This window comes from Pullulanibacillus pueri (genome assembly GCF_014639255.1).
Classification (GTDB): Bacteria; Bacillota; Bacilli; order Bacillales; family Sporolactobacillaceae; genus Pullulanibacillus; species Pullulanibacillus pueri.
Window position 1 is genome coordinate 1 of record NZ_BMFV01000030.1, and the last position, 57,671, is coordinate 57,671.

Below are 57,671 nucleotides of genomic sequence, written 5' to 3' on the forward strand. Positions count from 1 at the left end.
GATCCACTTGGGAAACCCATTAATCCATTCCCAAGTTAGCTGAGGCCGTGCCCATGGAAAGCGAGCGACCTGAAGCTCAAATCCACACCATAAGCCTGTAGTAATCAACTATTATGCTAGCTCTTAGCTTAAGCGTTACGCCGGAATATCCTTCTACACCGAACACAAACTTTTGCCGGAAAAATCACTTTTCATTTATCCATCCTAATCATATAATTAAATTACTTACTAAAAGGAGGAAAAAAATGAGCCATACTACTTTGCGCCAAAGGCATAAAGAGCGTAATCAGTGTGTTAGAGAATTCCATAAAGAACACGAATTTAAAATACAGTTTGGTGAAAATGGCAATAGTCTGCTAGCTAAATGGGAAAGATTTTTTTATAAAAAAATCATTCTTCCTTTAAAAGATGTGAAATAACTTATAGAATTTCTGTTCCGTTTTGGAGCAGTTATTTTTTTTTGAGAATTTTAAGTTTAATGCGGATCGTTTGCTTGCCTAATATAATTATTATTGACATTTTAGGCTCTTTTCCATATATTCAATATTAAGTTGTTTTTCCTAAGGTCAACATTTTTTTAGACGGTTAAAACGACTAAGAATTCAATTAAAATCAATACTAAAGATAAGAGTAATGTGTTACATGGGTGAGGAGGAAGTGATTGCTTTGCCAGATAAAAGAGAAAAAAATAATAAGCGATCTAATGGTGACGCAGCCTATGCTGTTTTACGTGGTGAGGTCAAAGGATTTAAACGATTACTTCCTTTTCTTGGCCCCGCTTTTATTGCATCAGTAGCCTATATTGATCCAGGCAATTTTGCGACCAACATCTCAGCGGGTTCAAAGTATGGCTATCTCTTGTTATGGGTTATCGCCATTTCTAACCTCATGGCCATACTTATTCAATCGCTTTCAGCAAAGTTAGGCATAGCCACGGGAAAGAACCTCCCCGAAGTGGCAGGTGAACGCTTCTCAAAGCCTGTCAGAATATTTCTCTGGCTTCAAAGTGAATTGGTGGTTATGGCAACCGACTTAGCCGAATTTACAGGCGCAGCTCTTGGCTTGTATTTAGTCTTTCAGATTCCATTGGTGACGTCGGCGATTATTACTGCTGTTGCTTCCTTTTTAATTCTTCTTCTACAGCAACGTGGGGTAAGAAAACTTGAAGCTGGAATTACGGGCATGGTTTTCATTGTTGTCATTGCCTTTGCTTTTCAAATCATTTGGGCAAAACCCGATGCTGGGGATATCATTCAAGGGTTAGTCCTTCCAAAATTCGAAGGGGTTCAAAGTCTCCTCCTTGCGGCAGGAATTCTGGGAGCAACAGTTATGCCTCATGCCATCTACTTGCACTCTGCTCTCACCCAAAAAAGAGTTGTAGGGGCTAACGACAAAGAAAGAAAGTGGATATTCAGATTTGAATTTATTGATATTTTAATTGCCATGGTGATTGCCGGGGTAATTAATGCAAGCATGCTTGTTATGGCAGCAGCTTTATTCCACAGTCATGGGGTGACGGTAAATGATATTGATGTTGCTTTTGATCAATTAGAAAAATGGGTAGGTCCCCTTGCAGCTATCTTTTTTGGCATAGGATTATTGTCTGCCGGCCTTTCAAGTTCTTCTGTGGGCACAATGTCAGGGGATATTATGATGAGGGGATTTATCAACAAGCATATTTCCCTTTACTTAAGACGCTTGATCACAATGGTTCCACCGTTGCTGATCATCATATTAGGGGTTAATCCAACTTGGGCACTTGTGATGAGTCAAGTGATTCTTTCCTTTGGAATTGCCTTTGCCCTGATACCATTAATCTTATTTACGAGCAATCGTGAGTTAATGGGAGTTTTAGTGAATCATCGCATCACAACATTTTTTGCTTGGCTGATTGCCGCTCTCGTTATTGTATTAAACTTGTTCTTGCTTTATCAAACCTTATTGTAACAACACCGGTTGCGTTTGCAGCCGGTGTTAGTTATAACATCAGAATGTATAAGACCTTAAAAGTGTAACCTAGGTTTTCACCATAAATGTTGGGTGACAACTTTAATGCGTGAAGGCGTTGGCCAGAACATAGGCTGTGCTAAGCGAAGCGGTGAAGTACAAGCCGAGTTTTCTACTCTACTATGAGAATAGAAAACTTCTGGTCATTATGACGTAGTCTATTTCAGCTCCAGAACGCTTGCCCGGTTCCCTAAGGACTCTAGTTTAGGCATCTGTGAGTCAAGTGGTGCTGAGGAACACACTCTATATAAGTGTTCCGAATCTCGCGTCTTCCACTCCTTCCACTTGGTGCTGACGATGCATTTAGGTAAAAAATCTTTTTATGCCCAACTAAATGAGGACCGGGCATGTATTTCACCCGGTTTTTCGCATGTTTTCTCTTCTCTTTAATCCTCGATCTCGTCAATGATTTCTTGAAACCATTTCGGAGCATCCTCCAAGGAATCATGACTGATTAGAATTTCTTCTTGGTTTTCTTCTTTTTTCCATAAGTCTTTATAATGTTGGACTAATTTAATGGTGTCTTCACACCAGCGGATAAAGCGCTTTTCCTCATCCAGCCCTTTTTTGTAAACCGAGACGATCATAAGGATTCGCGGGGTTAAAGCAGCATTTTCATTTTTTATTTGCGTGAGTCGTTCTTTTAATGTTTTTTTCATCGCTTTGAGACGATCCTCACGGCGCTTTTTATATAACTGCAATTGGAAAATGGCTTCATTGGCGGTCACATTATCAAGGAAAAACGTACGCATCAGAAAAGCTTCCTTTATTTTAGGACTTTCTGGTGAACTTGATAACCAATTTCTTAAAAATGTTTTGCCCTTTTCAGTAATGGTATATATTTTTTTATCAGGTTTTGCAGTCTGTTCAATAATTTCTGAGTGGACATAGCCCTCTTCTTCTAAATGATTGAGTTCAGGATATATTTGAGATAGATGGGTGTGCCAAAAAGGGTTCATAAAGGTGTCAAATTCCTTTTTGAGATCATACCCACTTGCACCTGGCCATTCACTTAAAAAACCAAGAATGCCATATTTTAAAGACATTGTCCTCAGTCCTTTCTTCATGTCAGTCGAGAAATGCGTCCTTAATAAAGGAAGGTGGAAAGTCGTTCAACAGGTCTCCATAACTATTACGCTTAACAATAGCAAACTGATTTATTTATAGTGAAAATTTTATAGAGAAAAAATTAGAGATAAGGCCAACCGAATACAAGCGATGGGTCCTTGCTTGGATACTAAACCATTTTTGGACTAATGGACTGCACTATTATACCCAGAATGTCCTTTATATGCTAAAAAAAAAGCCCAGTGCAAAAACTGGGCTAAATGTGACGAAGACAATAATCGAGGACAAGTCCGATAGAGAGGAAAAAGCCAAAGTGTGTGTGTAGCTGAGAAGTTGCTTTCATCGCGGGCATAAGTTGAATAGATTTTGTTTTTTCTTTAAAAAGTTTGGCAGCCTTATATGCTTTGGGTAAACTCGCAAAGACAAGTAGCATCCAAACTGTTTCTACATTAAAAATAAGCAAACCAATAATCCAGAGGTAAGAGACAATAAACATGCCCGTTAAAAAGTTGTTGGCTTTTTGACGACCGAGTAATATAGCTAAAGTCCGTCGCCCCTTTTCCTTATCACCATCAAGGTCCCGAATATTGTTGGCCATCATGATGCCTCCGCAAAGGATGGCGATCGGGATTGAAATTAATACACTATTTAAAGTGACAGTCCCTGTTTGAATATAGTAAGAAATAAGCAAAAGAATAAGACCCATAAAAAGTCCTGAAACGAGTTCACCAAAAGGGGTGTAAGCAATTGGATAAGGTCCCCCTGTGTAAAAATAACCCGCCATCATACAAAGTGTACCGATTAATGCTAACCACCAACTGCTCGCCATGCAAATATAAACACCGATGAGTGTGGCAATTAAGCAAAAGAGGTAACCTAAGGTAAGCACAGTCTTAGGTTGTACACCGTCTCTCACAATGGTTCCACCAATACCAACGGATTCATCAGTATCAAGACCTCGTTTATAATCAAAATACTCATTAAACATGTTGGTCGCTGCTTGTATCAGAATGGAGGCCACAAGCATGGCCAAAAATAAAATCCAATGTATATGATTCTCAACTAGCGCTATTGCTGACCCGAGAATAACTGGAATAAACGAAGCGGTAAGTGTATGTGGACGAAGTAATTTCCACCATACTCTCCACCCCTTATTTTTTTGTATTGCACTCATACTCTCCATAAGGTGTCTCCCCTAAATAAAATATAAAACCATTTCAAGTTTAAGAGAAATCACTACTATGTGTCAACCTTAAAAACCTTGATTTGACGGTAAATACAGCCATTTATATAAAATAGAAATATCCCTTTATCATGAATATTGCAAAAGTAATCTTATAAATAGGAAAGAAACAGTGAAAATTAATAGGAGTTTAGGGAGAATAGGAACTTTGGGTTTCCATCACACTATATATAGGGAATAAACTTTACAATGGTCATAAATTGACACTCAATTTGGGACAGGTGTATTCTTAAATAAGGATATTTATCACTCACTATGACGTTGATGACGAAGTGAGCGGCTTGAAAATGAGGAGGGAATACCTCAGGTGATCGATGATTTGAAATATGCTTCCATGGCGGAAGCATTTATTAATGGCGTGCAAAAAGCAAAACAAGAAAATAAAGATAAACTTGTCACTTATACTATGGAATGTGAGAGTCAGCCTCTCCAATTTTATCGCAATAGCGAAAAACTAAAGATGGATTTTAGGCACTTTTGGTCCGATCCTGAAGGGGTCACCTTAGTTGGGGTAGGTTCCACGCTTGACCTCACGGCGGATGGCCATTCACGGTTTGATTCGATACAAACGCGTTGGCTTGCATTTTTAAAGGAGCATCAAATCTCCATTGAACATGCTGGAACTGGCCCCGTACTAATGGGGGGGTTTAGTTTTAACCCTGTGTTAACCGCTGCTGAGGAATGGACAAACTATCCTGCTGCCGCGATGGTCCTTCCACAATTTTTGTTAACCCAAAGAGAAAACAAGGCTTGGTTAACTGTTAATAAAAGGGTCACTCCAAAAGACGATCCTAAAGCATTGATCGCCACAATCGAAGAACAAAAGAATATGCTATTAGCGGATAGAACTGATGAAGAAGGGTATTTTCAAACTCATCAAGACCTTCAAGTGACCGCCTTGTTTCCAACAGAGTGGAAGGCTTCTGTGCAAAAGGCAGTTGATAAAATGAAGGCAGGTGAACTTGAGAAGATCGTTCTTTCGCGTGCTTTACGAGTTAAAAAAGAGGGATCTTTAAATATCCCTGCGCTGCTTTATCGTTTAAAGCAGCAACAACCGAATAGTTTTGTCTTTGCAATAGAGCGTTTTGGGGATGCCTTTGTAGGGGCAACGCCTGAGCGTCTTGTCAAAAGGGAAGGGACAAAATTTTACGCGGATGCTCTTGCTGGAACGGCATCACGTGGCGGTACACAAGCAGAGGATGAAGCGTTAGGGCAAGGACTTCTTAACGATAAAAAAAATCGTCAGGAGCATCAATTTGTTGTCAAAATGATTAAAGATGATTTTGAGGCATTCTGTGATAAAGTCATTATCCCTGATCGTCCCGTCTTATATAAAACAAGAGACGTACAGCATCTTTACACCCCTATTTATGGGCATGGAAAGCCAGACGCTCATTTGCTTGATGCGATATCTAAGATACATCCGACTCCAGCCATGGGGGGGACACCTAAAGAGAAGGCGGTCGCCTTAATCTCCGAGTTAGAAAGCCATGAGCGAGGATGGTATTCAGCTCCGGTAGGATGGATAGACAGTAATGGAAATGGTGAATTTTCTGTAGCCATTCGCTCGGGCCTTATTCGGGGAAATGAAGCTCGCTTATTTGCTGGCTGCGGTATTGTCAGTGATTCCTCTCCTACAGAAGAATTTAAAGAAACAGAAATGAAATTTCGACCGATGTTAAATGCTTTAAAGGAGGAATAAATAATGGAACATCAAGAAGCGCTGACTTCCTTTACAGCAGCTTTTATTGATGAGTTGGCAGAACAAGGGGTTCGGGATGTTGTGATAAGCCCCGGTTCAAGATCCACTCCGCTGGCCATCCTTATCCATGCTCATCCACGTCTCAAGGGATGGATGAATGTCGATGAACGCTCTGCGGGCTTTTTTGCTTTAGGGATAGCTAAACAAAGTCAGCGCCCTGTCGCTCTCTTGTGTTCATCAGGGACAGCAACGGCCAATTATTACCCTGCTGTTATTGAAGCGAAATATGGACGTGTTCCTTTAGTCGTCTTAACGGCGGATCGTCCACATGAGCTCCGTGGCTATGGAGCGCCACAAACGATTGATCAAATCAAATTATATGGTGATCATGTCAAATGGTTTCAAGAAATGCCTATTCCTGAATACGATGAGACGTTATGGAGATATGCTCGAAATACCGCAAAACGTGCGGTTGACACAGCAGCATTTTTACCTCAGGGACCGGTCCATTTAAACTTTCCATTTAGAGAACCTTTAGTCCCGAATATCAAGCAGGATCACTTATGGCACTATGGAAAGATAGCAGCCCTTGATGTTCAAAAAGAGGCGGTAGTCAGTCTTACAGACGGTGTTTATGAACAACTTGCAAACGATTGGGAGAAGGTAAGTAGACCACTCATTGTTGTCGGGCCGCATCGCATTCCAGGTTTAAATAAAGCTGTTTTAGCCTTAGCAAAGGGCTTAGGGGCACCTATTCTAGCAGATCCTTTATCAGGTTTGCGCTATGGCCTTAATGGTGAGGAAAACCACGTGATTGATAGTTATGATGCCCTACTTAAGGATGTGGATATAAGGAAGAAGTTACAGGCAGATGGCATTATTCGTATAGGGGCCAATCCGGTCTCTAAGCCTTTGACGCAGTATATCAATGGATTGAATCTGTCTGTCTATACGATCGTTGATGAGGCGCCAGAGTGGCGGGATCCTAATCACCAAGCTACGGCCATGTTACATGTCTCGCCTGTCGATTTCTCTGAGAAATTTCTTCGTAATGTAGAAAACCAAGAGGATAAAAAGATGGGAACAGAGTGGCTCGCAAATTGGCAAAAAGCAAATGACGTTGCTAAAGACACACTCGCTCATTTCATGGAAGAAACACCGTGGTTTGAAGGACATGTGGTCACGACGTTAAATAAGTTTTTGCAGGATGATGCCTATGTTTTTGCCAGCAATAGTATGCCCATTCGTGACGTTGATACCTTTTTATTAAATCAACCCCTTACCCTAGATGTAGTTGCTAACCGCGGGGCCAATGGGATTGATGGTGTTGTTTCTACAGCGATGGGTTTGAGTACAGGGAATAAGCCCACCTATTTAATTATTGGGGATTTAGCGTTTTTCCATGATATGAATGGGTTAATGGTTGCTAAGCACTATCAGCTTAACGTCACGATCATTGTTGTCAATAACAATGGTGGTGGGATATTTTCATTTTTGCCTCAAGCACAAGAGGCAGAAGAGGCTTTTGAAGTCCTTTTTGGAACACCTTTAGATTACGACATTGAAACTGTTGCTCAGTTATACAACGCTCATTATTATAAAGCCCATGATGTTCGTTCCTTTGAACAAGCTTTACAACAGTCACAAGCTCAAAAAGGAATTAAAATCATAGAAGCAAAAACAAATCGTCCTGAAAATGTGCAGGCTCACCGAAAGCTGTGGGAGGCCATTAGGCTTCGAGTACAAAGGGAGATCAATTGTGATTATTAATGTTCATGGCATCGACTATGCTGTAGAAGTTAAAGGCGAGGGTGACCCTCTTTTACTCTTGCATGGTTTTACAGGCAGTAAGAAGACCTGGGCGCCTTTTACTTCTCAGTGGTCAAAACGCTATAAGACAATTGCGATAGATATTATTGGTCACGGTGAGACGGCATCACCAGAGGATGTTGCGTATTATTCCATGGAAAGTGTTGCTCGCAGTTTAAACGAGATCTTACAAACACTTGGTATAGAGCAAACACATCTTTTAGGTTACTCTATGGGAGGACGGCTCGCGTTATATTTTGCCCTCCATTATCCTCGAGTGGTCATGAATCTTATCCTTGAAAGTGCTTCTCCGGGGTTAACATCTCCAGTTGAGAGGAACACTAGGATAGAGAATGATCACCGTTTAGCTGAACGGATCATTAGCGAAGGGGTCGGAGCTTTTGTGGCCTATTGGGAGAAGATTCCTCTCTTTGCTACCCAAGAAAATTTACCTGAACACGTAACATCCGCTATTCGTAAGGAACGTTTGGATCAAAAGGCCATTGGTTTAGCGAATAGCTTGCGGGGAATGGGGACAGGCCAACAACCTTCATTATGGGAAGCACTTCCGACATTCCGACATTCTGTCCTTATGGTCGTCGGGGCTCGGGACCAAAAGTTTGTAAATATTGCAGAGCGTATGAAACAATGCTTTGAAAAAAGCAAAATTATCGTTGTTCCTCATGTTGGACATGCAGTTCACGTGGAAGATTCGATAAAATTTGCTAAAATAGTCTATGAAGACTTTTATCATATGATTGAAAATCATTAAAGGGGGAAGACATATTATGTCCATTGAATGGCAAACAGTACGTACATACGATGAGATTTTTTACGAAACGTACGAAGGGATTGCAAAGATAACAATAAATCGTCCACATGTGCATAATGCATTTACTCCAAAAACGGTCAATGAAATGATTGATGCGTTTTCGAGAGCGCGCGATGATTCAAGCATCGGAGTCATCATTTTAACCGGTGCTGGGGAAAAGGCGTTTTGTTCAGGTGGAGATCAAAAGGTAAGAGGGCATGGAGGATATGTTGGTGATGATAATATTCCACGCCTCAATGTTTTGGATCTACAACGTTTGATTCGGGCTATTCCTAAGCCTGTCATTGCTATGGTTGCGGGCTATGCGATTGGCGGCGGACACGTGCTTCATGTGGTTTGTGACTTAACAATCGCGGCAGACAATGCTGTGTTTGGGCAAACAGGTCCAAAAGTAGGGAGTTTTGATGCTGGCTATGGTGCTGGTTATCTTGCACGTATTATCGGGCATAAAAAGGCTCGGGAGATCTGGTATCTCTGCCGTCAATATGGTGCCCAAGAAGCGCTCGATATGGGGCTCGTAAACACAGTGGTACCTCTTGAACAATTAGAGGAGGAAACAGTGAAGTGGGCGAATGAAATTCTGGAAAAAAGCCCAACCGCTATTCGTTTCTTAAAGGCCTCCTTTAATGCCGACACAGATGGACTTGCTGGTCTTCAGCAAATGGGTGGCGACGCTACACTTCTTTACTATACAACTGATGAAGCTAAAGAAGGCCGCGATGCCTTTAAGGAAAAAAGAAAACCAAACTTTGGTCAATTCCCTCGTTTTCCATGATTCTTGAGAAGACGACGATATACTAAAGGTAAACAGCGCTTGGTGCTAGCTCCGAGCGCTGTTACTCTATTAAGAGTGTAAATTGGAAGAAAAGCTATATTTATGTTTAAGGAGCAATCTGTATGGAAAATGTCATGCCGCATTGGCTTGAACAACGTGCTTTTTTAACACCTGACCGCGTGGCACTGGAAACAGAAGCGGAAACGTTGACCTTTAGAGATATGAATAAACGCGCAAGATCACTTGCTGCTTATTTAAATCAACAACATGGAATAAAGAGTGGGATGACCGTTGCTTTTTTACAGGAAAATACGGTAGAACTTATTCTCAGTTATTATGCTGTAAGCTATTTAGGGGCAATTGCTGTACCACTGAATATTCGTCTATCAGCGCCTGAACTGACTTGGCAGCTTCAAGATAGTGAAGCCACTCTTTTATTATATGATGAGCGCCAACAGCAAAAAGTAGTGGCGATGGACATTCCTTCGAAGGTTGAGCGCTGCCATATTAACAATATAGCTTATGAGGAAATTGTCCATTCTGAATCACTTAAATCAGAAATCAATATGGATGATCCCCACACGATTATTTATACTTCTGGTACAACAGGTAAGCCTAAAGGTGTCATTTTGTCTTATAAAAATCATTGGGGAAGTGCCATTGGATCTGTCCTAAACCTTGGACTTACCGTTAATGATAAATGGTTAGCGTGCGTGCCTCTTTTCCATGTGAGCGGGTTATCTATTTTGATGCGCAGTGTGATCTATGGAATGACAGTGAGATTACATCGGAATTTTGATCCCGTCGAGGTCCACCAGGCCATTATGAAACAGGGTGTGACCGTCATTTCTGTCGTTACAGCGATGTTTACGAAGATGATGGAGTTATTAGAGGGCAATTCCTATCCCGAGACCTTTCGCTGTATGTTGCTAGGTGGGGGTCCGGTTCCACAGCCCTTATTAAAATCATGTATTGATAAAAATGTGCCGGTCTACCAAACCTATGGACTATCTGAAACGGCTTCGCAGATTGTCACACTTTCTCCTGAGTATATGGTCTCAAAGGCGGGTTCGGCTGGAAAACCTCTTTTTCCCTCACAGATTAAAATTGTAGATGAGCAAGGCCAGGAGGTTGGCGCAAAGCGTGAAGGGGAAATTGTAGTTAAAGGTCCAAATGTCACATCAGGTTATTTTAAACGTCCTGAGGCTAATCAGAAGGCGATTAAAGAAGGTTGGCTACATACAGGAGATATTGGCTATCTTGATGAGGACGGCTTTTTGTATGTCTTAGACCGGCGTAAGGATTTGATTGTGTCTGGAGGAGAAAATGTCTATCCCGCAGAAATTGAAGCTGTTCTCCTTATGCATCCTAGCATCGAAGAAGTCGGTGTAGTTGGCATGAAGGATGAAAAGTGGGGACGTGTGCCTTGTGCCTTTATCAAAGTAAGACCAGGGGCTCCTTATACAGATTCAGACTTACAAATGTATTGTCGAGATTATTTAGCTAAGTACAAGGTTCCACAACGGTTTATTACCATTGATGAGTTACCTCGCAATGCGTCGAGAAAGTTACTAAGACGTAAACTTGTGGAAAGGTTGCCTAAAGAGCTGCAATAGTCTTAGGAGAAGAAGCGTAGAAGAATGAATCAAACACTTGTGGCCTAATCAATAGGTAAGTGATTGAGCATAGCCTTTAGTTTGGCAAGTTCAGGCTTAGAAAAGGTCACGCCTCTTCCCATCCGCTCTTTATTAGGGGACCAACTCCGAATGTCATATTTGGGCTCACGATCGTTCCAACTCACGATTGTGAGCTCTTTTTTCCAGCCATTTTCGCTCTCGGAAAGTGTACCAAAACTTTCAAGGACATTAAAGGCGAAATCTACCATAAGTATCTCTCCTTTTGAAATGTTGTAGAACTAATGTTCGTATTTATTATATAAATGAGTAGGAAGCTTGTCAATACTTTTCTAACAATTTTTAAAAAGTAAGCAAAGTGTCTGTTTTTTAATTCGCTATTTTTAGCTTCTATTTTTTTATACCGTTCTCTGGACTTTTCCTTGAAATTCACTTTCTTGGAACTTTTCTTGTTCTGTATGGCTATATGATTTGATACTCACAGAGTAAGTTTTGCTTTTAGCTCCTTCTTTATATCAGCCTTCTTTGAAAGGACACCTTCTGCATCTTGGTCCTTTGAACACCAAAGGTGTTCGATGACATCTTCTACGGTCTCTTTCAATAGGTTGAGCTTTTCCTTCACCTTTGGGTACTGTAGAAGGACTTCTTCCTTTTCGATAACATCAATAAAATTTTGCGAGTAAGTCATTTCATCCCCAAGTCCGTCAGGCTATGTCTTAGTAGGAAACTTCTCCTTCATTATAAAAAGGACAAGCAACGGATGCTTGTCCTATATTCAACGTCAGATTATATAACTTTTTTGAAAGGCCTTCTACGGGACTTTTGCCATTAAGGTCTGGCGACACCCTTCATGTAAGTGTGAAAGCACGAACATCAGGCAGTGCTTAGCAAAGCGGTGAAGTTAAAGCTAAGTTTTCTTATTAAAACGGTGTTTTTTTATTTGCTGAATTTATAAAGGGCACATTGACTTTAGGTGTTTCAAGGCCACTCATATTCGAATCGTAAAAAGTTACAATGGTCACAGTAAAACTGACTGGACCCTTTTTACTCCCACTGAATTGTAAGGCGGTAACATCCGTAAGACGATTAAGTGTTTCAAGGCCATGAATAAAGGCCATCATATCTGAAAAATGATTGGCTGTGACCTTAAGGGTGTGTTGACTTGATGTGACGGATGACGGCACCTGTAGGGACGTATTTGACGCGTCATCACTACCTGTCTTATCAGCTGCTTCAATCGACCGAATGCGGCAACGGCTATTTGCAGCCACATCATTAAGGATCATTAAATAATGGTCAAATTGATTGTTATTGGGAACGGTAGCCAGTAATTGTTGAATATTGACATCTTGAACTTGCTTGAGTTGCGCTTGTTTCAGCTGGACCTGGAGCTTTGTATTGGTAATTTTACTTTGATTTTCAGCAATGTCATCATTTAATGGCTTTATCACATATAAATAACCATAGGTAAACGCTCCAATAAGGACGGCACAACAAAGGATAACTAAAAGGAGTGGACTTAAGCCTAATGATCGTCTCAATTGTTTTTCCCTCCAAGTAACTGGTAGGCTGTGGGATCAATCTCAATGATGAAATCTGTAGCATACCCGCCAGAAGAGATTTCACTCACTTGATTAAGCTCAGCATGACGGACTAACTTTTGATTTTGAACAGCATGATAAAAGCCAGCAACTTCGTCTAATCCTTTAAATTCCCCATTAAGTGTGATAACTCCGTTTTGATATTCAAAGTGGGTAAAGGTCCCGTTCTTCGGCAAAAGTCCCACAAAGGTCATCAAAAGAGCTTCCGAGTGGCTTGAGCTTTCCTGTAATTGCTTGACTTCTTGTTGAAGTTGCAAGGCTTGGTCTGTTTGTTTCGTCTCTTGTGTTTGAAGCACTTTTAACTTTTCCTCTACCATATTTAGAGTCTTTTCTGTCTGATTACGTTCATGGACTTTATTCATATATAGAAAAACAAGGCTAGCAAGAATTAAGGCCAATAGGAGGGTGCCAATCAGAAGGACGAGCCGCCCCCACCTTTGTTGTCTTGTTTTATGTGGAATCAAATTAATTTCAATGGTCATTGACTAGGCACCTCTTTTAACGCCAAACCGATGTTCACGTGGTATTGGCTCGGTATGCTCCTGCCAGAGATTCCTTGAAGGTGTTGATTGAAAAGGGGATAAATAGGTAATGTTAAAACGGTTTTCAAATGAGCAAAGAACGCTTCAATAGCTGGGTTATCACCAGTGAGAATCACTTTCTGCACGGCATCTTCACCATTATTAAGAGTAAATTGATAGAAATTCATCATGCGTTCTATTTCAGCTAAAATTTCAGTATAGGAATCACGCATTTCCATCGTCGGCTCTTTTGTGTCTTTGGGAATTTGTCGAATAAACAAGGGTAAATGAGCCTTGAAAATACTGACATTAATCCCATCTGTATCATATTGAATAAACATGCTGCTCTCATCCATAGCCAGATCAAGTTGTTTATACAGGCGATATAAAGAGAGAGAAGAGATTTCTGCCGCAACAGGTTTAGTCCCACAAGATTCTAACAGATCCACATATTCTTTAACGGTCTCTTCAGGTGCTGCAAAGAGAAGGATTTCTGTGTGTTCCTCTTCCTGTCCGAGAACATGGACATCAAAGACGGGATTATTGAAAGGTAAATGAATGCTGTGACCTATTTCCATAAAGAGATAAGAACGAATGTCATCTGCGCTTAAGTGACCTGGAATCTCAATTTTTCGGACGACAACAAAGGCGTCAGGGACAATAATAAAAATCTTTTTCCCCTTTAATTTTCTCTTCTTTATAAAGTGTTTCAAGATGTCCTCTAGACGCGTTTTATCTACGATATTTCCGTTTTCGATTATTCCATTGGGCAAACGGCGTTCATGCATAGTTCGAATCCCTTTTAGTGTATTTTTACGAAGCTCCACAAAACGAATGATGTGGTCTTTAATAACTAAACTGTAGCGTGCTTGTGATTGCAATATTGAAAGAGCCATAAATATACCTCCACATTACGACAACATCCATTTTATATAGGAATCGAACAATATATCCCCAAACATGTAAGCTGTTAGTGCCCCTAAAGCAATAAAGACACCAAAGGCAAAGGGTTTTCCTCGTTGTACATGCCCAGTCATGAGCCCAATCATGCCGAAAATCAATCCATAGAATGAGGCAAAAACAAGCGACAAAAGGACCAGCTTGGTGCCTAATACCCATCCTAGGACGGCGAAAAGTTTGATATCGCCACCCCCCATACCGCCACGGCTTACAAGAGCAATGGTAAGGAGGAGTCCAAAGCCGATAAGGGCGCCAATGAGACTATCCCACCAAGGGGTTAAAGGCTGCCAGAGACGGAGACCTATAAAAAGGGCTGCAAATAGAATTAAAATTTTATCAGGAATAATCATATAGTGAATATCTGAAATTGAAATGATGACGAGTAAGGAAACAAAGGCTAAGGCAACGATTAACTCTCCCGAAAATCCGAATCTCCACAGCATGCCGACAAAAAGAAGCCCTGTGATTAGCTCCATAATAGGATAGAAAACAGGTATTTTATTCTGACAGCTTCGACACCGTCCTCTTAAAATGAGGTAGGAAAAGACAGGGATTAGATCTTGATATGAGAGTCGCCGTCCACACTGAGGACAATGAGACGGCGGAGTAATAATAGATTCAGCTTTCGGCACCCGAAGGCCGACCACGTTATAAAAGGAACCAAGGATCAGGCCAAGGATGAGAAGGTAGAGGTAGATGAACAGAGTCATAACAATTATTAGCCCTTACCTTATTAGTCGTTACCAGTATTATAATCAAGAAGTTGTTGTTCAGAAGCAGAATTAGAATGAGCATCTGAAACAGGATCATCATGGTCATTTATAGAGTAGCTATAGCTTTCTGTATTAGCATCTTTTGTGACTGTAATTGTCCAACTATTATCTTTTAAGTTGTCAATATATGGAGCTAGTTGTTCTTCAGTGATACTTGCGGTGTTATCATTAAAACTTAGTTGATCATTTTCAGCAGCGACATAAGTTTTGGAAGCACTGATGATTTCAATGGCTTCTGCCACCTTGGCATTGTCTTTACTTTTAGAAATTAAATGTCCAACCGATGGGACAGCAATCGCTGCAATAATCGCTAATATCACAATGACAGCGAGAAGTTCGACGAGCGTAAATCCTTTTTGACTTTTGAGTAGTTTTCTCATTTCTTCTGCTCCTTTTTTTATCCTACCTGATTGTAAAGATTGAACATGGGCACGACGATCGACAAGACAATAAAACCAACGACAGCAGCGAGAACAACAATCATCACCGGTTCGATGAGGGACTTTAGACGTTCAGTCACATGCTCGACCTCTGCTTCGTAAAAATCTGCAACCTTTTCGAGCATATAATCTAGCGAACCTGACTTTTCACCAATCGCTATCATATGATGAACAAGTGGTGGAAACACCCAGCTTCTACTTAGTGGTTCAGCTAATGATTGTCCATTTTCTAAAGAATCCTTTGAATCTCTTAATACCTTTTTGATAACTTCATTTTTGGAAATCCTTTCAACAATTGACAAGGACTGAAGGATCGGCACACTACTTGTGAACAATGAACTGAGTGTTCGCATAATTCTTGCAATCTCAGCTTTTTGCGATAATTTTCCGAATATCGGTAGCTTTAATATAGCATAATCTAGGACTATTTTACTAGATTTGTTTTGTAATAAAAAGTAAAATACAGTGACAATAATTAAAACTAGAAGTAGGAATATCCACCACATATGTGTGATAAAATGACTTGCGTTTAAAACGAAAAGTGTTAAGGGAGGAATCTCAGCATTAAAGTCTTCAAACATATTGGCAAACATGGGGACAACGTATACCAGAATAAAAAGAATGACAGCGATAGCCATCAACCCTACTGTAGCCGGATAAAACATAGTCGAGGTGACTTTTTGCTTCAATTCGTGTTGTTTCTCAGTAAAGCTGGCCAAACGTTCAAGTGTCTCATCAAGTTGACCGCCAGCTTCCCCAGCCTTAATCATATTAATCACAAGGGGTGGGAAAATCTTGCGATGATGCTCACAAGCAGCGGAAAGGGATTGTCCTTTTTGAAGCTCATGTCCGATATTCATTAAAGTCTCTCTTAAAACTTTATTCTCAGATTGCTCTGAAAGGATATGAATAGCATCTACAATAGTAACCCCCGCTTTAACAAGAGTTGCAAATTGGCGCAAAAAGATAACGAGATCACTAGACTTTACTCTTTTTCCAAAGGAGATGTCCTTGGACATTAGCGATGGTTTTCCCTCAACAAGCTCCAGCGCAGCAATGCCCTGCTCGCGAAGAAGCTTAGCGGCTTCTTGTCTTGTTTCCGCTGAAATCCCCCCGTGCCTTTTTCGGCCTTTTAGATCACGGCCAGTGTAATTATAGTAGGCCATTACCTAATCCTCCTTGCAAATAAGGCTCTGCGGTTTGTCGAGAAATCTCTCCTTGTTTGAGAAGTGTTTGAATGGCAGTGTCCATTGTTTGCATGCCTTGTGCACGACTGGTTTGAATAACACTTGGAATTTGATAGACTTTATCATTGCGAATTAAATTTTTTATCGCTGGATTATTAATCATAATTTCTAATGCTGCCCGTCTTCCATCATGATGTGGTGTCGCAAAGAGACGCTGAGAAATGACAGAGACCAATTCCGAAGCCAGTTGAATACGGATTTGTGCTTGCTGTCCAGGTGGAAAGACATCAATAAGGCGATCAATTGTTGCCGGGGCATCAGCAGTGTGTAATGTTCCAAAAACAAGGTGTCCCGTTTCGGCAGCAGTAATGGCTGTTGAGATCGTCTCAAGGTCTCTCAGTTCGCCAACCAAAATAACATCGGGATCTTGCCGGAGTGCAGCACGAAGTCCGTTAGCAAAGGTTAACGTATCAAAGCCAACTTCTCGTTGATCGATAATACTGTTTTCATGATGGTGCAAATATTCGATAGGGTCTTCAAGCGTAATAATGTGCTTATGGTCTGTAAGGTTAATGTGATGGATCATAGAAGCTAATGTTGTTGATTTCCCGCTTCCTGTTGGCCCAACCACTAGGACAAGGCCCTGTGGCTTTTGGCAAAATGTTTTTAGGATACTTGGAAGTCTAAGTTCCTCCATTGTCGGGACATGAGGGGGAACCATCCGAAAAGCAAGGCTCACAGAGGAACGTTGTCGATAGGCATTGACCCGATACCTCGAATGATTTTCAATACTGTAAGCAAAATCGACCTCGCCCTTTTTTGTAAAGGTGTCAAATTGCTCTTGTGTCAGGATCGCTTTGATTATCGCCGCTGTATCTTGTGAAGTGAGCGGTGAGCCTTCTATTTTTACAAGCTGCCCATAGAGCCGATAAGTGGGGGGCAGACCAATCGACAAATGAAGGTCTGATGCTCCCTGGTCATAGGCAAACACGAGCCATTGATCTAATGTTGCTTTCATTGTGGCACCGCCCTGTGAGAGACTCTTAAGATTTCTTCAACGGTTGTAATCCCTTGTTGAACTTTTCGAATGCCATCATGTATCAAGAAACCTTGACCTCCTGAAAAAGCATAATCTCTAATGGAAGCAGTGGTCTGGTGATCCATTATTCTTCGACGTATCTCATCATCTATAGAAAGAATTTCATGAATGGCAATTCGACCGCGATATCCAGTCATATTACAACGCCCACACCCTTTACCCCGATGCAGCGCCTCAGGAACAGCCATACCATGCTCATAAAAAATGTTTTTTTCCATAGTCCTTGGAGCATAGCTTTCGGCACAATCCCGACAGATTCGACGCACAAGACGTTGTGAGACCACACCGGTTAGTGAGGAAGCCACTAGGAAAGGCTCAACGCCCATATCCACTAAGCGAGTAATGGTTGAGACAGAATCGTTTGTATGGACTGTACTCAAGACAAGATGGCCTGTGAGTGAAGCCCGAACAGCAATATTCGCCGTTTCTGTATCACGAATTTCCCCAACCATAATGATGTTAGGATCCTGTCGCAGGATAGCACGCAACCCATCAGCAAACGTGAGCCCGATACGTGAATTGACTTGAATTTGGTTGATACCTTCAATTTGATATTCTACTGGATCCTCAATTGTGATCAGATTCGATTCCTCTTTATTTAACAGATTGATCGCGGCATAAAGCGTCGAGGTTTTCCCCGATCCCGTCGGTCCTGTTATTAAGACAATGCCAGTAGGGTGATCAATCAGTTTTTTAAAGGCTTTCTCATTTTCTGGACTAAAGCCCAGTCGGCTTATATCAATCACAGCATCTCCTATATTTAACAGCCGAATGACAATCTTCTCTCCGAGTATGGTAGGAAGGATTGAAATACGCAGATCAATCGCATGATGATCCATTGTAATCTTTACACGACCATCTTGGGGCTTTCTTGTCTCAGTGATATTGAGATTTGCCATGACCTTAATCCTAACCGTCAGCATTCTTAACATATCTCTTGGTAAGACGCGCTCTACTCGTAACATGCCATCAATACGATAACGCACTTTAATTGATGTTTCTTGAGGTTCAATGTGAATGTCACTGGCCCGCTGTTGTATTGCGTTTTGTAAAATTTGATTAACTATCCGAACGACGGGAGAATCTTCATCTTCCACGTTGTAATTCATGATAGCATCAGTATCCTGAGTCGTCTCTGTCATGAGATCCTCGATGGATTCTGAGGCATCATAGAAACGTGTGATAGTGCGCATGATGTCTTCATTGGTCGCGATAACAGTTTCAATTGTAAAGCCTGTAGAGAGTCTAAGATCTTCTATAGCATAAAAATCTAAGGGATCAGCCATTGCAACAGTTAACTTACTACTCTGTTTCCGAAGAGGGACTAACAGGTTTCGTCGGGCAAAGTCTTTTGAAATTAATGATTTGAGTGATGGATCGAGAGGATATTGGTAGAGATTGACCAGAGGAATACCTAATTGGAGTTCAAGAACCTCCAGAAGTTGTTGCTCGGTCAAGTATCCTTTTTTAACAAGTGCATTTCCTAGTTTTTCGTTAGCCTCTTTTTCTTCTAATGTCTGTTGCAGCTGCTTTTCAGAAATAACACCCGCTTCTATCAGTAAGTCGCCTAAGCGTTTATGTTTACGTGGCAACGTGTGTCCCTCCAAGAAAATCTATTATATTGTTATTATATAGTAGAATTGTCATATGAAAAGACGGAAACTATGGAAAATCGTTGAATTTTAATAGGTTAAAAGTCCTTAAAATACCTATAAAATGAAGATTGCGGGGAGAGTAATTATAGTATAATAGAACTATAAAAAGTGTAATAGAAAGATTACCGCTCGGAAAGGCAGACAGCGATGAAGAAACTTTTACGTGTACTCGCGTCCAAATCAGGCTTTTCACTCATTGAAATTCTGGCAGCGATCGTCATTCTGGGTCTTATTGTAGGTCCTTTTCTCTCCATGTTCATACAATCGGCAAAAACTACCCATGTGACAGAAACGATGAATGATGCGACCGATGTCGCAAACGCGCAAATGGAAGATATGTATCATATTGTCACACATTCTACTTCAGATAAGATAGATGAGCAAATGAGTGAACAAGACTTTACAAAAATAAATGATGGCTATTCAAAGAAAGTTAATGACTATACAGTGATGGTGCAATTAAGACCAGTGCCCGATCAGCCCTCCTTAGTGGATGTCATTGTTCAAATCTATAAAGAGAATGATAGAGAAGCGCAATTGGAGTCGATTTACGAATGGGAAAATTAAAAGCGGCTAGGTCGGCTATTAAGAATACGAGAGGGCTCACGTTAGTTGAAGTGCTCGCCGTGATCGTACTCCTCACATTGGTTTTCCTACTGGCAAACGCCCTGCATCTCTTTGGACTTAAGCAGTACGATATTCAGACGGAAGAGATCAAAAATCAATCACAAGTCAGGTTAGCAATGATCGAATTAACAAAGGAGATAAGAAGTGCTGATAGAGTGGAGGTAAGTGAAACTCATGACAGGTTTACCATCACACATTCTGATCAAATCAAGACGTTTACCCTTAACAAACAAGATCACACGATAGACAAGAATGGTCATCCCTTAATTGAGGGAATCTCTACCTTTTCTATTATCCAATCAGGAAGCAAAATTACGCTCACACTTAAAAGTCTGCCTAATAAGTCTGGGGAGTCAGTGGAGCGTTCGACGGATTTTTATATAAGAGAGTAGGAGGGAGAAACCGTGCAGAAAGGCAAAAAGAGCATTCGAAAAACGCTACAAAACGAACGCGGAGCGGCCCTTGCCATTGTATTGATGGTCATTGTGATACTCTCCCTTCTCGGTGTCAGTCTTATGGGGCTGACGCTGACCAATACCAAGCTCTCTACTCAGGTCCATACTGACCGATCGGCTTATTTTATTGCTGAAGCTGGCGTTAATCTCATGAAAAGTAAAATTAAATCGGAAGTAAAATGTGGGAACTCTGGTTTTGAAATGCTACCCGAAGACCTTGATCAAAATTATAGTAGTAAGAATGGCGACTTTTCACTGTCGGAAGGTGATCCTGAAGCGAAGGTCACCGCTAGTCAGGACTTCTCAAACGATAGATTAAACTATCGTATAGAATCTACTGGCACTGTCAATCGTCTTGATAAAACAGTCACGGAAACCATTCAATTAAAGTGCACACCGAATAGTAGCAGCAATGATCAGACAATATTGAATGATATGGCCGTGTTTGCGATGAATAAGATATACTTTGAATCAACCATAAACGGAGATATAGGCACGAATTCTGCGAAGCCTCATTCAATCATTGTTGATAAGAATCCCATTTTAAACGGCTCAATTAATGTTGTTGATAAAAATGTTCACTTCTTAGATAAAAAAAATCCTGAAATTTGGAGGGATAAAAAATTAGAAGTGAATCAAATTTCTGAGAGGTCTTATGTGCTGCCTGAATTTCCAACCTTTCCTACAGATTTACCTTCTCGAGGAAGTATCTCGCTTTCCGGTGGACCAGAAAATAATCAAACCATTTCAAGTGATGGCCATTACTCTTCAATAACTTTAAGTAGTGATCTTACATTGACCATTGATGTAGGGGATCAAAATAGAAGGATAGTGGTGGATAACCTAAATATGTTTCAAGGCCATATTAAAGTTCAAGGGAGTGGCAATTTAGCGCTTTATATAGGGGATTCATTTGTATTCGGTGGACTGGATTGGAAAAATGAACCGACTGGTAGCGGAAGCAGTTCAATTAATAAAGAAGGTTCAAGTAATAAAGTCCAAATATATTATCAAGGGGTTCAACCGCTAAACCTTGGTGGCAGCGTCAAAGTGAATGCTTCGATTTATGCAAACAATGTACAAAAAATTCAATTGGGAGGGAGTGGGGTAATAGTCGGCGATGTAATTGCCAGTAAAGCAACAGAGATTGATATTGATGGAGGCTCAAATTCAGAGAACCACTTTTTATTAGCGCCAAAAGCAACGATTAATCAAAGTGGTGGAGCAGTAGTTAATGGGTCAATCATCTGTGATACTTTTAATTTGACAGGTGGCGCGATCCTTAATTATCGAAAACTTAATGACTCTGAAAATCTTCCCTTTTTTCCTCAAACTCATGATTCGGCGGCACTTGAAGTGATTCCCACAGAGCCTCTTAAGGAAATACCATAAAAAAGCGTCATCCAGGGTCTTCTTCCATTAGGAGGAGACCTTTTCAATTTCTAAGACTAAAGTCCGAGCGGTGTTCTACCTCTTAAGAATGATTTTTCTTAGAGATAAAATCATTCTCTCTTCCGATGTGTTTAAATGTTCTGTCATTTAAGATGAAGAGGAACAATAAAGTTTTGGAAGGAGAAAAAACATGTTTAATCCTATGGATTATGAGGTAATAATTAAAGAACGGAAAAACCAACTTGACATAATCACTCGAGGTGCTTGGCACTTTGAGCAAAACTTTAAGCAGATGAAGCCTTTTAAACCTTTCCGTAAAATGAAGTATCTTGAGACCTGCAAAGAGTGCTTGAGCGCTTGATTTGTTTGACGTCTCAGAAGTATGACTTTTAGTCCTTGTATAAGGAAATGACCCAACCCCCTATTGTGTCATTTCACCCCCTAATTGACCGTGTGCCTACGCATGCGGTTTTTTTCTTTGAGTATTTCTAGGACATAAGCCTTACGACGTTGAAGGAAATTCCGACGTCAATTCGATTGGCTTTGGCAGCTCATACCTTACTATATTTAGTGTTTAACAACCGCTTCTGCAGAATACATCGCTTTCCGTGGGCACGGCCTCAGCTAACTTTGGAGTCAGTTTTTTGGTGCTCCAAAGTGGATCTTCGGACGTGTCCTGTTCCCACTGGAGTCTGCGTATTCTGCCTACGATATGAAAGGAATATCTTATTTGAATAAATGACTTGTCGAACGGCTGACATCGGTTACAATGGAAATAAGAGCCTGTAAGAGAGGGCGAGTGAAGGAGGGACTCTGAGGTGTTGGAGCTTAGACCTGTTCAAACACAAGTACAGCAATTGAAAATGACGACCGAACTGCGTCAGGCGATTTCGCTTTTGCAATATTCCACTCAAGAGTTAGCGGAGTATATCAGAGAAATCTCCCTAGAAAACCCATTAATTGAATTAAATGAACCTAAACCGGACGTGCCGATGACTTACTCTGACCCCATAAGGGCAGCGGTACCAGATCTCAGCGAATTTGCAAGACAAAAAGAAGCAGGACTAGAGGAAGTCTTACTTCAACAAGTGCGTCTTCTTTCCTTAACGGAGGACCAGATGGAAAGGGTGACAACACTTATTTTTTATCTTGATCCTGACGGGTATTTTCGTGAGGATTTTCAAGAGCTTAGTCATGATTTGGGGTGCTCCCTTGAAGCAATTGAAGAAGCGTTAACGCTCATCCAAGAGTTAGAGCCGGCGGGGGTTGGGGCACGAAACTTGCAGGAATGCTTAACCCTTCAATATAAAAGATTGCATCCGCATGATCAGTTAGCTCAGCAGCTCATTATGCACCATTTAGAAGAAATAGCCAGTAGAGATCTTGAAGCCTTGGCTGAAAGATATGATATGACTGAAGAGACTATCGAAGAGATTCTCGCGTGTATTCAAACCCTTAATCCTAAGCCGGGGTTACTTTATGAGACGGAAGCCCCTGTGTATATTCGAGCGGATGTCGTTGTAGAAGCCACAGGCGAGGGCTATGAGGTTCGTTTAGTGGAGGATCTCCTGCCTACCATCCATTATAACTCCCAATATCAGCATTTATTTTCCGATCGAGAGGCTCTTCACTTTCTAAAGCCCAAATATAAAGAGATGCTGTGGTTAAAGAAAAGCATCGAGCAGCGTCAGAGTACTTTACTAAAAATAAGTAAGACCATCATGGATCAGCAGGTCCTCTTTTTAGCAAAAGGCCCACATTATATTGCGCCCTTAACTTTAAAGGAAATTGCCGAAATATTGGGGATACATGAGTCCACTGTCAGTCGAACGGTAAGAAACAAATATATCCAAACGCCACAGGGTGTTTTTGAACTCAAGCATTTTTTCTCATCTCGCATTCATACATCAGCGCAAACAGACCTATCCTCAACGAGCGTGAAGAAGATGCTACAAGAGATGGTTGAACAAGAGGATAAAAAGAATCCTCTAAGTGATCAAGGCATTGTTCAAAACTTGAAGAGGACTTTTGGCATCGAAATTTCTCGACGCACGGTTGCTAAGTACCGACAAGTCATGAAGATTCCGTCGTCATCCAAACGAAAACAATAAGACATCAAGGAGAGAGCAACGGTAATCAGATAGATTAAGCTCGATGATAGACTTCTAGAGTTGCGCTTTTTTTCTCTTCGTTTGATAATAATAGAAGATTCATAGTGTGACAGGGGTTGACAGAGTTATGGAGAATGCTCAAGAGGGGTTGATTTATAAGATGAGTAAAGGTTCAATTGAGGCCTTTGATCAATTTTATGAGCTCCATTCCCCTTATGTATATGGTATTGCACTAAAAATGGCCAGGAACGCTAGCGAAGCAGAGGATTTATGCCACGACGTTTTTGTGGAAGTCTTTCGTTCCGCTGAACAATTTGATCCTTCTAGGGGCAGTGTTAGGGCATGGCTTGCCATTAAAACGAAAAGTCGCTACCTCGATCGGCAAAGAAAAGTCAAAAGATCAAGAGATTACCTTGATCGTGTAGAATCCATTGACCAAGAACCAGCAACAGATGAATTGGTCTTAAGGCAGATTGATCGTGAGCAGGTACTCAGCGCCCTTAAAGAACTTCCTGAAAGTCAGAAGAAGGCTGTTTATGGGAAGTATTTCAATTATCAGACACAAAAAGAATTAGCGGCACATTTGGACAAGCCCATTGGAACGATCAAGTCCTTATTGCGCTACGGTTTAAATAATTTAAGGAAAGAGCTTATCAAACTAGGTTGGTCACCATTATCTGGAGGCGATCATCGTCGTGAGCGCTAAGTGTAAATGGAGAGAAGAAACCATCATTGATGTCATTTTAGGAGAAACCAACAGTAGTCAAAAGGAAGCTTTTGTTGAGCATTTACCGCGGTGTCAAAACTGTCAGCTTTTATACCACCGTTGGCAAGCCTTATTGTTGAATAATAAGGAAGAAAATTTAAGATCATCCATTGATTTAAGAGGAAAAATTTATCGTAGCCTCTTAGTCATGATTGGGCGCAGAAGGTATTTCGGAAAACCGTTATTGATCTTTTCCTTTGTTGGGGTTCTTTTAATTTCGGGTTTCTTACTAGGGCGAATGACCACATCACCATTCGAGTCGCCGGTTTCACCTATCGCCCTATCAACGGATAACGTTGAGGACACTAAGCAAAAAACAAGAGGCCCTGCATTACCAGCTTCGTACCAAGTGCTTTCGATCCATCATCAAAAAATGGATGGCTATGTTTGGCTAAATCGAGAGACCAAAGATATTTTGATATTTTTAAGTGGGTTACGCCCACTTAAAGACAAAGATTATCAAGCTTGGATTGTTTCGGAGGATAATGATAAACAAATTGGGGGCCTTTTGCAGATGAGTGAAGGCATGGGGCATGTCTATGTTCATAAGCCGGGTGTGGCCAAGGTGCGAAAGCTGATTATTAGTGTAGAGCCCCGGGGAGGCAGTCGCTTCCAAACAGGACCTGAAACGGTGAATCTTGATCTTTCAACAGCCGATCAATTTTAGGGCATTGGGGACAAAAAAGGGTCGATTTTTCTGCTGAAGAAATCATTAAGGAGGATAACTGAAGTTGGTGGTTTGAAGAAAAGGATGCTTATATGCGGTTCCAATGTTTTCAATTGTCACGAGATAAACATTGTGAGGGATGATATGAGGCCAAACGGTTTAAACTATCCATGACAATATTTGGTCATGGAGGGGTCAAAATAATCATGAAGAAAATCACAATAGGCATGATCCTCTTGGCATGTATCCTTTCATTCCTTCATTCGTCTTCGGATGTAAAGGCAAAGGAAATATCCAGGGGAAAATATGAAGTGACCTTAAAAAATAATAAAGGAAATGCCATAGGCAAAGCCTTGCTCGTGCAAACGAATAATGGTGTTCTTGTGCAAGTGAAAGCTTCTGGACTAGATCCTGGCTTCCATGGCATCCATTTTCATGAGGTTGGCAGATGTGAGGGGCCAGACTTTTCAAGTGCAGGAGGTCATTTTAATCCCTTTCAAAAAGAACATGGACTTAAAAATCCGAAAGGGTCTCATGCAGGTGATCTCAATAATATCACTGCTGATGCTCAAGGGATAGTGAATACCACCTTTATTACTCGGCGAGTGACCTTGAAGAAAGGTGAAAAGCACTCACTTTTTGATCTGGATGGCTCGGCGCTGATTATTCATGCCAAAGCGGATGACCAGATGTCTAATCCTTCAGGAAACTCTGGTGACCGAGTGGTCTGCGGCGTCATTAAGAAATAATATCTGTTTAAGGGCCCAAGGATTTTGGGTCTTTTTTGTGTAATCAGCGTTTATAAATGGAATGGATGATGTTGGCCTCTTCAGCCTACTGATTTTCCGAGTGACCACAAGACTTAAAAGAACTTCTTAAGAGAATCTTCTTTAAGATAATCTACTTAGAAATGAAACTGCCCCGCCTAAACGCGTGATTTAGAAATTGCAGATATGTTATAGTGAATAAGTACATTATCCAAAAGGAGAAAATGACAGTGGGAAACTTAGAAAGGCTGCAAATTCTCACAGAGATTGTCAGCGAATTTAAGACAGCTATTTTGATGGATAAAGAGCCTGACAAAACAGGTAGACTCGTTTTAGAAGTCATTCAGGAGGCTGGGGATGATGAGTTATCCGACTTCGTGTTAAATGCTTATCTGAAGCTTGTGAATCCACAAACTGCCGTTCAGTATTTGGACAAAGCCCGCGATTATTTGTATAGCAAAATAGACCAATTAATGAATTAAGAAGAGGCCGGGATAAAAGGATATAAGCCAAAGGGAAAATCGAACGATTTTGTCGTTCGGTTTTTCCTTTGGACGTAAGGTTGCTCCGTCAAAACACTTCGTTTTCCGCGGGCACGGTCTCAGCTCACTCAGGAATGAAATAGTTATCCCGAGTAGATCTTCAGCCCATGCAATTTTCACAGGAGTCTACGTATTTTGACTACGCTTTGTGTTTGCGTATGGCACTTACTCATTTGTAAAAATTTGATTGTCCGTCTTTTGACTTGGCCCATTTCGTTATGTCTCAATCTCTTTTCAGTCCAAAGTCCAAGCTCCCTTTTTGGGGAGCTTTTACTTATTCAGCTAATAAGGTGAGTCCACCATCAACTAATAAGGTTTGACCTCGAATCATGGAAGCAGCAGGTGTTGTTAGAAAGTATACGGCTTCTGCAAGATCATGGGGTTCAACAATGCGTCCTGCAGGATTGCGTTTTTTGGCCTGCTCTAATAATTCTTCACGATTAGGAAAGTGGGTTAAAGCTTCTGTATCAACAGCGCCACCAGAAACAGCATTCACTACAATGTTCATCGGTGCAAGCTCGACGGCGAGATAACGTGTGATAGCTTCTACCGCAGCTTTAGAGACACCAACCGCTACATAATTTGGAAGCACTCGGATCGAGCCAATACTGGAAACAGCGACCATTGCGCCACCGCCTCCTTTATCCATAAGCTTAGCGGCCTGTTGAGCGGCAAATAAATAAGCTTTGGCGTTAATATCTTGAGTCCAGTCCCAGTGGCTTTCTTCAATCTTCATAAGGGGACGAAGCACACCTGAGGCGGCGTTATTAATGAAAACATCTAAGCGGCCAAAAGCGGCTTTTGTTTCTGCGAATAATTGCTTAATATTCTCTAGATCGGCCACATTGGCCTTGACGATATGGACGCGAATGTTGTATTTTTCTTCAAGTTCGTTTTGAGTCGCCTCGGCATTGCTCTTTTTTCTCATAAAATTAAGGACAAGATCGTAACCTTCACTCGCGAATTTCTCAGCAATCGCCTTGCCAATCCCTCGCGTACCGCCAGTAATTAATGCAACTTTATTACTCATTCAATCAACACTCCTGATCTATATTGGTAATGACTTACTCTACTATACAATATTAAAGCTTAACCTACACGTAGGCCGTCAGATCAGACAATGGCAGACATCGTGGCAAAATAGGCACTCGCTAAAAACCCAAGCGCCATCAGTAGCGAAACCAGCCTAGGCGAGCTTTTTATAACACTTGAAGCCATCATAATGAGGAAGAGAAGACTAAAGCCAATAAAAATGAGACTGGTGGGTGTCCAGCTAAAATGAACACTAAAATCACTTGGCACTTTACTTTGATAAATGACTGTAAAGAGTGGGCTAGGTCCATATAAATTAATATACTGCTCAGGCTGATGGGGAGGGGGCTGCTGCCCCATAAACGCCGTAACTGCAAAAATGAAAAGGATAACGATACTCTCCACTCTAGCCCATTTTATAGACTGATATTTTTTGAGCCTTTTCCCTAGAAAGCCATTAAAAAGGGCGTACAGAAGTAATGGAATAACAAGTATATGCTTAATTAAAAGTGCCTGTCCATAATTTGAAAAAAGTCCTTGCTTATACTGGGTTATGGTACTTGAAACAGAATGGTCGAGGGGTTTGGCAATATCAATATTCATCGTCAGCAGTCCAGCAGCGATGACGACAATGACGGAAACAATGGCAAGGGGTGTATACCACTTTAGAAAGCTCAGCCAATTCGTATTTCCCAAACCTTGAGTAAACCAAGCGGCCACCAAAAGACACCCTCCCCAAACAGCAACCGCCAATAGATGCATAAAATGAGCGGCAAATCCTGTGTAATTGAGCAATGAGGAAGCATGTCCCGCACGGGCGTAGCCAGCAATTAATAAGATGCACAAGACGACACCAATCTTTGAAAGAAAGGGGTCATTTTCGAGCGTGTTGAAGTAAATGAGGCCAAACAATAACAACGCCATGGCTAAAGTAAAGAGCCAAGCTTGCCCGACCTCAAAGACAAAGATGACATTCTTAAAACTCACCCAAAGTCCAATGCCGTCTGCCATGACAATAATTGTATTGACAATGGGGGCAAAGGATAGAAGTCCCGTACCTGCAGTCGCCCACAATAATAGGCGCTTGGAAATGAAGAAGCTGGGCCGCTTCTCCACAGAGAGACTATAAAATATAAGAGTTCCCATTAACAGGCAAAGGCATATGTATAACAGAAATTCGGTAATCCAAACAATAACCATTGGGTTCCCCCCTGTCTTTACTCACTTCTTTTCTGGGAAATAAAAAATAACCCGACAATAATGAGAACGGTTAAAATAATAACCATAATAATGTAGAGCGTGGACGAACGGTTTTCTTGATTATCCTGTGCAGGAGCTGAACCGTTTTCACCAGAATCGCCGGCTGCACTCTCATTTGATGCTTTGATATCCGAGGGCTTTGGAGCGGGTTGGTTAACTCCAAAAGTCATGTAGCCATGGACTTTATGCGTATCAATCCCTACAAGATGCCAATATAATTTGTACTGACCACTCTCTAGAGGTTTTTTTGTTAATAAGGTCACTTTTTTCTCTTTAATAATCGGTTTTTCTAATGCGTATGTATGACCTTCTTGGTCAGTGAGCGTGAGGTCTACAAACTCTTCAACAGCTGCACCAAAATTTAAGGTAATGGCTGATACAGGCTCGTCCACTTCTCCACCTTGTTTTGGTGTACTACTCACCAATTCTGAGTGAGCAAAACCAACCTTTGGGAGGAAGAGACCTATAAATAATAGAGCAATCAATAGTGATGATTTTTTTAACATAGTAACCTCCCTTTTCTCATAACGTCAGAAAGTACAACTTTATGGTAGACCTTATAAGTGCAACTTTGGCTTGGCGACAACCTTAGTGTGTGTGAGCGAAAGTGCGTACACCAGGCTGTCCTTAGCGAAGTGGTGAAATATAAGCCTCGTTTCCTTAAGTTGCAACGCCTTGTTTTGAATACTCTCTTATCTTTTAATATTCACTCTTACTTTATCATAGAAAGACGTGAAATACAGCGATAGATATACTATCGCTGCAGGAGAGTTGATTTTATTTTCTTCTAAATAAAGTGAATAAGAGCGCAAAGACCCCAATTACAAGAGCAATTATAGAAAGATAGAGTGGCCATTGATTGGCTGATGTTTCTTGATTAGTGTCATCGGTTGATGCGCTGGCGACAACTTTAGTGACTGAGGCAGGATATTCTGAGTCTTCGGGTCCAATCCATTTAACAACACTGCCATCTGAATACGTTTGATAGGCTTTCCAAGTAATGGTTTTGGCATCTTTGTTAACATGTGCCATCACATTAAATTCGTCAAATTGAGCAGGAAGTAATCCTTTGCCGTCTGCAGTCCATGTGACTTCTGTTATTTTTCCATCCGCATTCGTTTTTGTTTCATAGGTCCAGCCTGTTTTGGGCTGAAAGGATGAAACATCCACTGAGTTAGATATAACCACTCTTACTTTGGTGGTAGGAATATCCTTTTCAGTAGGGACTCTTACAGTGAATTTTTCAAAGCTGTCTGGTGCGACTTCGTAAGGTTGGACCTTTACATGGGCACTCGCAACGCCTGAAATAAGAAAGACGCTGAATAAAAGAATAGGAATCAGAGTGAATAATTTTTTCATTTTTTAATTCTCCTTTTAGGTTACTTGATTTTAAATACTGTGATGGTCTTATTCAAGACAGTATAATCATCATGTTGATTAAGGATTTGCACCTCAATCTCATATTTTCCAGAGTGTGGAAGGTAAGGACCGGAAGCTTGGTAAGCCAATGGGTTTGTGGCTTGCTTAGTGTGACTAGCTGTCTTTAAAGGTATTTCCAGTGGCGTACCGTTTTGCACGTCTTTTACGACTAAATGCACCTCTTGAATTTCTTGATGAGGGTCCGTAACCGTTAACTCAAAAGTATTTTCCACTCCAGGGTTCTTAGGTGCTAAAGTGAGATCGACCGAAAAGTGATGTTTTGTTGCCTGCCAATCGAGCGGCTCGTTACTTGGAAAAGGACTCATATGGGTCAAGAAACCGACAATGAAGACAATCGATAGCATCATAATGAGATCCACTGCAAACCACTTCGAAAATGAAGAAAAATGGCTCATATTTATACGCTTTCGGACGATTGAAGCAATGATAACGACCAGAAGAACAATAATAACTTTAAGCATCAAAAGCTTTCCCCATGAACTCTCTATAATAGCGCTGATATGGGGAAGAAAGAGTAAAGTTGAGACAATTCCTGTAAGAATAAGAACAATGATACTGATGAAGGCTCCTTTTGAGAAAAAGGGGAGAAACCCTTCAAGACTCTTCTTATTCACACGAATATGAGAGACGATGTAGATTAATCCACCGACCCAAAAGGCTGCCGCAATCAGATGAAGGGCATCTAAAACAACTGTTAAAGGTGCTGGTGAAAAAGTGACCGCGTGTCCACTGTATGATTCAATGAAAAGAAAAGCGATAAACCAAAGACTATCTAGCCAGCGATTTCTTTGTAAAAGAAAGAGACCAAGTATAGCCAAAATTACTCTTAGACCTGCAACAATACCTGTGCTTGTATGCAAGAAAAAATCAGTCAATTGCCGCGAATCGATGCCAGAAGTTGACGCCAAGAGCTCAGATAAGCTTAAAAGAATACACACAAATGAGAAGAAATAGCTTAAACTCATAAACCAAGAGCGTCTCTGTTCCTTAATAGAGAGTGGCCGTATTATCCCTATAAGAAGCCAGCCAAGGATGGCTAGAAAGAAAAAATAGTAGAATCCATTTAAGAGATAGGATTGTAGGCCACCGTGCTGATGTTCATTTGTAATGGATGGCGCTGCCTGGCCAGACGCTGAGGCTTGGCCGACCGTAAAGTGGTAGGAGGCCTCAACAGGATGGCTATCTGCTGAAATAACATGGTAGACCACAGTGTAGGTCCCCTGAGATAGCAAAGGCAACTTTACAGATAGTTCTTTATGATTGATTGATAGTTTTGTTGTTTTCTTGGACACTTGATGACTCTCTTGGTCGTATACTTTTATATAATAAAGCTCGTCTTGTAGGCGTTCATTAAATGTTAGTCTGATCTCTTCGGGCGCTTTTTGTAAATGGGCATTTTCCCCAGGTGTTGCTTCAAGTAAAACTGCGTGAGCACTCGCCTGCTGAGAAAAAACGAAACAGAGCAAAATAATAATGAAACCGAAGATCTTCTTATTAATGGTCAACGCACCTCCCTTATGATGAGATGATGAGTATGTACTGATCAGTATGTGTTATAAGTAAACATTTTATAACATCCCTCAACAGCTATTCTATAATAATTTTATAGTGATAGCCTTTGAAAGAATGAATAAAAGGTGACAAATATGGTAGAGGATAAGATGTAAAAGTGTAATAGGTCATGGTATGCTATAACAATGAATTCCTTTAGAACTTGCAGATATGAATAAAGGTGGAGAGAACAAACATGTTACCGATTGAACGTCAACAACGTATAAAAACCATGATTCAATCCAAGCAACATATGAAAATAGCAGAATTAAGCGAGCGCCTTGGCGTTTCTGAGATGACGATCCATAGAGATTTAAAGCCTTTAATAGAAGAAGGGCTGATTATAAAAACCTTTGGAGGGATTACGCTCCTTCCTAACCCTGGTGAGAAAAAGGAACAACATGAGGTTTGTGTTTTGTGTCGCCGACCCTACAATGAACGGAGCAGTTATCGCCTGATTTTACCCAATCATGCGATCGAGGTGGCTTGTTGTCCCCACTGCGGATTGCTCAGACACTATCAGTTGGGAGATAAAGTGATTCAAGCGATTTGTTATGACTTTTTACGACACACGACGATTAGCGCGCCACTAGCATTCTTTGTCATGGAGACTTCTTTAGATACAGGGTGCTGTAACCCACAGGTTTTGCCTTTTGAGTATCAAGACCATGCAGAAAAGTTTATCAAAGGTTTTGGAGGCCAAGTTTATCGCTTTGATGAAGTGGGTGAAGCCTTGCAGCGCAAAATGCAAGCTCAAGAACAGCATCACTGTCATGAATGAGAAAAAACTTATAAAAAGAGGGTTAATGCTTAAACATTCTTTGCTCCTCCTGCATAGGATACGGTAGTGCAATGTGGGATGGGGGTGTGTAATGTTGGATAAAGAGGAAAGAGAAGCGCGACAGAAGGAGTTTACATTATACTTAATCCTGTTTATTCTTTTAGTCATTGTGGGCGCCATTGGTTATCAAAACCAAACTCAAAGACTGTCTTCGCCTTATGATGATCATATTTATCCAGCTAAGGGTATGGGTAATTTCAATCCTGACCCCTTTGTCCCTTTTGGCTATGGAGGGAATGCGGGTTCAGGATATGTTCCAATGCAACCTTTGGGATATGGCTATGTGGAACCAGCGAGAAATGGACCCATGTATCCGATAGCGCCTTATAGTTGGTTTTAATAAGGATTAACGTGAATGTTAATCTATATAGAGTGAACGGATTTGAAGGCTCTGGTGATGCAACCAGAGCTTTCTTTAACGAAAGTTTAAAGTTCTGGTGTTCAGGACGGTGTGAATTCCGCACCAATCCACTTATTGCTGACGGTTATGGGTAGGAAAAACTTTCAGTACCTTAATAAGAAACGGGCATGTTTTTCTTTAATTTTGCGGAAGACCTTATAAGAGCAACTTTTGCTATTAAGGTTTGGTGACAACTTTAATGTGTGAAGGCTATTTAGGAAATGATAAAATGATCGATTTGTGGATAACTGTTCTATAAAAGTTTATAGATAATTGAGGAGATAGGGGATGGGCAGGCGGTGTAGGTCCCTCATGATGCTCTTTGAATCCTTATTTTTTGATCCAAACTGAAAACGGGCTTCATCGCCTCACTTTTGTGTGCTCATATATTCAGCTTAGCCACCCAGTGATGTCTAAGTAAAACGGAGAATAAAGCGCTTCGTTCTATACATTTACAAATAATTTGTTAGACTATAAAGAGATGATTTTATATGTATGGGAGAAGATCGCTTTATGGGAAGATTGACTTTATCATCCTTTCAATGGATGGTTTTTATTTTGGCAGGGGTTATTGTTGCGCCTGTCTCCGTAGCCTTTGCTTATGGTTTTTCTGCTGACCAAACTGCAGAACTTTTGCAGCGCACTTTTTTTGTCATGGGATTAACGTCCTTACTGCAAGGTCTTTTTGGCCATAAGCTTCCGTTAATGGAAGGGCCTGCGGGTCTCTGGTGGGGCGTCTTTTTGGCCTATGCCGGTGGAGCCACTGTGGCTGGGGATCAAACTGCGATATTAAGTAGTTTAGTCTTAGGCCTTTTTGTTTCTGGACTATTATTTATTATCCTGGCTGCCTTGAATTTAATTGATCATGTTAAGAAGCTTTTTACACCAACGATTATTGGGACTTATTTAATCCTTTTAATTTTGCAGTTGAGTGGTCCGTTTGTCGAAGGCATTTTAGGGGCTGAAGGTGGCACGATTAATGGGAAGGTGGCGATTTGTGCATTGATTACCCTTGTGATCGCGATTGTCTTTTCACAGCTTCGAATTGCCTTTTTCAAAAATTACTCTGTCTTATTAAGCTTGGTCATTGGTTGGGTCCTCTTTGCGGTGATGGGGATTGCCGGTCACAGTACAGCAGGACAGCCCGTGTTTTCTGTTCCTCATTGGTTTGCATGGGGGAAGCCTACGTTTAATCTTGGCGTCGTCATTACAGCGATTTTAACGGGCTTGCTGTTGCTCACTAACCTTATTGCCAGTGCCGATGCCGTCAAGCAAGTGGTTCAGCCCGAGAAGGATGAAAGTTTAAGAAGAACCAGTTTTATTATGGGACTTAATCAGATCTTATCAGGACTCTTTCCAACAATAGGTGGCGTCCCTATTTCCGGATCAGCGGGTTTTATTTTAACCACAAGAATTAAGGATCGACTTCCGTTTCTTATCGGCTCCTTGATCATTCTCATCCTCAGCTTTTTTCCAGTAATCATGGGATTCTTTGCTGCATTGCCGGCTCCTGTAGGCTACGCGACTTTATTTATTTCGATGGCTGGGATTATTGGATTAGGATTGCAATCATTAAAAGGTGAATTACATAATGAAAAGAAGGTTACTGTTGTATGTCTTTCAATTATGGCAGGTACAGGTATCTTATTATTACCTCAATCCGCATTACAAGGATTACCGAGCGTCCTCTCATCGCTATTGCATAATGGATTAGTTGTTGGTGTTGTCATTGCTGTGATCCTCGACCAACTCATCGGGAGAGCACCCAAACGCTCAGAAATAAACAATCGTTAAGGTTAAAAGTTTCTTTAATTGGGGAATATATGTATAAAAGCTACGAGATGGGAGTGGGTTGATGGTTATTGTATGGTCAAGTCTTGGACTCGTGCTACTAGCAATCATTTGGTTCATCATACAAGTGATTTCTGGAGCTAAGAAAATGAAGTCAACGATAGTCGAGGTTTCTAAAAAAGCGGAGCAATTACGTAAGGATAGTGAATCCATTATTAAGCATCAAGAACGTCTCCAAGATACTGCCTCAGCACTACTAGAGGATATAGATGAAAAAAAACAAGCGATTCAATTTACGCAACAGCAGACTCATCAATTTATCAGACAGGTTCAAGATTCAAAAGAGCGTGTCACTCAAGCGTTTAAATTTAAGGGCATAGAAAAATATAAAATTTAGAGCAGTGAAAAGTCTCACTGCTCTCTTTTTTAAAGGTGCTTTGAAGATGTATTCAAAGATCGAGATCATGTTGCTGGTCACTTACTCAAGATTCCTGACTGCCCTTTCGAACGATAGTCGGGTGAACAGCGATATCAACATTCCCTTTAAGGGCTTTGGCAATCATACAGTATTGATCGACTGAAGCGATAACTTCTTGTGCTGCTTTGAAGGTATCTTCAGTGGCCTGATCTTCTAGCGTAAGAATGGGGTAATGTGTAATGGACTGGAAGTGGAGTCCACCTTCTTCGGATACGATACCTTCAGATTGAATACTCACCGATTCGAAAGGGATAGAATAGGCATTTAAATGAATGCCTAAAGTCATTAAGTAACAAGACTGAACAGCGGCAATCAAAAGTTCATCAGGATTAGTACCAATACCTTGTCCATCCATTGAGGGGGCTAAAGAGATATCAGTGTCTAATCCGTTAGAGGTGATATGTCCTGTACCTTGGCGCCCACCTTGCCACTGTCCTCTTACTGTAAAAGTATAGTTTTTCATCTAATGATCTCCTTTTCTTTAGGAAGGCAATGATGAGAGTTTTTTAGTTATTGCCAGATTTTTAAGAGATGTCCTTGTTGTCATAGATTTAAATGTCTTACCCGGCTTTATTTTAGCATTGTTAATCGCCTGTTTTAAAGTCATTGGTGCACGGATTTTTCAATAAGGATGTTTGATAGGACGAGATCTCTGTAGAAAGTCTTTATAAGAAGACGGCTTATATAGACACACATTTATTTTACATTATAAAAAAGCATAAAAATTGGGGTCATCAAGAAAGTGTTGATCGCCATTCTAGGCTGCTCGTCTTCCTCTTTGTTAGAAAAGGAAAAATGCACTGAGCGAAGGTTCACTTTATGCTATAATGACTACAATACATAGGATCCGTCACAAAGGAGCCGCCGAACGTATGAATCTATTTTATGACATTGAACAATGGATACAGACGAATGTCAATCTTCAAAATGTGGAGGAGCTTCTTCAAGGCTATCAGGGCTTGGGGCTTTTTCTTGGAGTCTTGTTACCGGCATTAGAGGCGATTTTTCCTCCTTTACCACTCGTCGCTTTTGTTTTAGCGAATGCTGCTGCGTATGGGTTTTTTATCGGTTTTCTGCTTTCTTGGTCTGGAACAGTGATTGGTTCTTTTGTCGTCTTTATGTTTATTCGCTGGTTGGCGCACAAACGCTTAAGAACATTTTTAGAAAGAAGCAAGAAGATCGAGCGGATGCTGGAATGGGTCGATCGTAGGGGCTTTGGACCTGTCTTTTTCGTTTCTTCCATCCCTTTCACGCCTTCTTCGTTAATAAACGTTGTCGCAGGGCTTTCGGAAATGAATCCCTATTCTTTTTTCCTCTCGATCATGTTAGGCAAGGCCGTCATGATTGGTGTTGTGACCTTTATTGGCGCGGACTGGCGCGATATGGTGGCCAATCCCTTGCAACTAATTCCTGTGGCCATTGGAATGGTTATTTTCTGGTTTATTGGCAAATGGCTAGAAAGACGGATGTACAATAAGCATCCCGATTTGGATAAGAAAGAAAGAGAATTATCCAATAAATAATTTTCCATTAGGATAGCGAATCAGGTCATTTGAACGCGAGGCCACAGAAAAGACAATCGTCAATGGACCGAGCTTCCCGAAGATCATGAGACACATAATAACGCATTGTCCCACGACACTCAAATGTGGGGTAATGCCATTGGAAAGACCTGTTGTACTAAAACTTGATACAGCTTCAAAGGCGATTTGTAAGAAGTCAAACGCATGACCTTCTGTGATTAACAAAATAAAAATAGCCACAAGAATAACGCCCATGGAAATAAGGCTGATGGTAAGAGCCTTAAAAATATCGGATACACTGATGGACCGCCGCATGATGGTTGGTTCTTTTTGTTTGCGTATATAAGATATGATCATCATGACAAGACATAAAAAGGTGGAAAGTTTAATCCCACCTCCTGTGGAGACTGAACCGGCGCCAATAAACATTAACGCCATCAATAAAAATTGGGTTTCGGGTCTTAATTGTGTGATATCAATCGTATTAAAGCCAGCAGTACGAGGAACGACACCTTGAAAATAGCCGGCCCACAACCGGTCATGTATTGATAATTGCCCTAAGGTGTGGACATTATCATATTCCAGAGCGAGAAAAAGAAGAATGGCGATGCAGTTTACGATAAGCGTTCCTGTTAACATGACTTTTGTATGAAGATTAAGCTCGCGCCATTTCTTTTTATCCCAAACATCATTCATGACGCTAAATCCAATGCCCCCAAGCATAAAGAGTAAAGAAATCGCAACATTCATAATCGGATCTCCAACAAAACCCATTAAGGAATCTGACCAAAGTGAAATGCCAGAATTATTAAAGGCTGAGACTGAGTGAAAAATGGCATATCCTAAGCCCTTCATTACGCCTAATCTGGGGATGAGATGAACCCCAAGAATACAAGCAAAAAAAACCTCAAAGAACATAGAAAAAAAGAAGAGTCGGCGGGCCAATTTCATGATTCCTCCGAGAGAGCTTTGATTCAAAGCTTCTTGGATCATTAAACGTTGCTTGATAGTAATGGTTTTCTCCATTAATAGAAGCATGAGTGAGGCAAACGTCATAACACCTAGTCCGCCTAACTGAATCAATATGAGAATAATAAAGTCCCCAAAAGCCGTGAAGGTTGTCACATTATTGATTGTAAATAGCCCTGTTACGGTGGTTGTTGAAGTGGAAGTAAAGAGAGCGGTCAACCAACTAATAGGCTCATGTGTTGCCCAAGGGAGCTTTAAAAGCAACATCCCCATTGTAATAATCCCTAGATAGATTAAAGCTAAAATTTGAGCTGGATTAAATGAACGTTTTTTCTTGATGGGTTGTAACACTCAGGGGCCCTCCTTAAAATCTTAAGCATATTTTCCCCACATTTCCACAAGCTATGTCTAGAACATTTGTTAAAGGATTGTGATAGAAATGGGAGGAGATTGGCTTTCGATCATTCCTTTTTTAGTGGTTATTCCTGTAGCGATTTTCACTAAAAAAGTCTTGCCCGCTTTGACTTTGGGGTTAATTGTCGGATCATATATTTATAAACCCCATCTTGTTGGAGGGATTCAGTCTGCTGTTTCCTTCGTCGTGCAAGCCCTTATTGATAAAAGCAACATTGAGATTATCTTGTTCCTTTATATCTTTACAGGCTTGGTTGGAATTATGAAAGTTTCTGGGGGCATCAAGGGCTTTGTGAAATGGTCTGCAGAGCATGTCCAATCAAAAAGGCAAGCGTTATTCCTCATTTGGGCATCAACGATAGGGACCTTTAGTTCACCGACGTTTCGAATCGTGACGGTTGGGCCGATTATGCGAGCTTTACTAAAGAAAATCAAGATGTCTGGTGAGGAACTGGGCTATGTAATTGAAACAACAGGGACGGCGTTAATTGCCCTCATTCCAGTCGCAACGGCGTTTGTTGGTTATATGACCTCGGTCATTGATGTCTCTTTGCAAAATGAAAACATTGCTGGCGATCCTTATGAGCTTTTTATCCACAGTATTCCTTTTAACTTTTTCTCGTTTGCCATTATTTTAGTGGGCATCTATCTTAGCTTTTTTCACAAAGATAAAAAGAAAGTGGAGAAATCGAAGTCACCTGAAAATGATAAACAGGCACAGGCCAAGGGCTGGGAGGATTGTCATCCGGTGGTTGCTAAAGAATTACCAGCGAGAGCCATTAATCTCATTGTCCCTTTAGTATTAGATATTGTGCTGACCCTAGTGCTGACCTATGTCAGCGGGGTGAAAAATGGTTCCACAGGTTTTTTCCAAGCATTTATTAAAGCGGATGTTTTGAATGCTATGCTTGTAGCCTTAATTATTACCACCATTGTCGCTTTCATTTTTTATCTCTTTCAAAGGTTTACACTTGATAAATTGATGACCGAGTTTATTAATGGTGGAAATAATCTAATGAATGTCGTCGTTTTACTCAGTGTGGTATGGGGATTGACCCTTGTGACTAACAAATTAGGATTTTCCGATTTTGTCACGAGCCATGTCAATTGGATTCCATCCTCAATCATTCCACCCGTACTCTTTATCATTGGAGCGGTTGTTTCATATTTTATTGGCTCTTCCTGGGGAACATGGGGGATTCTCATGCCACTTGGTGTGGCAATGGCTCATTCCTCGGGGGCTGATTTAGCGATAGTCATTGGAGCGGTTTTTGCTAGTGGTGTTTTTGGCACTTTTTCTTCGCCGCTCAGTGACGATACGAATACGATGGCCGGGGTACTCGACTTAAAAGCTGTTTCATATGCACGTTTTAAACTAAAATCCGGTCTGATCGCCGCTGGTATCGCAACAATAGGTTATGTGATCACTGCATTTGTGATGTAAATGTTCATGTTTGCTCAGGGGCGCTTTCGGGAAAAATTAGAGTAAGTAGGACAGGTGTTTTAAAAAAGGAGGGTTTTGACCATGTCCAATGGAAATCAAAAATTAATTAATTTCTTAAATCAAGAGCTGTCTAACTTCAATGTGATGTACGTGAAGCTTCATCGTTATCATTGGTTTGTTCAGGGGCATCATTTCTTCGGACTCCATGCGCTTTTTGAGGATTTATATAAAGAATTTGCAACAGACTTAGACGCTATCGCGGAAAGAGTGCTCGCCATTGGTGGCAAACCTCTTGCAACAATGTCAAAATACTTAGAGGAATGCACGTTAAAAGAAGCACAAGCCGATGACAAGGAATCCGAGATTATGTCGCAGCTCCATGAAGACTATAACCAGCTGATCAAAGAAATCAAGGAAACAGGATTGCCGCTTGCTAAAGAGTTAGAAGATGAGACTACAGTCGATTTTCTAATCCAATTACTGGCCAAGTTTGAAAAACATGTGTGGATGTTGCGCTCCTTTTTAGCTTATGAATAAAAAATAGACAAGGGGTGCTGCTGGTCCTTGTTTAAATATCGAAAAGTTTTTCTGGAGAAGGCTTTTTGAGGATGTTGACCAAATCTCTTTCCCCTGAGATTTGGTCTTTTGGCTTTGGTCGTGTACAATAAAGCGAGAAGTTAAGAAAATTTTTTGGAGGTAGTCATTGTGAAAAAAGGCTTAATTAAAATGGAAAATGGCGAAGAAATAAAAATCGACTTTTTCCCTGAGGAAGCACCGGGTACTGTAGCAAACTTTGAAAAACTCGCAAACTCAGGTTTTTATAATGGAGTCACTTTCCACCGTGTCATCCCAGGCTTTGTGAGCCAAGGTGGCGATCCTACTGGAACTGGGGCAGGAGGTCCTGGCTACACGATTAAGTGTGAAACAGAGGGCAATCCTCATAAACATGAAGCCGGCTCCTTGTCCATGGCCCATGCGGGTAAAGATACGGGTGGTAGCCAATTCTTTATCGTTCACGAGCCACAACCGCATTTAAACGGAGTACATACCGTTTTTGGTAAGGTGACTGAAGGTCTTGAAACCGCACGTAACATGAAAAACGGCGATGTCATGACCGAAGTTAAAGTCTGGGACGAAGACTAATTTTATAAGCAAAAAAGCTCGCTCATTTATTTATGGGCGAGTTTTTTTACTTTAAGCTGACTCTATAGAAAAAGGAGTAGGTAAAAAAACTTACCCCGGTTAAAGGCACTGTGGAGGTTTTTCTTAAGGCTCAATTCGGAACGTGAGTTGCAATTGATAGAGATTGCGACGAACGGGTTGGGACACATACACGGGGAACGAACAAAAGAGTGCTGCGGCCGCACTAAAGAGGCTCTACACTAACAAAAGCCAGCCTCAACGCATAAATGACGCACGAATCAAGGGGAAACTAATAAAAGAGTGCTGTTCATGTACATAAGAGGTCGCAGGCTAACAAAAGGAGATTTCAACTTCCAAAAGGCGCACGAAACAAAGGTAAAACTAACAAAAGAGCGTTGCGTGCGCACAAAAGAATCATCAACAGCAATCAAGTGGATTGAAGCGCAGGGCGCGAGACTCCTGCGGGAACAGCACGAGTCCGAAGATCCACTTTGTTGGGAACCAATCATCCATTCCCAAGTGAGCTGAGGCCACTAAGGACGACCGGCTAAAAGCGTCACGTCCTGTGACAACGCCGACCCTACCCACATCGTGTGGGCATGAGGAAAGCGAGCGACCTGGAGCGGAAATCCACTATAAGCTTGGGTAGTAATCACCTCTTAACAGTTACGCCGGAATTTATTTCATCGCCTAAAGAAGCTTTACTGGAAAGTATAATCCATTTTAGTGATGCATAAGCATTCAAGTGGAGTTTCTTAATAAGGGTGAGCCAAAGGTCAATGGCATGGATTGGGGTAAAAATTAAAATAACTATTGCCTCTCTAGGCTCCTTTTGGTATGATTTTCTGAAATTTATAAAAGGGGGAGAGGTGAGAAAGTGATCCGTAAATTATCAGAAGCCGATCGAGAGGCATGTCTTGAGTTTGTGTCTGTACTGCCGGCTGAAAACTTGTTTATTATTGGCGATATAGAAGCTTATGGATTTGATCAAGCTTTCCAAGAGGTTTGGGGGGACTTTGATGAATCAGGAAAACTGCGAGGGGTCTTACTGCGTTACAATCAAAACTATATTCCCTATGCACCAGGGGCATTTGATGTAGAAGGATTTACTGACATCATTCTTAAAGACAGTAAGGCGACGATGGTTTCCGGTCTGACATCTATTGCTGAAGCAGTGGTAGCAGGGCTCGAAGGTGCTATACGGAAAAAGCGAACATTCTATTATGCCAAATGCGAGAATAATAATCAGCTAGATATTCAGTTAAAGGCTCCCGCAGTTCAAGAAGCCACCCTTGGCGATGTTGATCGCATTATCGCGCTTCATGAGAGTATTCCTGAATTTTCAGAGTCTCAGCGTAATCGAGAAAGTCTCATTCGTTCTATGCAAACGGGAGTTGCACGAACCTTTTACATAGAAGAAGATGGACACATGGTTTCATCGAGTTCAACGACAGCAGAGAATCGCTATGCCGCCATGATTGTTGGGGTGTGTACAGCAGAAGCATATAAGAAAAAGGGCTATGCAACGGCATGTTTAACGACACTCACACAAACACTTTTAGATGAAAATAAAACTCTTTGTCTATTTTACGATAATCCAGAGGCGGGGAAAATTTACAAGCGACTCGGTTTTGTCGACATTGGAACATGGGGACTGTATTATTTAGGATAGATAGGCGAATAGAGGAGGATGTTAAATGGAATCTGTTGTAGAGTTGAAGTGGCTTTATGAACATCTGAAGGATGAAGATCTTGTTATTATTGATACCCGTTTTAATCTTGCAGACCCCTCAGAAGGTCGTGATGCCTATATCAAAGCCCATATCCCAGGCGCCTATTATTTTGATTTAGAGAAGGACTTGTCTGGTGAGGTGGCCCAGCATGGTGGGCGTCATCCATTACCTGATCCTCAAGAATTAGCCCTTAAATTGGGCGTCGCTGGCATTGATGAAACAAAAAAAGTAATTGTTTACGATGATCAAGGTGGACAGTATGCTCCGCGGTTATGGTGGCTTCTCCGTTATTATGGTCACGACCAAGTGGCTGTTCTCGATGAAGGTTATAGTGCTTGGGTTGAAAAAGGTTATCCAACGACAGAAGCCGTGCCAGAAGCAAAAACGAACCTGTTTGTGGCTGTACCTGATCAAGAAATGATCCGTACGATGGTCGATGTGAAGAAGAGGGGCATTGAGCCATTAATTGATTCAAGAGCACCTGATCGTTATCGAGGTGAAAATGAGACAATGGATCCTAAAGCAGGACATATTCCTGGAGCAAGGAATTTCTTCTGGGGTGATAATGTACGTCAAAACAAATGGTTATCGCCTTCAGCACTCGCTGACCGTTTTCATGCATTAAAGCAAGCCGACTCAGTGACTGTCTATTGTGGGTCGGGTGTGACCGCTTGTGCAAATATATTAGCGATGACACGTGCGGGCTTGCAAAATGTAAAACTCTATCCTGGAAGCTGGAGTGATTGGATAAGTTATAACAACAATCCCATTGAAACCACCCCTTCTTCGTAAGCTTCTTTTTGTCAATCATAGTCTTCATAAGGGGACATCGTATAGGTCCCCCCTCATCTCTTCCTAAACTTTCCTACAAATCCTATGAACCTTTCTTGTCTCTCTATAACTGCCATGAGATAATAGAATCAGAGAAATCTTATGTACGGAGTGTGATGTCATGTCGTTTCGATTAATCATTGGTCGAGCAGGGACAGGGAAAACTTTACGTTGCTTTACAGAAATTGAAGAACGGCTACGCGAGGCACCTGATGGTTCGCCACTCCTTTATATTGTGCCGGATCAAATGACCTTCCATACGGAGTATGCCTTTGCTAAGCTTCCGGGTCTCGAAGGCATGACACGACTGGATGTGTATAGTTTTTCACGTCTTGCCTTAAGAATATTGGAAAACGTGGGTGGTGCTTCTCGGCTCCATTTAAATAGTGTGGGCATCACAATGCTTTTAAGAAAGATTATTACAACTCATAAAAATGACCTAAAGGTATTTCAAAAGGCAGCGGGGCAACAAGGTTTTTATGAGATTCTCCAGCAAACGATCAGTGAGTTCAAGCGCTACAGTCTGTCTTCAGAAGATCTTAAAGAGAAATGGGAGCATTTAAACGAAGAGACTCAAGGAAATGAGACTTTACTTGTTGATAAATTGCATGATTTGCAATTGATTTATAATGCTTTGGATCAGGCTCTGCTAGATAAATATGTCGATAGTGACGATTATTTAACGCTGGCAACGGAGCAACTCCCGAAGTGGGAGGCGCTGCAGACAGCTGAGGTTTGGATAGACGGCTTTGAGCGGTTTACTCCTCAGGAACAAGGTTTGTTGTCTGCTTTGATGCAACAAGCGAGGCGCGTCACGGTGACGCTCACTTTGGATAAGGTATATGAAGAACCCGTTCCCTATGATTTGACGTTATTTCGAGCGACAGCCGCAACCTGTGGACGCCTTCTTACGCTTGCCCGTGAGGCCGAGGTTGATATTGAACGGCCTGAAGAATTAAAAACAGTGGGGCGTTTTAAAGCTAAGAGCCTTGCACATTTGGAATCGACATTCGAAAAACGTCCCTTTTTACAAACGGCAAATGATGGTTCAATTCAACTTATTGAAGCGGTCAATCGTCGTGAGGAAATCGAAGCGGTGGCCCGTGAAGTGCTTCATCTTGTTCGAGACAAAGGGTATAGATACCAAGATATATCAGTTTTAGTTCGCGACCTCTCAAGTTATCGGGATCATATTGAAACAATTTTTACTGATTATCATCTGCCTGTGTTTATTGATCAAAAGCGGACGATGCACCATCACCCTTTGATTGAATTGATGCGTTCTGCTCTTGATACTGTGTTGCAAAATTGGCGTTATGAAGCGGTATTTAGAGCCCTTAAAACAGAATTATTGTATCCAAGCGACTATAGCTCAGAGGTATTAACTGAAGCTGTTGATCGTCTTGAAAATCATGTTCTGGCCTTTGGCATCCATGGTCCTCACTGGAAAAATAAAGCGCCTTGGATTTACAGGCAGTATCGGGGGCTCGAGGAAAAGGATGTCCCACAAACGGCTAAAGAAAAGGCATTGCAAGACGACCTTAACCATTGGCGCTGGCTGCTAGCTGATCCTTTATTAACCTTCGAGCGCAAAATAAAGCAAGCGAAGACTGTAAGAGCGAAGTGTACAGAATTGTATCAGTTTCTTGAGGCGCTTGACGTTCCGGCGAAAATTGAGAGCATGCGCAATCTTGCTGAGGAAGAAGGACGTTTGGATGAGGCGCGAGAGCATGATCAAGTGTGGAAAGCGGTCTTGGATTGTTTAGATCAATTAGTGGAGGTAGCAGGAGACGATGTGCTTTCATTGGAGGCTTTTGCAGAGGTCTTAGGATCGGGGCTTGAAGCCCTCCGCTTTGCCCTTGTTCCTCCAGCACTGGATCAGATCTTGATTGGGGCTATTGATCGTTCCCGTACAAATGAGATAAAGGCCGCCTTTATCTTAGGGGTAAATGAAGGCATTCTCCCAGCGAAACCGGTAGAGGACAGCATATTTTCGGATGAAGAGCGGGAGACATTAGGAGAACAAGCTTTGGAGCTAAGTCCGAACGGTCGAGAGCAACTGTTGCATGAAGAGTTTTTGATCTATCGGGCGTTAACGAGTCCAAGTGAGAAGCTTTATCTTTTTTATCCATTGGCTGGAGAAGACGGACAAAGCCTCATGCCGTCCTCCTTGGTGTCACGAATGTCCCGTTACTTTACACAACTAGAACCCGAGTTTATTTCTGGTGACCCCTATGAAACAGAGACGAGTGAACAAGAGAAATTTATTGTGGCTTCTTCAAGGACACTAGGCCATGTTGCCGGGCAAATACGTCGCTGGCAAAAAGGCTACCCCGTAGCGGATCTTTGGTGGTCGACTTACAATTGGTTGATTCAATCAGAGCAGTGGCGACAATCAACGCAACAAGTCTTGAGCAGTCGATTTTATGTGAATAAGGAAGAGAGGTTACCGAAAGAAACCTCGCAGGACTTATATGGTAAGGACATTCAAGCCAGTGTCTCACGGATGGAGCTCTTTAACTCCTGTCCTTTCGCGCAATTTGCCAATTATGGTTTACGATTAAAAGACAGAGAGATTTATAAATTGGAAGCCCCTGATATTGGACAACTTTTTCATGCGGCATTAAAACAGATGACGGAAGAGTTACTTCAGCAGAATAAGCAATGGTCCGAGCTTTCACGATTAGAATGCGAGTCCCTTGCTTTTGACATGGTGGAAAGATTGGCCCCACGATTGCAACGTGAAATTCTGCTCAGCTCCTCTCGCTATTTTTATTTAAAAAGAAAAATGCGTGATGTCGTTGTTCGTGCTGCGCTGGCAATGAACCGCCATGCGAAGGCAAGTGGGTTTTCCCCTGTCGGCATTGAATTACCTTTTGGTCCTAATCAGCCCCTGCCACCATTGGATTTCAAATTACCTAACGGCAGTACAATGCAGATCGTTGGACGTATTGACCGGGTGGATAAAGGCGTGACGAGTAAAGGGCTCTTGCTGAGGATTATTGATTATAAATCAAGTGCAAAAGATTTAAGTATGACTGATGTGTACTACGGGATTGCTTTACAAATGCTAGCCTATCTCGATGTCGTTATTACCCACTCTAAAACATGGCTAGGTGAAGAGGCGGACCCTGCAGGTGTTCTTTATTTCCACGTCCATAATCCGATGTTGAATGAAAAAGACAAGCCTGAGGAAGAGGCCCTTGAGAGTCGATTATTTAAGGAATTTAAGATGAAGGGTCTGCTCATAGAGGATGAGGAAGCGCTCAGGTTGATGGACGAAGGATTGGAATCAAAGCGCTCAGATATCATTCCAGTTGCTTTTAAAAAGGATGGCTCGTTTACGAAACAATCCTCAATTGCTGCTGATGAAGACTTCGATGTGCTTCGTCAGTATGTGCGGGGGATGATGCAAAAAGTAGGGACAGAGATTACGGAAGGCAATATCGGGATTTCACCGTACAAACTCAAGGATCGGACCCCTTGTACGTATTGCTCGTTTAAATCGTTATGCCAATTTGATTTATCACGACCAGAGAATGCTTATCGCATGTTAAAAAAGTCAGCGGACGCTGAAGTGTTGGTTAACTTAAAGGAAAGCTTGAATAGTCAGGATGTCGAAGAGAAGAAGGGAGAGGGTTCAGAATGACACTTGTTAAACCAGAAAATAGCCGATGGACAGATGACCAGTGGCGAGCCATTGCAGAAAAGGGTCAAGATATGTTGGTTGCAGCCGCGGCAGGGTCTGGAAAAACAGCGGTTCTGGTCGAACGCATTATTCGCAAAATTACTGATCCCAATGATCCTGTAGATGTTGATCGCTTGCTGATCGTGACTTTTACCAATGCTGCGGCGGCAGAGATGCGCGTGCGAATTGGACAAGCCCTTGAAAAGGAGCTGGCGAAAAAACCGGGGGATTTAAGATTACGCAATCAATTAACTTTGCTTAATAAGGCACAAATTACAACCTCCCACTCTTTTTGTTTATCTGTTGTTCGCAAATATTATTATCAATTAGATATCGATCCTGCCTTTCGCATAGGGGATCAAGCAGAGATGGAGCTGATCCGTGAAGATGTTCTGGAAGGCTTATTTGAAGACTATTATGGGGCACAGGACTCTGATCTTTTTTATGAGCTAGTCGATCGCTATTCAAATGATCGGAGTGATACAGAACTGATTCAGCTTGTGCAGAAGTTATATGATTTTTCAAGGAGTCATCCTTGGCCAGAAGCATGGTTAGATGAGATGGCTGCGGCTTATCACGTTGATGAGGGCACAACGGTTGATGATCTCCCATGGACACCAGACCTCAAAGGATCGATTCAAGAAACCATCGTTGGGTTATTAAAAATTCTTGATACGGCTGAAAATCTCGCTTCTGAGCCAGGGGGACCCTATCCTTATATTGAAACCCTACAAAAAGATCGAGAATTGCTAGAGAAAATGGCTGAAGTCACACAGGGGCCATGGGAGGCACTGTATCAGGCATTTTCTACACTTGCTTTCAGCAAATTGAAACCGTGCCGTGGTGATGATATCGACGAAAATCTTAAAGAACGCACAAAGGGCTTGCGAGATGATGTTAAGAAAAAATTGACACAGCTTCAAGAAGAGTTGTTTTCTAAACCACCGGAAGCCTATCTTGAAGATCTTCATGATATGGCCCCTTATGTGGCTCTACTTGTGCACCTCGTGAAGGATTTTTCTGAGCGGTATAGAGCATTAAAAAAAGAAAAGGCCTTGGTCGACTTTGATGACTTAGAGCATTTTACCTTACACATTTTGCGGTCTCCTGAGGCACAGCCTGGTCAAGAAGTCTCATCAGACATTGCCAAACAATATCGTGCCCAATTCTTAGAGCTGCTCGTGGACGAATATCAAGATACCAATCTTGTTCAAGAGACGATCATTAGCCATATTGCCCGTGGAAATAACACGTTTATGGTTGGGGATGTCAAACAAAGCATCTATCGTTTTCGCCTTGCCGAGCCTGGATTATTTTTAGAGAAGTATAAGCAGTTTATAGATGAAAATAAAGCAGGCGCAACGGGGTACCGCATTGATCTTTCCCAAAATTTCCGTAGTCGCCGGGAAATTCTAGACGGTACCAATTTTATTTTTAAGCAAGTAATGGACGAAGCCGTAGGTGAAATTGATTATGATGCCAATGCGGAGCTGAAATTTGGTGCCAGTTATTATCCTGAAGCAAACTTGGCCACGGAGCTTCACCTTATAGATCGCCATGATAAAAAAGCGGGACTAGAGGATGAAGAGTTAGAGGAGTATCAAACGGCAGAATTAGAAGGGCACTTTATCGCCAATCAAATTCAAAAGCTGATTACAGAGGGTATGGAGGTTTATGATAAAGAAACTGAGGTCAATCGTCCTATTCAGTATCGAGATGTGGTCATATTACTGCGCTCAGCAGCATCCTGGGCGCCAACGATAATGGATGTGCTCAAGCAAAGAGGCATACCCACTTATGCGGAACTAGCAACAGGCTATTTTGAGGCGATTGAAGTGTCTGTCATGATGTCGCTTTTACGTACGATCGATAATCCGTATCAAGATATTCCCCTAGCCTCTGTCTTACGCTCACCGCTTGTTCAACTGAGTGGTGCTGAGCTTGCGCGCATTCGTATAGTTAAAAAGGATGTTCCTTACTACGAGGCGATAAAAGAGTATGTCAACACTTTTGAGGATGAATTAACCGAAAAGTTGACGCATTTTCTTACGCGTCTAAAAAAATGGCGAGGACGGGCGCGCAGTGGAGCGTTAGCGGACCTGATTTGGCAATTGTACCGTGAAACAGGCTATTACGAGTATGTTGCAGGTCTATCTGGTGGAGAACAGCGCCAGGCGAACTTAAGGGCGCTTTATGATCGAGCAAGACAATATGAGCAGACCTCATTCCGTGGCCTTTTTCGATTTCTAAGATTTATTGAAAGGCTTCAGGATCGTGGTGGGGATCTTGGAGAAGCTCGAGCGCTGAGTGAACAAGAAGATGTTGTCCGTGTGATGACCATTCACAAAAGTAAAGGTTTAGAGTTTCCGGTTGTCTTTGTCGCAGGGCTTAATAAACGTTTTAACTTTAGGGATCTCAATTCAAAGACGCTTTTGCATAAGTCCTTAGGTTTTGGTACGAAAAATATTGATCCCGTCAGACGGTTTACATTGCCGACTTTACCACACGCGGCATTGCGGCGGAAAATGGCCGGGGAGACTGTGGCCGAAGAGCTCAGGATCTTATATGTGGCGTTAACACGGGCTCGCGAAAAACTTTATTTGGTCGGAACGTTAAAAGAGAGTGAGAAAGTCATTCAAAAATGGCGTGCACAAACGGAGGAACGGGCCTGGCTTCTGCCTAGTTTTCCAAGGTCACAAGCTAAGACATATTTGGATTGGATTGGTCCAGCAGTGTCACGGCATAGACACGCCATAACCCTCCATGAAGCGGCGCAGTTCACGCCTTTTTATGAAGGGGTCAAGGAGCATCCGTCGGAATGGTTTATTGCGTTACATGCCGGAGAAACTGTGGTCCCTGCCTTTGAACAGCAGGAGATGGACAATAGGGAGCGGGAAGAGAAGCTCAGACACGGTCTTCCAGTTGACGTTAATGGGGAGAAGGATCGGCTTGTCGCGGAACAGCTCTCATGGCGCTATCCCCATCAAGAAGCAACAGAACGTATGGCGAAACAAACAGTGACGGAGATCAAACGTCAACAAGAGCGTTTTAATGAAGGCTTTGATGAAATTCTGGTCAAACAATTCCGTCGCCCTATTGGCGAACGCCCGCGCTTTTTAACAGAGGAAAGTATGACAGCGGCCGAACGCGGGACATCTGTCCATAAATTTATGCAGCACGTAAGGCTACTGCCCTCGATGTCAGAGCCGTATTTACAAGAAGAGTGTTCTCGGATGGTGACACAAGAAATGCTCACACCTGAAGAGGGGGCGGCCTTAGATCTGGAAGCGATACATCATTTCTATGAAACAACAATGGGGCAAGAGATTTTAACTGCCCCGCGTGTGGTGCGTGAACTTTCATTTTCACTCGCTTTAAACACCTCCGAGGTTTACAAGGATTGGCAGGGGAATGAAGAGAAACTTCTTGTGCAAGGGGTTATTGATTGTCTTTACGAAAATGAAAAAGGGTTGACATTACTCGATTATAAAACCGATCAGCTTCAAGGGCGTTTTCATACCCCTGAGGACGCACAGGCAGCTCTTATTTCTCGTTATCGCAAACAACTTGAACTCTACCGAATAGCGATTGAGCGGATTTGGAAACAAAAGGTGCATTGTGTCGGTCTTTATGCTTTTGATGGTGGCTTCTTTTTAGAGATCTAATGTTCATTTCATGAGGGCGAGCTTTTTATCTTGAGGGTAAACAGGGAATGGAGATCAGTTCAACATTGTTACTTGATGTAACATTCTTAGTCAATGACCTCCCACTTGTTTACCCTCTTATTTGACTTACTCTAGATTAGAAAGGATGCGATAGGATGCGATTACTCCATACTGCCGATTGGCATTTGGGAAGAACGTTAGAAGGGCGCTCGCGTCACTTGGAACAAGAAGCTGTTTTAGATGAAATTATTGCCATTGCCGATGAAGAAGAGGTGGATGCCATCTTAATGGCAGGAGATGTTTATGATTCAGTGAATCCGCCAGCAGCTTCCGAAATGTTGTTTTATGAAACGATTCAACGGCTCTCAAAGGGAGGACGTCGGCCAGTGATTGTGATTTCAGGGAATCATGACAGTCCGGAACGTGTGGAAGCCTCCTCCCCAATAGCGTCTTCCCAGGGGATCATTTTAGTTGGGCGCCCTATTCAACAACCGCCTATAATAAGGGTGCCAACCTGTAATGAGGCGTTAGTCGTCAGTGCTATTCCTTATCCTTCTGAATCGAGACTTAATGAATGTCTGAGTGAAATGAATGAAGAAACACAGATTCGAGAAGCGTATGATCAGAGACTTGCTTTCTTGTTTAAATCCCATGCTCATGCCTTCAAAAAGGATACGGTCAATATTATCATGAGCCATTTATTTGTTGCTGGAGGAAAAGAATCCGATTCAGAGCGTCCGATCCAAATTGGAGGTGCCTATACGATCTCACCTTCATCACTAGACGTGGGGGCGGATTATGTCGCGCTTGGTCATCTTCATCGTCCTCAACAGCTCAAGTTTGGCAAGACACCTGGACGTTACAGCGGATCACCGCTCGCTTACAGTTTTTCCGAAGCTCATCAGCCGAAGTCGGTGACCATTCTGGATATGACACCTGGGCAGCCAACGGAGATCAAAGAGATTTACCTCTCGGCGGGTAAGCCTTTAGTGCGATGGACGGCAGAAAATGGGCTGGAAGAGGTCCACCAGTGGATTGAAGCCGGAAAAGATGCTAACGCCTGGATAGATTTAGAGATAAGCTTGACCGATGCACTTTCCTTACGGGATATTCAACAACTTAGAAAAGCACACGATGGCCTGGTTCATATTCGTCCGCGTTATCTTCAAGATGAAAGTGACGTCGAACAAGAACGTTTAGCCGATCTCCCTCTTCAGGACATTTTTGCCCGCTTCTATCGTCAACAGACGGGTGGCGCTGAGCCCGAGTCCTCCTTAGTCGAGCTCTTTTTAGAGATTGCTAAAGAGACAGAAGAGGAAGGAGGAGACGGCAATGAAACCCATTGAATTGACCGTTGCAGGACTTCATAGTTTTAGAGAAAAACAGACAATTGATTTTACAAGGCTAGTCGATGGTGGCGTCTTTGGTATCTTTGGTCCGACGGGAAGTGGAAAATCAAGCTTGCTTGATGCGATGACACTTGCTTTATATGGGAAGGTCGAACGAGCCTCAGGGAATACACAAGGGATTCTCAATCATGCTGAAGAGGAAGTCGCTGTTTCCTTTACTTTTGATCTTGGAACACGCCAGCCTAAGCGCTATCGGGTTGAACGTGTCTATAAAAGAACCAAAACAGACGGTCTGGCTATTGGTAGCTGTCGGCTTCATTTTCTCTCTGAAAATGGCCATGAAGTATTAGCGGATAAAGAACGGGAGGTCACTCAGGAGATTCGCAATCTCCTAGGTTTAACCCATGATGATTTTACTCGGGCTGTTGTCCTTCCCCAAGGCAAGTTTGCCGATTTTCTTTCCTTAAAGGGGGCTGAGCGCAGACGGATGCTGCAACGGCTGTTTCATCTCGAAAAGTATGGGGATTTACTCAATGAAAAAATTCGTGGTCGGGCACAGACAGTTGAGCGTCGCCTGGAAGCCATTACCGCAGAGCAAAATGGGCTCGGTGATGCTTCTAAGGAAGCGCTAGAAGCCAGCTATGAACAATATAAGCAAGCCGAAAAACAGGCGAAAGCCTATAATGACCAACTGAAAAAGGATAAAGAGAGACTCGAAAAGGTCAAAACGGAGTGGCATAATCAGCAGGAGTTAGAGGAATATGAGCGCCAAGAAAAGCTTTTATTGAATGAGCAAGAGACAATCGCTCAGCACCGGGATCAAGTGAAAAAAGCGCAATTGGCATCTAAAGTGATGCCCTATGTTAAAGAACATGAGGGAGCTTTAGAAAAAGTAGAAGATGCGAAACGACGTTTAAAAGAGTTTCATCAGCAGTATGAAGCCGTACAGTCACAAGAGGTAAAGGCTCTTCAACAGTATCAACAGGCAAAAGAAGCTATTGACAAACGGATGCCGACCTACGAACAGGAAAAGGCGGCCTTTCTTCATGCCGGGCAGCTTCAAGAGGAGCTGAGTGAAAAGCAGCAACGGGAAGCTGTGTTGCGGCAATCAGAAGAGAAGCAGAGCAAGGCTATTATTGAAAGTCGAAAGCAACAAGAACAAATGGAAGTAGATTATAAAGAAAAGAAGAAACGGTTACAGCAGAAAATGCAAGAAAGGCAATCTCTTTCCATTTCATCAGACTATCGAGAAACCGTTAGAAAAGCATTAACTGGAAAACAAGAAATAGTCAATGAGATGAAGGCTTTAAAAGACTGGCAAGGGCACTTGCAACAAACAGAGGAGAAGCTTGAGGCTCTTACCGGGGAATATCATCGAAATATGACTATCCTTGAGAAGGTCAAAGAGCAATTAAAGCAAGGCTTTTCCCATTATGAAAAGATCTATCATCGGCTTTCACAAATTGTATCGCAATCGAGGATTTTGAAAGACTGGTTGGATGTCCAGGAAGAGGAACGGCAAAAGAAATATCAGCAAGTTTATCAAAAAACGCTGGCGGAACAGCTTAGAAAACAACTTACAGAGGGGATGCCCTGTCCAGTTTGCGGTGCCACCCATCATTCCCATTCTCATGAGCCTGCAGAAGTTGGACCATCTTTGGAAGCGTTCGAAGGGTTAAAAGATTTTTATAAAAAATGTATGGAGTGGGTACAATCAGCACTGCAATCAACGGGAAGTCAACAAGTGGCCCTTGAAAATCGCGTGCAACAAATCGAAACGCTTGAAGAAGGTCTTGTCCCTGGAATAAGAGCAGTAAAGGAAGCGGAGCCTCTTCAATTAAGTCACTGGGGCCAAGAAGAGCTCAAAGAATGGATGAAAAGAACCAATCAGGAGCTTAAGGGCATTCGCCAAGATGTGATCAGCCGAGATGAACGCGTGCAGCAACAGGTCAAGGAGTATAAAGCGGCTTCAAGTGTGCTCACAAAAGTTACGTCTGAAAAAGAACTTATCATCGGGCAAAAAAAGACTTATCAAGAAAAAGTCAAAACGTTCAAAACCAACATGCAAGAACAGTATGCACGTTGGCAGCAGCAATTTAGTGAGTGGAATTTTGAAACGATTGAAAAGGCTCAGGTGGACATTCAGAAACAAGATGAGCAGCTTCAAGTCGTTCAACAAGACATTGACCGGCTACAACAGGTGCTTGATCAAGAAGAGCATACCATTGAGACTTTAGAAAAGGAGACCTTGCTTTTAGAGCAAAAGCAGGTTGAGATCAAGACAACCCTTCATGATTTAAGAGCGTCCATAGCAACACTTGTTGAAAAAAGGGCAGAGATTTTAAAGCATCGAGAGATTGATCCGTTTGTGGCGATGGAGGCTTTGGAAACTGAATGGGAGACGCTGAAAGAGAAGGCGAGACTTTCAGAAGCGACTTTAGAAAGAGTAAAGCAGCAGCGCTTTGAAAGTGAGAAACATTATTCAAATCAAAGAGCCCTTTATCATCAAGCACAGGAGCGTCAAGAGACAACTGAAAAACAGCTGCATCAGGAAATGAAAAAACATGGTTTTGAATCGATATTGGCTATTCAGAGTGCTTATCTGCCGGACCATGAGATGATGTTGTTAGAAGAAAAAATCAATGAATATGACAAACGCTATCAGTATATTGAGAAAGAAAAAGAAAGATTGGGCCATTTAATTGGTGAAGTCAGATTCACGGAGGAAATGGTCACGACATTACAAACAAAGGTAGCTGATTTGGAAGTTCGACGAGATCAAAGCTATAAAGAGCATGCCGCCTTTGAAAAAGAATGGCAAGCCATTACATTAAAGCATGAGCGCTTTACCGTCTTAGAAAAGGAAAAAGACGAGCTTGAAAAACTCTATAGTCGCTTGCAAAAATTACAGGTTGTCTTTCGGGGGAATACCTTTGTTGAGTACATTGCAGAGGAACAACTTATTCAAATTAGTCGAATGGCGTCAGACCGTTTGTCTCACCTTACACACGGACGGTATGCTATTGAAGTGGATACTTCAGGAGGCTTTATCATCCGTGATGATGCCAATGGTGGGATTCGCCGGCCAGTCTCATCTCTCTCTGGTGGGGAGACTTTCTTGACCTCACTCGCACTGGCGTTATCCCTTTCCATGCAAGTGCAATTACGTGGAGAAGTGCCTTTACAGTTCTTCTTCTTAGATGAAGGATTCGGAACGTTAGACCAAGAACTTTTAGATACTGTAGTTACTGCCTTAGAAAAACTGCAAACCGAAAACATGTCAATTGGGGTCATTAGCCATGTTCCAGAACTTCGGGAGCGCTTGTCTAAAAAAATATTTGTAGAACCCTCAGAGCCTTCGGGCATCGGAAGTAGAATTAAATATATGGTGTAATGACAAAAAAGATTCGGCCTATAAATTAGAGGACGAATCTTTTTTTATAACGTCGGAATTTATTACTTTGAGGAAGACCTTATAAGTGCAACTTTGGCATTCGACATTAAGGCTGGCGACAATCTTAGTGTGAGAGTGCGAAAGCACGAACATCAGGCTGGGCTTAGCGAAGCGGTGAAGTATAAGCCAAGTTTTCTAATATGGAATTTTAGACAGATTTCGCTAATATTTCCCGGGAAAGCGGGTAAGAAAAGAGATGGATGTCTGGAAGTCAGAGGTGAACATTCTGAAGAAAGAGTGCTATGACTTAAACCGGGGGTGGAGATCGTCCTTATTATCGATTTAAACGCTCACGAATTTGATTAATATAGCGCTCATGATTTTTGATGGAATCTAGCTGTGTTTTTGTTTCATCCCAGATAAGATCAATATCAGCTGCTTGTTCAATTTGCTTCTTGCCAACCTCATTAACATCTTTACGAATATGATTGACATCTTCAATAATAAGTGTGGCATAATGCTTAAGATCGCTTTTAATATCTTTAACATCGGTTTGTAAGTCAGTGATTTTATTATCCATAGAGGTCATTTGATGATCCATTTGATTAAAATGCTGATCAACAGAAGCAAACTGTTCCTCATTCTTGTGTTCAAGGTCAGTAAACTTTTGATCCATTTGATTAAAATGCTGATCAACAGATGCAAACTGTTCCTCATTCTTGTGTTCAAGGTCAGTAAACTTTTGGTCGACTTGATTAAATCTCTGATCAACAGAAGCAAATTGTTCCTCATTCTTGTGTTCAAGGTCAGTAAACTTTTGATCGACTTGATTAAATCTCTGATCAACAGAAGCAAACTGTACCTCATTTTTGTGCTCCAAGTCACTTAATTTTTGATCGACTTGGTCCAAACGTTCTGTAAATTGATGTGACATTTTCTTCAACTCATTTAATATTTCATTTTGTTCACTTGCCATGTTTTCACCTCCTTAAAGAACAGTATAGGGGATACTTTTCGTCAAAACAAGTCAAAAAATTCTTATTTTATGCAATGGAAAACTTGCCAAAACAATAAAACTCATGTAATATATCAGATAACTATAGGTCGGTAAGGAGGTGTGGGGTTTATGATATCCAATGGTTTAGCGCAGTTTGTCTCTTATATTTATCAATGCTGTGCAATTATTTTCCGTTTTGCTATCCAAGGGGGAAGTCTGCCCTTTTTTAGGAAAACTGAATACGCCATTGGATAGATGCAAATCCCACAGCTTGAAAAATAGGTAAGCAAGGAGCGGATGCGTGGCATCACGCTCTTTTTTTAGTCTTAAAATAATCTTAGCATTAATAGGGGTCATCTCCCGTGATAAGGACGTGGTGGAGGACCCGTTTTTCCTACGAACTGTAGTGACGAATTGACACTTCAGACTGAAATGACTTTATAGTATTTATTTTTGTCATAGGGATATTGGGTCTCTATGGCTTTTTTTATAACTTCAGAATTTGGAACCGTGTGAAGCCTTATATGCCAAGGTTTCACAATGATCAAGGAGAGTGTGAATGATGATGATATGCTCAGTCAATCGCGTGAAAAAGAATATAGCCGGTCAGATGATTTTTAATGATTTATCGATAGAGATTCGTGAAGGGGAGCGGTTAGCTTTTGTGGGCCCTAATGGGTGTGGGAAAACAACATTAATGAAAATGATTGTCGGGACAGAGAACTGTGACCAAGGAAACATAGCGATCAAAAGAGGAGCAAGAATAGGGTATCTTGAGCAAATTCCAAAATTCGAAGAAGGAAGGACGGTTTCAGAATGTCTAAAGAAGGCCTTCCAACCCTTGTTAGAATTGGAAGTGGAAATGAAAAAACTTGAACAGCAAATGGCTACAGAAGGAGATCCTGAGAGACTCAATAAAGTGATTGGGCACTATGGTGAACTTCAACAACATTACGAAGAACAAGGGGGATATCTCATAGAGGCAAAAATAAATCAAGTGGCACAAGGTTTAGGTATTATCGGACATCTTGAGCTCCCCTTTGAACGTCTGAGTGGGGGAGAGCAAACGAAAGTAGGGTTGGCTGCTCTCCTGCT

51 protein-coding genes and 1 pseudogene (1 of these 52 running past the window's edge) are annotated in these 57,671 nt (G+C 41.7%); 31 read left to right on the forward strand and 21 right to left on the reverse strand.

Features of this window, described 5'->3' with window-relative positions:
- The first annotated feature begins 245 nt into the window (after positions 1–245).
- Both IEV91_RS16155 and IEV91_RS16160 read left to right on the forward strand, forming a co-directional pair.
- A complete protein-coding gene (locus IEV91_RS16155; RefSeq protein ID WP_188498465.1) occupies positions 246–419 on the forward strand; it encodes a hypothetical protein in 174 nt (57 codons plus the stop codon).
- A gap of 223 nt (positions 420–642) precedes the next feature.
- Entirely contained in the window at positions 643–1,947 is a 1,305-nt protein-coding gene (locus IEV91_RS16160; protein WP_188498466.1) for an Nramp family divalent metal transporter, read from the forward strand.
- Positions 1,948–2,393: 446 nt separating this feature from the next.
- On the opposite strand, the gene IEV91_RS16165 is transcribed toward IEV91_RS16160, so the two are convergent.
- Positions 2,394–3,053, reverse strand: coding sequence for a PadR family transcriptional regulator (locus tag IEV91_RS16165; protein ID WP_188498467.1), 660 nt, complete (start codon positions 3,051–3,053; stop codon positions 2,394–2,396).
- A 278-nt stretch (positions 3,054–3,331) separates the two neighbouring features.
- The gene (locus IEV91_RS16170; RefSeq protein ID WP_188498468.1) at positions 3,332–4,258 is read right to left on the reverse strand and encodes a 1,4-dihydroxy-2-naphthoate polyprenyltransferase; all 927 of its coding nucleotides are present in this window, start codon (positions 4,256–4,258) and stop codon (positions 3,332–3,334) included.
- Between the two features lie 367 nt (positions 4,259–4,625).
- On the opposite strand from IEV91_RS16170, the gene IEV91_RS16175 reads away from it, so the two are divergent.
- The 5 genes from IEV91_RS16175 to IEV91_RS16195 all read left to right on the forward strand — a co-directional run bounded on the left by IEV91_RS16175 (position 4,626) and on the right by IEV91_RS16195 (position 11,052).
- On the forward strand, positions 4,626–6,020 hold the full coding sequence (locus tag IEV91_RS16175) for an isochorismate synthase (RefSeq protein ID WP_188498469.1): 1,395 nt from the start codon (positions 4,626–4,628) through the stop codon (positions 6,018–6,020).
- Positions 6,021–6,023: 3 nt separating this feature from the next.
- Positions 6,024–7,790 (forward strand): 2-succinyl-5-enolpyruvyl-6-hydroxy-3-cyclohexene-1-carboxylic-acid synthase, encoded by a 1,767-nt coding sequence (menD, locus tag IEV91_RS16180; RefSeq protein WP_188498470.1) that lies wholly within the window; start codon positions 6,024–6,026, stop codon positions 7,788–7,790.
- Positions 7,780–8,601, forward strand: a complete 822-nt coding sequence (menH, locus tag IEV91_RS16185; RefSeq protein WP_188498471.1) for a 2-succinyl-6-hydroxy-2,4-cyclohexadiene-1-carboxylate synthase — start codon at positions 7,780–7,782, stop codon at positions 8,599–8,601. The genes menD and menH overlap by 11 nt, the downstream gene beginning before the upstream one ends.
- A 16-nt stretch (positions 8,602–8,617) precedes the next feature.
- On the forward strand, positions 8,618–9,436 hold the full coding sequence (gene menB / locus IEV91_RS16190; RefSeq protein WP_188498472.1) for a 1,4-dihydroxy-2-naphthoyl-CoA synthase: 819 nt from the start codon (positions 8,618–8,620) through the stop codon (positions 9,434–9,436).
- Positions 9,437–9,558: 122 nt separating this feature from the next.
- Positions 9,559–11,052, forward strand: a complete 1,494-nt coding sequence (locus tag IEV91_RS16195; RefSeq protein WP_188498473.1) for an o-succinylbenzoate--CoA ligase — start codon at positions 9,559–9,561, stop codon at positions 11,050–11,052.
- A gap of 44 nt (positions 11,053–11,096) precedes the next feature.
- On the opposite strand, the gene IEV91_RS16200 is transcribed toward IEV91_RS16195, so the two are convergent.
- The 11 genes and pseudogenes from IEV91_RS16200 to IEV91_RS16245 form a co-directional block, all read right to left on the reverse strand.
- On the reverse strand, positions 11,097–11,321 hold the full coding sequence (locus tag IEV91_RS16200; RefSeq protein WP_188498474.1) for a YdbC family protein: 225 nt from the start codon (positions 11,319–11,321) through the stop codon (positions 11,097–11,099).
- Positions 11,315–11,618 (reverse strand): annotated as a pseudogene (locus IEV91_RS22100) (hypothetical protein); the annotation flags it as partial. The gene IEV91_RS16200 and the pseudogene IEV91_RS22100, both read right to left, overlap by 7 nt.
- Positions 11,549–11,758 (reverse strand): hypothetical protein, encoded by a 210-nt coding sequence (locus IEV91_RS16205; protein ID WP_188498475.1) that lies wholly within the window; start codon positions 11,756–11,758, stop codon positions 11,549–11,551. The pseudogene IEV91_RS22100 and the gene IEV91_RS16205, both read right to left, overlap by 70 nt.
- A 232-nt stretch (positions 11,759–11,990) precedes the next feature.
- The gene (locus tag IEV91_RS16210; RefSeq protein WP_188498476.1) at positions 11,991–12,611 is read right to left on the reverse strand and encodes a type 4a pilus biogenesis protein PilO; all 621 of its coding nucleotides are present in this window, start codon (positions 12,609–12,611) and stop codon (positions 11,991–11,993) included.
- Positions 12,608–13,153 (reverse strand): PilN domain-containing protein, encoded by a 546-nt coding sequence (locus IEV91_RS16215; RefSeq protein WP_188498477.1) that lies wholly within the window; start codon positions 13,151–13,153, stop codon positions 12,608–12,610. Before IEV91_RS16215 ends, IEV91_RS16210 begins: the two co-directional genes overlap by 4 nt.
- Positions 13,150–14,088, reverse strand: coding sequence for a type IV pilus biogenesis protein PilM (gene pilM, locus IEV91_RS16220; RefSeq protein ID WP_188498478.1), 939 nt, complete (start codon positions 14,086–14,088; stop codon positions 13,150–13,152). The genes IEV91_RS16215 and pilM overlap by 4 nt, the downstream gene beginning before the upstream one ends.
- A 15-nt stretch (positions 14,089–14,103) precedes the next feature.
- Entirely contained in the window at positions 14,104–14,862 is a 759-nt protein-coding gene (locus IEV91_RS16225) for a prepilin peptidase (protein WP_188498479.1), read from the reverse strand.
- Positions 14,863–14,885: 23 nt separating this feature from the next.
- Positions 14,886–15,305, reverse strand: coding sequence for a prepilin-type N-terminal cleavage/methylation domain-containing protein (locus IEV91_RS16230; protein ID WP_188498480.1), 420 nt, complete (start codon positions 15,303–15,305; stop codon positions 14,886–14,888).
- A 17-nt stretch (positions 15,306–15,322) separates the two neighbouring features.
- Complete coding sequence (locus IEV91_RS16235; protein WP_188498481.1) at positions 15,323–16,531, reverse strand: type II secretion system F family protein; 1,209 nt, start codon at positions 16,529–16,531, stop codon at positions 15,323–15,325.
- A complete protein-coding gene (locus tag IEV91_RS16240; RefSeq protein ID WP_188498482.1) occupies positions 16,518–17,570 on the reverse strand; it encodes a type IV pilus twitching motility protein PilT in 1,053 nt (350 codons plus the stop codon). Before IEV91_RS16240 ends, IEV91_RS16235 begins: the two co-directional genes overlap by 14 nt.
- Positions 17,567–19,243, reverse strand: a complete 1,677-nt coding sequence (locus IEV91_RS16245) for a GspE/PulE family protein (RefSeq protein ID WP_188498483.1) — start codon at positions 19,241–19,243, stop codon at positions 17,567–17,569. Before IEV91_RS16245 ends, IEV91_RS16240 begins: the two co-directional genes overlap by 4 nt.
- A gap of 210 nt (positions 19,244–19,453) precedes the next feature.
- On the opposite strand from IEV91_RS16245, the gene IEV91_RS16250 reads away from it, so the two are divergent.
- The 8 genes from IEV91_RS16250 (at position 19,454) to IEV91_RS16285 (ending at position 26,573) form a co-directional block, all read left to right on the forward strand.
- Positions 19,454–19,873: a type IV pilus modification PilV family protein gene (locus tag IEV91_RS16250; protein ID WP_188498484.1), complete on the forward strand. Its 420-nt coding sequence runs from the start codon at positions 19,454–19,456 to the stop codon at positions 19,871–19,873.
- Positions 19,861–20,325, forward strand: coding sequence for a type II secretion system protein (locus IEV91_RS16255; RefSeq protein ID WP_188498485.1), 465 nt, complete (start codon positions 19,861–19,863; stop codon positions 20,323–20,325). The genes IEV91_RS16250 and IEV91_RS16255 overlap by 13 nt, the downstream gene beginning before the upstream one ends.
- 12 nt (positions 20,326–20,337) lie before the next feature.
- Entirely contained in the window at positions 20,338–21,780 is a 1,443-nt protein-coding gene (locus tag IEV91_RS16260; RefSeq protein ID WP_188498486.1) for a pilus assembly PilX family protein, read from the forward strand.
- 818 nt (positions 21,781–22,598) lie between these two features.
- Complete coding sequence (gene rpoN, locus IEV91_RS16265; protein ID WP_188498487.1) at positions 22,599–23,891, forward strand: RNA polymerase factor sigma-54; 1,293 nt, start codon at positions 22,599–22,601, stop codon at positions 23,889–23,891.
- Positions 23,892–24,018: 127 nt separating this feature from the next.
- Complete coding sequence (locus tag IEV91_RS16270; RefSeq protein ID WP_188498488.1) at positions 24,019–24,597, forward strand: RNA polymerase sigma factor; 579 nt, start codon at positions 24,019–24,021, stop codon at positions 24,595–24,597.
- A complete protein-coding gene (locus IEV91_RS16275) occupies positions 24,587–25,324 on the forward strand; it encodes an anti-sigma factor (protein ID WP_188498489.1) in 738 nt (245 codons plus the stop codon). Before IEV91_RS16270 ends, IEV91_RS16275 begins: the two co-directional genes overlap by 11 nt.
- A gap of 206 nt (positions 25,325–25,530) precedes the next feature.
- Complete coding sequence (locus IEV91_RS16280; protein ID WP_188498490.1) at positions 25,531–26,073, forward strand: superoxide dismutase family protein; 543 nt, start codon at positions 25,531–25,533, stop codon at positions 26,071–26,073.
- Positions 26,074–26,321: 248 nt separating this feature from the next.
- Entirely contained in the window at positions 26,322–26,573 is a 252-nt protein-coding gene (locus IEV91_RS16285) for a hypothetical protein (RefSeq protein WP_188498491.1), read from the forward strand.
- 334 nt (positions 26,574–26,907) lie between these two features.
- On the opposite strand, the gene fabL is transcribed toward IEV91_RS16285, so the two are convergent.
- The 5 genes from fabL to IEV91_RS16310 all read right to left on the reverse strand — a co-directional run bounded on the left by fabL (position 26,908) and on the right by IEV91_RS16310 (position 31,870).
- The gene (gene fabL / locus IEV91_RS16290) at positions 26,908–27,663 is read right to left on the reverse strand and encodes an enoyl-[acyl-carrier-protein] reductase FabL (RefSeq protein WP_188498492.1); all 756 of its coding nucleotides are present in this window, start codon (positions 27,661–27,663) and stop codon (positions 26,908–26,910) included.
- 83 nt (positions 27,664–27,746) lie between these two features.
- Positions 27,747–28,865 (reverse strand): CopD family protein, encoded by a 1,119-nt coding sequence (locus IEV91_RS16295; RefSeq protein ID WP_188498493.1) that lies wholly within the window; start codon positions 28,863–28,865, stop codon positions 27,747–27,749.
- Between the two features lie 17 nt (positions 28,866–28,882).
- Positions 28,883–29,431 carry a copper resistance CopC family protein gene (locus IEV91_RS16300; RefSeq protein WP_188498494.1) on the reverse strand — a complete coding sequence of 183 codons (549 nt, stop codon included), beginning with the start codon at positions 29,429–29,431 and terminating at the stop codon, positions 28,883–28,885.
- Positions 29,432–29,702: 271 nt separating this feature from the next.
- The gene (locus tag IEV91_RS16305) at positions 29,703–30,284 is read right to left on the reverse strand and encodes a YcnI family copper-binding membrane protein (RefSeq protein WP_188498495.1); all 582 of its coding nucleotides are present in this window, start codon (positions 30,282–30,284) and stop codon (positions 29,703–29,705) included.
- A 20-nt stretch (positions 30,285–30,304) separates the two neighbouring features.
- A complete protein-coding gene (locus tag IEV91_RS16310) occupies positions 30,305–31,870 on the reverse strand; it encodes a copper resistance CopC/CopD family protein (RefSeq protein WP_188498496.1) in 1,566 nt (521 codons plus the stop codon).
- Positions 31,871–32,112: 242 nt separating this feature from the next.
- Here IEV91_RS16310 and IEV91_RS16315 point away from each other — a divergent pair, with 242 nt between their 5' ends.
- From IEV91_RS16315 to IEV91_RS16330, 4 genes are all read left to right on the forward strand, one after another.
- Positions 32,113–32,697 carry a DeoR family transcriptional regulator gene (locus IEV91_RS16315; protein ID WP_188498497.1) on the forward strand — a complete coding sequence of 195 codons (585 nt, stop codon included), beginning with the start codon at positions 32,113–32,115 and terminating at the stop codon, positions 32,695–32,697.
- A 91-nt stretch (positions 32,698–32,788) separates the two neighbouring features.
- On the forward strand, positions 32,789–33,097 hold the full coding sequence (locus IEV91_RS16320; RefSeq protein ID WP_188498498.1) for a hypothetical protein: 309 nt from the start codon (positions 32,789–32,791) through the stop codon (positions 33,095–33,097).
- Positions 33,098–33,670: 573 nt separating this feature from the next.
- Positions 33,671–34,951, forward strand: coding sequence for a purine/pyrimidine permease (locus IEV91_RS16325; protein ID WP_188498499.1), 1,281 nt, complete (start codon positions 33,671–33,673; stop codon positions 34,949–34,951).
- Between the two features lie 61 nt (positions 34,952–35,012).
- Entirely contained in the window at positions 35,013–35,345 is a 333-nt protein-coding gene (locus IEV91_RS16330) for a hypothetical protein (protein WP_188498500.1), read from the forward strand.
- 85 nt (positions 35,346–35,430) lie between these two features.
- Here IEV91_RS16330 and IEV91_RS16335 read toward each other — a convergent pair whose 3' ends face one another.
- Positions 35,431–35,889, reverse strand: coding sequence for an OsmC family protein (locus tag IEV91_RS16335; RefSeq protein ID WP_188498501.1), 459 nt, complete (start codon positions 35,887–35,889; stop codon positions 35,431–35,433).
- Positions 35,890–36,298: 409 nt separating this feature from the next.
- Between IEV91_RS16335 and IEV91_RS16340 the strand changes: the two genes are divergently transcribed.
- Positions 36,299–36,949 carry a TVP38/TMEM64 family protein gene (locus IEV91_RS16340; RefSeq protein ID WP_188498502.1) on the forward strand — a complete coding sequence of 217 codons (651 nt, stop codon included), beginning with the start codon at positions 36,299–36,301 and terminating at the stop codon, positions 36,947–36,949.
- Here the strand turns inward: IEV91_RS16340 and IEV91_RS16345 are convergent.
- Complete coding sequence (locus tag IEV91_RS16345) at positions 36,935–38,269, reverse strand: TrkH family potassium uptake protein (protein WP_229745623.1); 1,335 nt, start codon at positions 38,267–38,269, stop codon at positions 36,935–36,937. The two genes, IEV91_RS16340 and IEV91_RS16345, sit on opposite strands and share 15 nt — an antisense overlap.
- Before the next feature lie 88 nt (positions 38,270–38,357).
- Here IEV91_RS16345 and IEV91_RS16350 point away from each other — a divergent pair, with 88 nt between their 5' ends.
- From IEV91_RS16350 to IEV91_RS16390, 9 genes are all read left to right on the forward strand, one after another.
- Positions 38,358–39,776 carry a Na+/H+ antiporter NhaC family protein gene (locus IEV91_RS16350; protein WP_188498503.1) on the forward strand — a complete coding sequence of 473 codons (1,419 nt, stop codon included), beginning with the start codon at positions 38,358–38,360 and terminating at the stop codon, positions 39,774–39,776.
- An 81-nt stretch (positions 39,777–39,857) separates the two neighbouring features.
- Entirely contained in the window at positions 39,858–40,313 is a 456-nt protein-coding gene (locus IEV91_RS16355; protein WP_188498504.1) for a Dps family protein, read from the forward strand.
- Positions 40,314–40,478: 165 nt separating this feature from the next.
- Complete coding sequence (locus tag IEV91_RS16360) at positions 40,479–40,919, forward strand: peptidylprolyl isomerase (RefSeq protein ID WP_188498515.1); 441 nt, start codon at positions 40,479–40,481, stop codon at positions 40,917–40,919.
- A gap of 877 nt (positions 40,920–41,796) precedes the next feature.
- Positions 41,797–42,591, forward strand: coding sequence for a GNAT family N-acetyltransferase (locus IEV91_RS16365; RefSeq protein ID WP_188498505.1), 795 nt, complete (start codon positions 41,797–41,799; stop codon positions 42,589–42,591).
- Between the two features lie 25 nt (positions 42,592–42,616).
- Positions 42,617–43,444, forward strand: coding sequence for a sulfurtransferase (locus tag IEV91_RS16370; RefSeq protein WP_188498506.1), 828 nt, complete (start codon positions 42,617–42,619; stop codon positions 43,442–43,444).
- A gap of 160 nt (positions 43,445–43,604) precedes the next feature.
- The gene (addB, locus tag IEV91_RS16375) at positions 43,605–47,132 is read left to right on the forward strand and encodes a helicase-exonuclease AddAB subunit AddB (protein WP_188498507.1); all 3,528 of its coding nucleotides are present in this window, start codon (positions 43,605–43,607) and stop codon (positions 47,130–47,132) included.
- Positions 47,129–50,836 carry a helicase-exonuclease AddAB subunit AddA gene (gene addA / locus IEV91_RS16380; RefSeq protein ID WP_188498508.1) on the forward strand — a complete coding sequence of 1,236 codons (3,708 nt, stop codon included), beginning with the start codon at positions 47,129–47,131 and terminating at the stop codon, positions 50,834–50,836. Before addB ends, addA begins: the two co-directional genes overlap by 4 nt.
- Before the next feature lie 155 nt (positions 50,837–50,991).
- A complete protein-coding gene (locus tag IEV91_RS16385; protein ID WP_188498509.1) occupies positions 50,992–52,182 on the forward strand; it encodes an exonuclease SbcCD subunit D in 1,191 nt (396 codons plus the stop codon).
- Entirely contained in the window at positions 52,169–55,579 is a 3,411-nt protein-coding gene (locus tag IEV91_RS16390) for an AAA family ATPase (protein ID WP_188498510.1), read from the forward strand. Before IEV91_RS16385 ends, IEV91_RS16390 begins: the two co-directional genes overlap by 14 nt.
- A 334-nt stretch (positions 55,580–55,913) precedes the next feature.
- Here IEV91_RS16390 and IEV91_RS16395 read toward each other — a convergent pair whose 3' ends face one another.
- A complete protein-coding gene (locus IEV91_RS16395; RefSeq protein WP_188498511.1) occupies positions 55,914–56,555 on the reverse strand; it encodes a hypothetical protein in 642 nt (213 codons plus the stop codon).
- A gap of 150 nt (positions 56,556–56,705) precedes the next feature.
- Between IEV91_RS16395 and IEV91_RS21920 the strand changes: the two genes are divergently transcribed.
- Both IEV91_RS21920 and abc-f read left to right on the forward strand, forming a co-directional pair.
- Entirely contained in the window at positions 56,706–56,831 is a 126-nt protein-coding gene (locus IEV91_RS21920) for an RAxF-45 family protein (RefSeq protein WP_268236406.1), read from the forward strand.
- Between the two features lie 304 nt (positions 56,832–57,135).
- Positions 57,136–57,671, forward strand: the 5' portion of a protein-coding gene (gene abc-f / locus IEV91_RS16400; RefSeq protein WP_188498512.1) for a ribosomal protection-like ABC-F family protein. 1,099 nt of this gene lie beyond the right edge of the window; only the first 536 of its 1,635 coding nucleotides appear in the window; it begins with the start codon at positions 57,136–57,138; the stop codon falls past the right edge of the window.

What these genes read in the sequence shown, in the direction of transcription:
- IEV91_RS16255 (WP_188498485.1), top strand. Translation starts at nt 19,861, where the DNA reads ATGGGAAAATTAAAAGCGGCTAGGTCGGCTATTAAGAATACGAGAGGG.
- IEV91_RS16370 (WP_188498506.1), top strand. Translation starts at nt 42,617, where the DNA reads ATGGAATCTGTTGTAGAGTTGAAGTGGCTTTATGAACATCTGAAGGAT.
- IEV91_RS16335 (WP_188498501.1), bottom strand. Translation starts at nt 35,889, where the DNA reads ATGAAAAACTATACTTTTACAGTAAGAGGACAGTGGCAAGGTGGGCGC.
- IEV91_RS16215 (WP_188498477.1), bottom strand. Translation starts at nt 13,153, where the DNA reads ATGACCATTGAAATTAATTTGATTCCACATAAAACAAGACAACAAAGG.
- IEV91_RS16350 (WP_188498503.1), top strand. Translation starts at nt 38,358, where the DNA reads ATGGGAGGAGATTGGCTTTCGATCATTCCTTTTTTAGTGGTTATTCCT.
- IEV91_RS21920 (WP_268236406.1), top strand. Translation starts at nt 56,706, where the DNA reads ATGATATCCAATGGTTTAGCGCAGTTTGTCTCTTATATTTATCAATGC.
- pilM (WP_188498478.1), bottom strand. Translation starts at nt 14,088, where the DNA reads ATGGCTCTTTCAATATTGCAATCACAAGCACGCTACAGTTTAGTTATT.
- menD (WP_188498470.1), top strand. Translation starts at nt 6,024, where the DNA reads ATGGAACATCAAGAAGCGCTGACTTCCTTTACAGCAGCTTTTATTGAT.
- IEV91_RS16355 (WP_188498504.1), top strand. Translation starts at nt 39,858, where the DNA reads ATGTCCAATGGAAATCAAAAATTAATTAATTTCTTAAATCAAGAGCTG.
- IEV91_RS16385 (WP_188498509.1), top strand. Translation starts at nt 50,992, where the DNA reads ATGCGATTACTCCATACTGCCGATTGGCATTTGGGAAGAACGTTAGAA.
- fabL (WP_188498492.1), bottom strand. Translation starts at nt 27,663, where the DNA reads ATGAGTAATAAAGTTGCATTAATTACTGGCGGTACGCGAGGGATTGGC.
- IEV91_RS16320 (WP_188498498.1), top strand. Translation starts at nt 32,789, where the DNA reads ATGTTGGATAAAGAGGAAAGAGAAGCGCGACAGAAGGAGTTTACATTA.
- IEV91_RS16325 (WP_188498499.1), top strand. Translation starts at nt 33,671, where the DNA reads ATGGGAAGATTGACTTTATCATCCTTTCAATGGATGGTTTTTATTTTG.
- IEV91_RS16315 (WP_188498497.1), top strand. Translation starts at nt 32,113, where the DNA reads ATGTTACCGATTGAACGTCAACAACGTATAAAAACCATGATTCAATCC.
- addB (WP_188498507.1), top strand. Translation starts at nt 43,605, where the DNA reads ATGTCGTTTCGATTAATCATTGGTCGAGCAGGGACAGGGAAAACTTTA.
- IEV91_RS16295 (WP_188498493.1), bottom strand. Translation starts at nt 28,865, where the DNA reads ATGGTTATTGTTTGGATTACCGAATTTCTGTTATACATATGCCTTTGC.
- IEV91_RS16230 (WP_188498480.1), bottom strand. Translation starts at nt 15,305, where the DNA reads ATGAGAAAACTACTCAAAAGTCAAAAAGGATTTACGCTCGTCGAACTT.
- menB (WP_188498472.1), top strand. Translation starts at nt 8,618, where the DNA reads ATGTCCATTGAATGGCAAACAGTACGTACATACGATGAGATTTTTTAC.
- IEV91_RS16280 (WP_188498490.1), top strand. Translation starts at nt 25,531, where the DNA reads ATGAAGAAAATCACAATAGGCATGATCCTCTTGGCATGTATCCTTTCA.
- addA (WP_188498508.1), top strand. Translation starts at nt 47,129, where the DNA reads ATGACACTTGTTAAACCAGAAAATAGCCGATGGACAGATGACCAGTGG.
- IEV91_RS16340 (WP_188498502.1), top strand. Translation starts at nt 36,299, where the DNA reads ATGAATCTATTTTATGACATTGAACAATGGATACAGACGAATGTCAAT.
- IEV91_RS16195 (WP_188498473.1), top strand. Translation starts at nt 9,559, where the DNA reads ATGGAAAATGTCATGCCGCATTGGCTTGAACAACGTGCTTTTTTAACA.
- IEV91_RS16270 (WP_188498488.1), top strand. Translation starts at nt 24,019, where the DNA reads ATGGAGAATGCTCAAGAGGGGTTGATTTATAAGATGAGTAAAGGTTCA.
- IEV91_RS16250 (WP_188498484.1), top strand. Translation starts at nt 19,454, where the DNA reads ATGAAGAAACTTTTACGTGTACTCGCGTCCAAATCAGGCTTTTCACTC.
- IEV91_RS16160 (WP_188498466.1), top strand. Translation starts at nt 643, where the DNA reads ATGGGTGAGGAGGAAGTGATTGCTTTGCCAGATAAAAGAGAAAAAAAT.
- IEV91_RS16330 (WP_188498500.1), top strand. Translation starts at nt 35,013, where the DNA reads ATGGTTATTGTATGGTCAAGTCTTGGACTCGTGCTACTAGCAATCATT.
- IEV91_RS16200 (WP_188498474.1), bottom strand. Translation starts at nt 11,321, where the DNA reads ATGGTAGATTTCGCCTTTAATGTCCTTGAAAGTTTTGGTACACTTTCC.
- IEV91_RS16235 (WP_188498481.1), bottom strand. Translation starts at nt 16,531, where the DNA reads ATGGCCTACTATAATTACACTGGCCGTGATCTAAAAGGCCGAAAAAGG.
- IEV91_RS16240 (WP_188498482.1), bottom strand. Translation starts at nt 17,570, where the DNA reads ATGAAAGCAACATTAGATCAATGGCTCGTGTTTGCCTATGACCAGGGA.
- IEV91_RS16165 (WP_188498467.1), bottom strand. Translation starts at nt 3,053, where the DNA reads ATGTCTTTAAAATATGGCATTCTTGGTTTTTTAAGTGAATGGCCAGGT.
- IEV91_RS16300 (WP_188498494.1), bottom strand. Translation starts at nt 29,431, where the DNA reads ATGTTAAAAAAATCATCACTATTGATTGCTCTATTATTTATAGGTCTC.
- IEV91_RS16395 (WP_188498511.1), bottom strand. Translation starts at nt 56,555, where the DNA reads ATGGCAAGTGAACAAAATGAAATATTAAATGAGTTGAAGAAAATGTCA.
- IEV91_RS16170 (WP_188498468.1), bottom strand. Translation starts at nt 4,258, where the DNA reads ATGGAGAGTATGAGTGCAATACAAAAAAATAAGGGGTGGAGAGTATGG.
- IEV91_RS16205 (WP_188498475.1), bottom strand. Translation starts at nt 11,758, where the DNA reads ATGACTTACTCGCAAAATTTTATTGATGTTATCGAAAAGGAAGAAGTC.
- IEV91_RS16305 (WP_188498495.1), bottom strand. Translation starts at nt 30,284, where the DNA reads ATGAAAAAATTATTCACTCTGATTCCTATTCTTTTATTCAGCGTCTTT.
- IEV91_RS16155 (WP_188498465.1), top strand. Translation starts at nt 246, where the DNA reads ATGAGCCATACTACTTTGCGCCAAAGGCATAAAGAGCGTAATCAGTGT.
- IEV91_RS16225 (WP_188498479.1), bottom strand. Translation starts at nt 14,862, where the DNA reads ATGACTCTGTTCATCTACCTCTACCTTCTCATCCTTGGCCTGATCCTT.
- IEV91_RS16390 (WP_188498510.1), top strand. Translation starts at nt 52,169, where the DNA reads ATGAAACCCATTGAATTGACCGTTGCAGGACTTCATAGTTTTAGAGAA.